General features: G+C 71.6%; 50 protein-coding genes, 1 tRNA gene and 1 pseudogene (2 of these 52 running past the window's edge). 36 read left to right on the top strand and 16 right to left on the bottom strand.

Going from position 1 to position 56340, the window contains the following annotated elements:
- Positions 1–837, bottom strand: partial view of a selenide, water dikinase SelD gene (gene selD / locus GCG21_RS10685; protein WP_152909673.1) — the 5' portion only. Its footprint begins 189 nt before the window's first position; the window shows 837 of its 1026 coding nt (coding positions 1–837); it begins with the start codon at positions 835–837; its stop codon lies beyond the left edge, outside the window.
- A gap of 66 nt (positions 838–903) precedes the next feature.
- On the opposite strand from selD, the gene GCG21_RS10690 reads away from it, so the two are divergent.
- From GCG21_RS10690 to GCG21_RS10710, 5 genes are all read left to right on the top strand, one after another.
- A complete protein-coding gene (locus GCG21_RS10690; RefSeq protein WP_152909674.1) occupies positions 904–1128 on the top strand; it encodes a hypothetical protein in 225 nt (74 codons plus the stop codon).
- Entirely contained in the window at positions 1101–1481 is a 381-nt protein-coding gene (locus GCG21_RS10695; RefSeq protein ID WP_152909675.1) for a hypothetical protein, read from the top strand. Before GCG21_RS10690 ends, GCG21_RS10695 begins: the two co-directional genes overlap by 28 nt.
- 41 nt (positions 1482–1522) lie before the next feature.
- Positions 1523–1618: transfer RNA gene (locus tag GCG21_RS10700), tRNA-Sec, on the top strand.
- Positions 1619–1626: 8 nt separating this feature from the next.
- The gene (gene selA / locus GCG21_RS10705) at positions 1627–3090 is read left to right on the top strand and encodes an L-seryl-tRNA(Sec) selenium transferase (protein WP_152909676.1); all 1464 of its coding nucleotides are present in this window, start codon (positions 1627–1629) and stop codon (positions 3088–3090) included.
- Positions 3087–5069, top strand: coding sequence for a selenocysteine-specific translation elongation factor (locus GCG21_RS10710; protein ID WP_152909677.1), 1983 nt, complete (start codon positions 3087–3089; stop codon positions 5067–5069). Before selA ends, GCG21_RS10710 begins: the two co-directional genes overlap by 4 nt.
- Before the next feature lie 21 nt (positions 5070–5090).
- On the opposite strand, the gene fdhD is transcribed toward GCG21_RS10710, so the two are convergent.
- The gene (fdhD, locus tag GCG21_RS10715) at positions 5091–5918 is read right to left on the bottom strand and encodes a formate dehydrogenase accessory sulfurtransferase FdhD (protein ID WP_152909678.1); all 828 of its coding nucleotides are present in this window, start codon (positions 5916–5918) and stop codon (positions 5091–5093) included.
- A gap of 321 nt (positions 5919–6239) precedes the next feature.
- Here fdhD and fdhA point away from each other — a divergent pair, with 321 nt between their 5' ends.
- The 3 genes from fdhA to proC all read left to right on the top strand — a co-directional run bounded on the left by fdhA (position 6240) and on the right by proC (position 9076).
- The gene (gene fdhA / locus GCG21_RS10720) at positions 6240–7451 is read left to right on the top strand and encodes a formaldehyde dehydrogenase, glutathione-independent (protein WP_152909679.1); all 1212 of its coding nucleotides are present in this window, start codon (positions 6240–6242) and stop codon (positions 7449–7451) included.
- A gap of 155 nt (positions 7452–7606) precedes the next feature.
- On the top strand, positions 7607–8206 hold the full coding sequence (locus GCG21_RS10725; RefSeq protein WP_152909680.1) for a hypothetical protein: 600 nt from the start codon (positions 7607–7609) through the stop codon (positions 8204–8206).
- 57 nt (positions 8207–8263) lie between these two features.
- Positions 8264–9076: a pyrroline-5-carboxylate reductase gene (proC, locus tag GCG21_RS10730; RefSeq protein ID WP_152909681.1), complete on the top strand. Its 813-nt coding sequence runs from the start codon at positions 8264–8266 to the stop codon at positions 9074–9076.
- A 139-nt stretch (positions 9077–9215) separates the two neighbouring features.
- Here proC and GCG21_RS10735 read toward each other — a convergent pair whose 3' ends face one another.
- The 3 genes from GCG21_RS10735 to GCG21_RS10745 all read right to left on the bottom strand — a co-directional run bounded on the left by GCG21_RS10735 (position 9216) and on the right by GCG21_RS10745 (position 12041).
- Complete coding sequence (locus tag GCG21_RS10735) at positions 9216–9932, bottom strand: DUF4760 domain-containing protein (RefSeq protein WP_152909682.1); 717 nt, start codon at positions 9930–9932, stop codon at positions 9216–9218.
- A gap of 65 nt (positions 9933–9997) precedes the next feature.
- Complete coding sequence (locus GCG21_RS10740) at positions 9998–10675, bottom strand: TrkA family potassium uptake protein (RefSeq protein WP_152909683.1); 678 nt, start codon at positions 10673–10675, stop codon at positions 9998–10000.
- Positions 10668–12041 (bottom strand): TrkH family potassium uptake protein, encoded by a 1374-nt coding sequence (locus GCG21_RS10745; protein WP_228759968.1) that lies wholly within the window; start codon positions 12039–12041, stop codon positions 10668–10670. The genes GCG21_RS10740 and GCG21_RS10745 overlap by 8 nt, the downstream gene beginning before the upstream one ends.
- A 111-nt stretch (positions 12042–12152) precedes the next feature.
- Here GCG21_RS10745 and GCG21_RS10750 point away from each other — a divergent pair, with 111 nt between their 5' ends.
- The 4 genes from GCG21_RS10750 to GCG21_RS10765 all read left to right on the top strand — a co-directional run bounded on the left by GCG21_RS10750 (position 12153) and on the right by GCG21_RS10765 (position 14278).
- Positions 12153–13310 (top strand): acetoin utilization protein AcuC, encoded by a 1158-nt coding sequence (locus GCG21_RS10750; protein ID WP_152909685.1) that lies wholly within the window; start codon positions 12153–12155, stop codon positions 13308–13310.
- Positions 13311–13478: 168 nt separating this feature from the next.
- Positions 13479–13682 carry a helix-turn-helix domain-containing protein gene (locus GCG21_RS10755; RefSeq protein WP_152909686.1) on the top strand — a complete coding sequence of 68 codons (204 nt, stop codon included), beginning with the start codon at positions 13479–13481 and terminating at the stop codon, positions 13680–13682.
- A gap of 109 nt (positions 13683–13791) precedes the next feature.
- Positions 13792–13890, top strand: coding sequence for a 30S ribosomal protein bS22 (locus tag GCG21_RS10760; protein WP_082775156.1), 99 nt, complete (start codon positions 13792–13794; stop codon positions 13888–13890).
- Positions 13891–13984: 94 nt separating this feature from the next.
- Positions 13985–14278, top strand: coding sequence for a glutaredoxin family protein (locus tag GCG21_RS10765; RefSeq protein ID WP_152909687.1), 294 nt, complete (start codon positions 13985–13987; stop codon positions 14276–14278).
- A 37-nt stretch (positions 14279–14315) separates the two neighbouring features.
- On the opposite strand, the gene GCG21_RS10770 is transcribed toward GCG21_RS10765, so the two are convergent.
- Positions 14316–14852, bottom strand: a complete 537-nt coding sequence (locus GCG21_RS10770) for a YceI family protein (RefSeq protein WP_152909688.1) — start codon at positions 14850–14852, stop codon at positions 14316–14318.
- A 97-nt stretch (positions 14853–14949) separates the two neighbouring features.
- Here GCG21_RS10770 and GCG21_RS10775 point away from each other — a divergent pair, with 97 nt between their 5' ends.
- Genes GCG21_RS10775 through ccsB form a run of 6 tightly spaced genes read left to right on the top strand, consistent with a single transcriptional unit; the run spans position 14950 to position 20412 of the window.
- Entirely contained in the window at positions 14950–15438 is a 489-nt protein-coding gene (locus GCG21_RS10775; RefSeq protein WP_152909689.1) for a MarR family winged helix-turn-helix transcriptional regulator, read from the top strand.
- A 40-nt stretch (positions 15439–15478) separates the two neighbouring features.
- Complete coding sequence (locus GCG21_RS10780; RefSeq protein WP_152909690.1) at positions 15479–16117, top strand: histidine phosphatase family protein; 639 nt, start codon at positions 15479–15481, stop codon at positions 16115–16117.
- Entirely contained in the window at positions 16114–16782 is a 669-nt protein-coding gene (locus GCG21_RS10785) for a TlpA disulfide reductase family protein (RefSeq protein WP_152909691.1), read from the top strand. Before GCG21_RS10780 ends, GCG21_RS10785 begins: the two co-directional genes overlap by 4 nt.
- Positions 16782–17540 (top strand): cytochrome c biogenesis CcdA family protein, encoded by a 759-nt coding sequence (locus GCG21_RS10790; RefSeq protein ID WP_228760206.1) that lies wholly within the window; start codon positions 16782–16784, stop codon positions 17538–17540. Before GCG21_RS10785 ends, GCG21_RS10790 begins: the two co-directional genes overlap by 1 nt.
- Positions 17540–19198, top strand: a complete 1659-nt coding sequence (locus GCG21_RS10795; protein ID WP_152909692.1) for a cytochrome c biogenesis protein ResB — start codon at positions 17540–17542, stop codon at positions 19196–19198. The genes GCG21_RS10790 and GCG21_RS10795 overlap by 1 nt, the downstream gene beginning before the upstream one ends.
- Complete coding sequence (gene ccsB / locus GCG21_RS10800) at positions 19198–20412, top strand: c-type cytochrome biogenesis protein CcsB (RefSeq protein WP_194165049.1); 1215 nt, start codon at positions 19198–19200, stop codon at positions 20410–20412. The genes GCG21_RS10795 and ccsB overlap by 1 nt, the downstream gene beginning before the upstream one ends.
- A gap of 53 nt (positions 20413–20465) precedes the next feature.
- Here the strand turns inward: ccsB and GCG21_RS10805 are convergent, their stop codons facing one another.
- Positions 20466–20870 (bottom strand): PLD nuclease N-terminal domain-containing protein, encoded by a 405-nt coding sequence (locus GCG21_RS10805; protein ID WP_152909694.1) that lies wholly within the window; start codon positions 20868–20870, stop codon positions 20466–20468.
- A gap of 22 nt (positions 20871–20892) precedes the next feature.
- On the opposite strand from GCG21_RS10805, the pseudogene GCG21_RS17290 reads away from it, so the two are divergent.
- Positions 20893–21066, top strand: a pseudogene (locus GCG21_RS17290) (DUF4229 domain-containing protein); the annotation flags it as partial.
- A 78-nt stretch (positions 21067–21144) separates the two neighbouring features.
- Here GCG21_RS17290 and GCG21_RS10815 read toward each other — a convergent pair.
- The 3 genes from GCG21_RS10815 to GCG21_RS10825 form a co-directional block, all read right to left on the bottom strand.
- The gene (locus GCG21_RS10815) at positions 21145–22041 is read right to left on the bottom strand and encodes a 1,4-dihydroxy-2-naphthoate polyprenyltransferase (protein ID WP_228759967.1); all 897 of its coding nucleotides are present in this window, start codon (positions 22039–22041) and stop codon (positions 21145–21147) included.
- Positions 22042–22178: 137 nt separating this feature from the next.
- Positions 22179–23384 (bottom strand): AMP-binding protein, encoded by a 1206-nt coding sequence (locus GCG21_RS10820; RefSeq protein ID WP_370517455.1) that lies wholly within the window; start codon positions 23382–23384, stop codon positions 22179–22181.
- 69 nt (positions 23385–23453) lie between these two features.
- Entirely contained in the window at positions 23454–27668 is a 4215-nt protein-coding gene (locus tag GCG21_RS10825; RefSeq protein ID WP_152909698.1) for a discoidin domain-containing protein, read from the bottom strand.
- Between the two features lie 251 nt (positions 27669–27919).
- On the opposite strand from GCG21_RS10825, the gene GCG21_RS10830 reads away from it, so the two are divergent.
- Positions 27920–28984 (top strand): DUF3048 domain-containing protein, encoded by a 1065-nt coding sequence (locus GCG21_RS10830; protein WP_152909699.1) that lies wholly within the window; start codon positions 27920–27922, stop codon positions 28982–28984.
- 82 nt (positions 28985–29066) lie between these two features.
- On the opposite strand, the gene GCG21_RS10835 is transcribed toward GCG21_RS10830, so the two are convergent.
- Complete coding sequence (locus GCG21_RS10835) at positions 29067–30017, bottom strand: 1,4-dihydroxy-2-naphthoyl-CoA synthase (RefSeq protein WP_153878812.1); 951 nt, start codon at positions 30015–30017, stop codon at positions 29067–29069.
- A 74-nt stretch (positions 30018–30091) separates the two neighbouring features.
- On the opposite strand from GCG21_RS10835, the gene GCG21_RS10840 reads away from it, so the two are divergent.
- The 3 genes from GCG21_RS10840 to GCG21_RS16750 all read left to right on the top strand — a co-directional run bounded on the left by GCG21_RS10840 (position 30092) and on the right by GCG21_RS16750 (position 34423).
- Entirely contained in the window at positions 30092–31066 is a 975-nt protein-coding gene (locus GCG21_RS10840) for an o-succinylbenzoate synthase (protein ID WP_370517456.1), read from the top strand.
- Positions 31063–32646, top strand: coding sequence for a 2-succinyl-5-enolpyruvyl-6-hydroxy-3-cyclohexene-1-carboxylic-acid synthase (gene menD, locus GCG21_RS10845; RefSeq protein ID WP_152909700.1), 1584 nt, complete (start codon positions 31063–31065; stop codon positions 32644–32646). The genes GCG21_RS10840 and menD overlap by 4 nt, the downstream gene beginning before the upstream one ends.
- A gap of 91 nt (positions 32647–32737) precedes the next feature.
- Entirely contained in the window at positions 32738–34423 is a 1686-nt protein-coding gene (locus GCG21_RS16750) for a S1C family serine protease (protein WP_227993646.1), read from the top strand.
- A 57-nt stretch (positions 34424–34480) separates the two neighbouring features.
- On the opposite strand, the gene GCG21_RS10855 is transcribed toward GCG21_RS16750, so the two are convergent.
- The 3 genes from GCG21_RS10855 to pbp4b form a co-directional block, all read right to left on the bottom strand.
- Positions 34481–36250, bottom strand: coding sequence for a BCCT family transporter (locus tag GCG21_RS10855; RefSeq protein WP_152909736.1), 1770 nt, complete (start codon positions 36248–36250; stop codon positions 34481–34483).
- 291 nt (positions 36251–36541) lie between these two features.
- The gene (locus tag GCG21_RS10860) at positions 36542–37837 is read right to left on the bottom strand and encodes an isochorismate synthase MenF (RefSeq protein WP_152909701.1); all 1296 of its coding nucleotides are present in this window, start codon (positions 37835–37837) and stop codon (positions 36542–36544) included.
- Between the two features lie 17 nt (positions 37838–37854).
- Positions 37855–40590, bottom strand: coding sequence for a penicillin binding protein PBP4B (gene pbp4b, locus GCG21_RS10865; protein ID WP_152909702.1), 2736 nt, complete (start codon positions 40588–40590; stop codon positions 37855–37857).
- Between the two features lie 108 nt (positions 40591–40698).
- Here pbp4b and GCG21_RS10870 point away from each other — a divergent pair, with 108 nt between their 5' ends.
- Complete coding sequence (locus GCG21_RS10870) at positions 40699–41397, top strand: demethylmenaquinone methyltransferase (RefSeq protein ID WP_152909703.1); 699 nt, start codon at positions 40699–40701, stop codon at positions 41395–41397.
- A gap of 41 nt (positions 41398–41438) precedes the next feature.
- On the opposite strand, the gene GCG21_RS10875 is transcribed toward GCG21_RS10870, so the two are convergent.
- Both GCG21_RS10875 and GCG21_RS10880 read right to left on the bottom strand, forming a co-directional pair.
- The gene (locus GCG21_RS10875; protein WP_152909704.1) at positions 41439–42275 is read right to left on the bottom strand and encodes a phosphosulfolactate synthase; all 837 of its coding nucleotides are present in this window, start codon (positions 42273–42275) and stop codon (positions 41439–41441) included.
- A gap of 40 nt (positions 42276–42315) precedes the next feature.
- Positions 42316–43695, bottom strand: a complete 1380-nt coding sequence (locus tag GCG21_RS10880; protein ID WP_152909705.1) for an MmgE/PrpD family protein — start codon at positions 43693–43695, stop codon at positions 42316–42318.
- A 424-nt stretch (positions 43696–44119) separates the two neighbouring features.
- On the opposite strand from GCG21_RS10880, the gene GCG21_RS10885 reads away from it, so the two are divergent.
- The 12 genes in view from GCG21_RS10885 to nuoK are tightly spaced (at most 16 nt apart) and all read left to right on the top strand, a layout consistent with a single transcriptional unit that may run on beyond the window.
- Positions 44120–45439 (top strand): geranylgeranyl reductase family protein, encoded by a 1320-nt coding sequence (locus GCG21_RS10885; protein ID WP_152909706.1) that lies wholly within the window; start codon positions 44120–44122, stop codon positions 45437–45439.
- A gap of 10 nt (positions 45440–45449) precedes the next feature.
- Positions 45450–45809: an NADH-quinone oxidoreductase subunit A gene (locus tag GCG21_RS10890; protein ID WP_152909707.1), complete on the top strand. Its 360-nt coding sequence runs from the start codon at positions 45450–45452 to the stop codon at positions 45807–45809.
- A 16-nt stretch (positions 45810–45825) separates the two neighbouring features.
- The gene (locus GCG21_RS10895) at positions 45826–46383 is read left to right on the top strand and encodes an NADH-quinone oxidoreductase subunit B family protein (protein ID WP_152909708.1); all 558 of its coding nucleotides are present in this window, start codon (positions 45826–45828) and stop codon (positions 46381–46383) included.
- Complete coding sequence (locus GCG21_RS10900; protein ID WP_370517457.1) at positions 46380–47105, top strand: NADH-quinone oxidoreductase subunit C; 726 nt, start codon at positions 46380–46382, stop codon at positions 47103–47105. Before GCG21_RS10895 ends, GCG21_RS10900 begins: the two co-directional genes overlap by 4 nt.
- Positions 47105–48463 (top strand): NADH-quinone oxidoreductase subunit D, encoded by a 1359-nt coding sequence (locus GCG21_RS10905; RefSeq protein WP_152909709.1) that lies wholly within the window; start codon positions 47105–47107, stop codon positions 48461–48463. Before GCG21_RS10900 ends, GCG21_RS10905 begins: the two co-directional genes overlap by 1 nt.
- Positions 48463–49170, top strand: a complete 708-nt coding sequence (gene nuoE / locus GCG21_RS10910; RefSeq protein WP_152909710.1) for an NADH-quinone oxidoreductase subunit NuoE — start codon at positions 48463–48465, stop codon at positions 49168–49170. The genes GCG21_RS10905 and nuoE overlap by 1 nt, the downstream gene beginning before the upstream one ends.
- Complete coding sequence (nuoF, locus tag GCG21_RS10915) at positions 49167–50471, top strand: NADH-quinone oxidoreductase subunit NuoF (RefSeq protein ID WP_152909711.1); 1305 nt, start codon at positions 49167–49169, stop codon at positions 50469–50471. Before nuoE ends, nuoF begins: the two co-directional genes overlap by 4 nt.
- Positions 50468–53146 (top strand): NADH-quinone oxidoreductase subunit G, encoded by a 2679-nt coding sequence (locus tag GCG21_RS10920; RefSeq protein WP_152909712.1) that lies wholly within the window; start codon positions 50468–50470, stop codon positions 53144–53146. Before nuoF ends, GCG21_RS10920 begins: the two co-directional genes overlap by 4 nt.
- The gene (gene nuoH / locus GCG21_RS10925; RefSeq protein ID WP_370460133.1) at positions 53143–54501 is read left to right on the top strand and encodes an NADH-quinone oxidoreductase subunit NuoH; all 1359 of its coding nucleotides are present in this window, start codon (positions 53143–53145) and stop codon (positions 54499–54501) included. Before GCG21_RS10920 ends, nuoH begins: the two co-directional genes overlap by 4 nt.
- On the top strand, positions 54494–55240 hold the full coding sequence (gene nuoI / locus GCG21_RS10930; protein WP_152909713.1) for an NADH-quinone oxidoreductase subunit NuoI: 747 nt from the start codon (positions 54494–54496) through the stop codon (positions 55238–55240). The genes nuoH and nuoI overlap by 8 nt, the downstream gene beginning before the upstream one ends.
- Positions 55237–56079 carry an NADH-quinone oxidoreductase subunit J gene (locus GCG21_RS10935; RefSeq protein ID WP_153878804.1) on the top strand — a complete coding sequence of 281 codons (843 nt, stop codon included), beginning with the start codon at positions 55237–55239 and terminating at the stop codon, positions 56077–56079. The genes nuoI and GCG21_RS10935 overlap by 4 nt, the downstream gene beginning before the upstream one ends.
- Positions 56076–56340: the 5' portion of an NADH-quinone oxidoreductase subunit NuoK gene (gene nuoK, locus GCG21_RS10940; RefSeq protein ID WP_152909714.1), read on the top strand. 35 nt of this gene lie beyond the right edge of the window; the window shows 265 of its 300 coding nt (coding positions 1–265); it begins with the start codon at positions 56076–56078; its stop codon lies off the right edge, out of view. Before GCG21_RS10935 ends, nuoK begins: the two co-directional genes overlap by 4 nt.

Below are 56340 nucleotides of genomic sequence, written 5' to 3' on the forward strand. Positions count from 1 at the left end.
GACGTAGCCCGCCGCGAGGGAGGACCGCACGTCCGGCAGCACCGGCACCGCGCCCGCCTCGATCACGGCGCCGACCCCGGAGGCCCGGCACAGCTTGTGCAGGTGCCCGAGCAGCCCGAAGCCGGTCACGTCGGTCGCGGCCCGCACGCCCGCGCCGATCGCGGCCTCGGAGGCCTCCCGGTTGAGCGCCGTCATCGAGGCGATCGCCTCCGGGAACGACTCGCCCGTGGCCTTGTGCCGGTTGTTCAGGATCCCCACCCCGATCGGCTTCGTCAGCGTGATCGGCAGGCCCGGGGTGGCCGCGTCGATCCGCAGCAGCCGCTCCGGGCGGGCGGTCCCGGTGACGGCCAGGCCGTACTTCGGCTCCGGGTCGTCGATCGAGTGCCCGCCGATGAGCGGGCAGCCCGCCCGCCGCGCGATCTCGAGGCCGCCGGCGAGCACCTCGCTCAGCAGTTCCATCGGCAGGCGCTCGCGCGGCCAGCCCACGAGGTTGATCGCCACGACCGGCCGCCCGCCCATCGCGTAGATGTCGGAGAGCGCGTTCGCCGCCGCGATCATCCCCCACGCGCGCGCGTCGTCCACGACCGGGGTGAAGAAGTCGGCCGTCGAGAGCACCGCGAGGTCCGGCGCGACGAGCACGGCGGCCGCGTCGTCGCCGTCATCGAGCCCGACGAGCACGCCGCGCTCGTCCTGACCGGCGAGCGCGCGCACGGCCTCCTCGAGCTCCCCGGGCGGGATCTTGCACGCGCAGCCGCCGCCGTGGGCGAAGTCCGTGAGCCGCAGGGCCGCGGTCGTGTCGCTATGGCCCGCTCCGAGGATTTCTGGCGAGATCTCCATGTGATCGAGCATAGGACCCGAGCGCATCGGCGGCCGAGGATCGCCCAGCGCGAGTAGGCTCTTCGTATGCGCACGAGGATCACGGTCACGGTCGATGAGGAGACCGCCGCGGCCGCCCGGGCCGCTGTCTCGGCCGGTCGGGCTCCGTCGGTGAGCGCCTGGGTTGCGCAGGCCATCAGGGATCTGAGCGAGCGTGAGCGGCTCGCGGACGTGCTCGCCGATCTGCGCGCCGAGTCGGGACCGGCCACGGACGAGGAGACGGCATGGGCGCGCAGCGTCCTCGGACGGTAGTCCTCGATGCGGGCGCACTCATCGCGATCGATCGTGGGGAGCGGCGGCTCCTTCGCCTGCTCGAACTCGCCGGCGCCGTCCACTTCCCCGCCGGAGCGCTCGCTCAGGCGTGGCGCAATCCCGCGCGGCAGGTACGACTGGCGCGGCTGGTCGGCGCGGCCGAGGTGACGATCCACCCGTTCGACGAGACCGTCGCGAAGGCCGCCGGAGCGCTGTGTGCCGCGACCGCGACCGCCGACGTGATCGACGCCTCCGTCGTCCTGCTCTCCCGTGCGGTCGAGGGGGTCCTCGTGACGAGCGACCCCGTCGACATGCGCCGGCTCGACCCCGCGATCGATCTCGCGCTCTGCTGAGTCCCGCGCGCGCCGGCGCGGGCAGTAGGGTGAGGCGGCAGGGAGGCGTCCGGGCACCTGGTGGTCCCCGCGGTCTTCAAAACCGACGAGGCCGAGCAACTCGGCCTGGCGGGTTCGATTCCCGTCCGCCTCCGCCATACGATCGATGCTGCCGGGATGCGAGGGAGGGGCCGTGCCGGATCCGCGCCGGGGCATCCCCCGCACCGATGCGCTCCTCGCCCTGCCCGCCGCGCGCGCCGCCGCCGATCGGCTCGGCCCGAACAGCGTACGGACGGCGGTGCGCGCCTCCCAGGAGGCCGCTCGCCGAGGCGAGCTCGCGCCCGAGGCGGTCGAGGCCGACGCCCTCGCCCGGATCGCCGACCTCGCGAGCCGGGCCGGGGGCGAGGAGTCGACCCTGCGCCCCGTGCTCAACGCGACCGGGGTCGTCGTGCACACGAACCTCGGCCGCGCGCCCCTGTCGGACTCGGCGCGCGCGGCCGTGGCCGCCGCGAGCGGGTACACCGACCTCGAACTCGACCTCCGCACGGGGCGGCGGTCACGCCGCGGCGAGGGAGCCCGGGCCGCGCTGCTCGCCGCGTGCCCGGCGGCGGGCGACGCGCTCGTGGTGAACAACGGGGCCGCGGCCCTGCTGCTGGCCGTCACCGCGCTGGCCGCCGGCCGCGATGTGATCATCAGCCGCGGCGAGCTCGTCGAGATCGGCGGCGGCTTCCGGCTCCCGGAACTGCTCACCGCCACCGGCGCCCGGCTGCGGGAGGTCGGCACGACCAATCGCACCCACGCCCGCGACTACTCCGGCGCGCTCGGCGCCGAGACGGGTTGCCTCCTCAAGGTGCACCCGAGCAACTTCACGCAGGCCGGCTTCGTCACCGACGTGCCGCTCACCGAGCTTCGCGGCATCGCGAGCGAGGGCGGCGTGCCGCTCGTGGCCGACCTCGGCAGCGGGCTGCTGCATCCCGAACCGGCGCTCCCCGGTGAGCCCGATGTGACCTCCGCGCTCACAGCCGGTGCCGACCTCGTGATCGTCAGCGGCGACAAGCTCCTCGGCGGGCCGCAGGCCGGCATCCTGCTCGGCCGGGTCGACCTGATCGACCGGCTCGCGCGCCACCCGCTCGCCCGCGCCCTGCGCGCCGACAAGCTCACACTCGCCGCGCTCGAGGCCACCGTGATTGCGCTCACCGCGGCGCCGGGCCCGGCCGCCGCCACGCCGGTGATGAGCGCCGTCCGCGCCGACCCGCAGCGGCTGCGGGCCCGCGCCGAGGCGCTTGCGGCCGCGCTGCCGGCCTCCCTCGCGGCGACGGTCGTGCCCCACGACGGGCGGGTCGGCGGCGGCGGGGCGCCCGGGGTCGCCTTGCAGGGGTGGGCCGTGCGCCTGCCCGAGCGCCTCGCCCGGACGCTGCGCGCGAACGATCCTGCGGTGCTCGCCCGCACCCACGACGGCGCGTACCTCCTCGACCTGCGCTGCATCCCCGAGGCGGACGACGACGTGCTCCAGCGGGTGGTGCGCGCCGCGCTCGCGGCGCCGGAGGTGTTGCCCGCCCCGGCGCCCGACCTGCCGACCGGGCCGTCGACCGAACTGCCCCACGTGCCCGCCGGCGGCGAGGCCCGATGACGAGCCACGTCGTGGCCACCGCCGGGCACGTCGACCACGGCAAGTCCGCGCTCGTGCGGGCCCTGACCGGCATGGAGCCGGACCGGTGGGAGGCCGAGCGGCGCCGCGGCCTGACGATCGACCTCGGCTTCGCGTGGACCACCCTCGTGCCCGGCTGCGACGTCTCGTTCGTCGACGTGCCCGGCCACGAGCGCTTCCTCGGCAACGCGCTCGCGGGGCTCGGGCCCGCCTCGGCGGTGTGCTTCGTGGTCGCCGCCGACGCCGGCTGGCAGCCGCAGTCGAGCGACCACCGGGACGTGATCGCCGCCCTGGGGATCGAGCGCGGGATCGTCGTGCTCAGCCGGGCCGACCGGGCCGATGCCGACCGGATCGCCGAGACCGAGCGCGCGGCGCGCCGCGAGCTCGCCGGCACCGGCCTGGCCGGTGCCCCGCTCGTGGTCACCTCCGCGGTGACCGGGCAGGGGCTCGACCGGCTCCGGACGGAGCTGCTCGGATTACTCGGGCTGCTCAGACCGCTCGAGGCGGCGAGGGACGGTGCCGGGGATGCCGCCGGAGGTCGACCCGGCCATGGGCACGGGGCCACACCCGGCGCCGCCGCCGGGCTGCGGCTCTGGCTCGACCGGGCCTTCACGATCACCGGGGCCGGGACCGTGGTGACCGGCACGCTCCAGGCCGGCGCGATCGGCGTCGGTGACCGGCTCCGCTGGCACGGCCACGCCGGTGGCCACGGGAATGGCCACGCGGAGCCGGTCGCGGTCACGGTGCGCGGCCTGCAGAGCCGCGGCGAGGAGCGGGAGCGAGTGACCGGCGTCGACCGGGTCGCGGTCAACCTCCGCGGGAACACCGCCGCCGGTGCCGCCCGCGGCGACGTGCTGCTCGGGCCCGGCGCGTGGGCACCGACCGACCGGCTCGACGTCCGCCGCACCTGGGGCCCGGGCCTGGCCGGCGCCGGGCCCGGCGTGCGCGTGCACGTCGGAACCGCGGTCGTGGCGGCCCGGCTGCGCCCCCTCGACGACGACTACGCCCGGCTCACCCTCGAGCGTGCCCTGCCGCTCCTGCCCGGGGACCGGCTGCTGCTGCGGTCCGCGCACAGTCGCGCCGTGCTCGCCGGGGTCACGGCGCTCGACCTCCACCCGCCCCTCCTGACCCGCCGCGGGGACGCCCGCCGGCGCGCGGCCTCCCTCGCCGCCGCCGATCCGCTCGCCGAGCGGCTCGCCGCCGCCGGTGCGATCGCGGTGGCCGAGCTCGTGGCCGAGGGGCTCGTCTGTGGTGAGCTGGGCGGTGGCCCCGACGGTGGCCCCGAGAGTGGCCCCGGAGGCAGCGGCTCCGAGAACAGCGGCCCTAGGAGTGGCTCCGGCGCGGCGCGGCCCCCGGAGGGGGTGCTCGAGATCGCCGGCCACTGGGTGAGCCGCGCCGCCTGGGACGGCCGGCTCGAGCGGCTCGGCGCGCTCATTGCCGCGGCCCGGGAGCGCGATCCGCTCGGCCCCGGGCCCTCCCGCGGCGAGGTGTTCTCCGCGCTCGACCTCCCCGCCTCCGCCGAACGCGGGCTGCTCGACGAACTCATCGCCCGCGCCGGGTTCGTCCAGCAGGCGGGGCGGATCCTCGATCCCGAGCATGCCGGCGACCTCGGCGCGGCCGAGGCTGCGGTCGCCGAGATCGAGGCCCGGCTGCGCTTCGAGCCGTTCAACCCACCGGAGGCCGGCGACCTGGCCGCGGCCGGACTCGGGCCACGGGAACTCGCGGCGGCCGAGCGGGCGGGGCGGCTGCTACGGCTGGCGAGCGGCGTCGTCCTCACGCCGGACGGGCCGGCCCGGGCGATGGCGGTGCTCGCGCGGCTGCCGGGCCCGTTCACGGTGAGCGAGGCCCGGCAGGAGCTCGGCACGACCCGGCGGGTGGCGGTGCCGCTGCTCGAATACCTCGACACGCGCGGCTGGACCCGGCGGATCGACGCGGCCACGCGGATCGTCAACCGGTCGTAGCGGGCCGCCCGCCGGGTGGCGCTACCGGATCCGGTCGGGGTGGGTATAGACGTTCATGCTCTCCCCGCGCATGAAGCCCACGAGCGTCAGGCCCGCCTCCTCGGCCAGGTCGACCGCGAGCGAGGAGGCCGCCGAGACGGCCGTGAGCATCGGGACGCCGGCCATCGTCGCCTTCTGCACGAGTTCGAAGCTCGCCCGGCCCGAGACCTGCAACACCGTGCCCGCGAGCGGCAGCCGTCCCGCCAGCAGTGCCCAGCCGATCACCTTGTCCACGGCGTTGTGCCGGCCGACGTCCTCGCGCACCACGAGCAGCTCGCCGGTCGCGGCGTCGAAGAGGCCGGCCGCGTGCAGCCCGCCGGTCTTGGCGAACACCTCCTGCTGCGCGCGCAGCCGCTCCGGCAGCGCCCGCACCTCCGCGGCGCTCATGGCCGCCGGGTCGCCGGCGACCGAGAACTTCGAGATCGTGGCGATCGCCTCGATGCTCGCCTTGCCGCAGACCCCGCACGAGCTCGTGGTGTAGAAGGAGCGCTCCGAGCTCGCCGGGGGCGGTGGCACGTGCGGGGCGAGCGCGATGTCGAGCACGTTGTAGGTGTTCTCCCCGCCGCCGGAGCCGGGGCCGCCGCAGTGGATCGCGGTGAGCAGGTCGTGGGCGCGCCAGATGATCCCCTCGGAGGTGAGGAAACCGGCGGCGAGCTCGACGTCGTGGCCCGGCGTGCGCATCGTCACCGCCAGCGGCCGGCCGGCGAGCCGGATCTCGAGCGGCTCCTCGACCACGAGGGAGTCCTGCCGGCTGCGCGTATCGGAACCGGTGATCCGGCGGATACGTCGACGCGTCGTGATCCGACCCATGCCCGCCAGGCTACCCCGCCGGCCCGCGCGACGAAGGTCTACCGGAACAGGTTACGAACGGGTAACGTGACGAGCGTCACGCACGATGGTTCCCAGGGCGTCGAATCGTTCCGATGCCGCCGAGAGAGGAGCTGAGCGGCTATGCGCAGGCTTCCACGGGTTCCTCGCCGGTCGGGCCGATGCCCACGCGCCGCCGAGGGGCAGACGGCCGGGGACCACGCGCCGTCGGACGTGAGGGGGTGAGCGCAGGGGCATGGCACCGGCCGCGGCCCGTCGCCGCATCGCATGACATCACCACACCCGACAGCCGAAAGGACAGACATGTCGGACAATCGAGTCGTCAAGTTCAAGGGACCCCGCGAGACCGCGGTCGAGGGGATCGACTACCCCAAGCTGGAGATACCGCACGAGGTCGCGGACTGGCTCGGCATCCCCGTGGCCGCGCCGCACGCCGTGATCCTCAAGGTCGTCACGACCAACATCTGTGGCAGCGACCAGCACATGGTCCGGGCCCGCACCACCGCCCCGGTCGGGCAGAGCCTCGGCCACGAGATCACCGGTGAGGTGGTCGAGACCGGTGCCGACGTGCTGTTCGTCAAGAAGGGCGACATCTGCTCGGTCCCGTTCAACATCGCCTGCGGGCGCTGCGAGATGTGCAACGCCGGCAAGACCGGCGTGTGTCTCAACGTCAACCCGGCCCGCCCGGGTGCCGCGTACGGCTACGTGGACATGGGCGGCTGGATCGGGGGCCAGGCGGAATACGTCATGGTTCCGTTCGCCGACTTCAACCTGCTCAAGTTCCCCGACCGGGATCAGGCCCTCGAGAAGATCATGGACCTGACGATGCTCTCGGACATCTTCCCCACCGGGTACCACGGCGCGTACACCGCCGGGGTGACGACCGGTTCGACGGTCTACGTCGCCGGCGCCGGGCCGGTCGGCCTCGCCGCCGCGCACGCCTCGCAGCTGCTCGGCGCCTCGGCCGTCATCGTCGGCGACATGAACGCCGAGCGCCTCCGCCAGGCGGAGAGCTTCGGCTGCGAGACCGTCGACCTGAGCACCGGCAACGAGCTGGCCGACATGATCGCCGAGATCGTCGGTGAACCGGAGGTGGACGCGGCCGTCGACGCGGTCGGCTTCGAGGCGCGCGGCCACGGGGAGGGCGCGGGTGAGGCGCCGGCCACCGTGCTCAACGACATCATGTCGATCACGCGCGTCGGCGCCGGTCTGGGCATTCCCGGGCTGTACGTCACCGGCGACCCCGGAGCCGTCGACGAGAATGCCAAGGTCGGCCAGATTGGAGTCCGGCTCGGCCTCGGCTGGGCGAAGTCCCACCACTTCACCACCGGCCAGTGCCCGGTGAAGAAGTACAACCGGGGACTGATGAAGCTCATCCTCGCCGACAAGGCACACATCGCCGATGCGGTGAACGCCACGACGATCACCCTGGACGAGGCACCGGAGTCGTACGCGAAGTTCGACAAGGGCGCCGCGCACAAGTACGTGATCGACCCACACGGCATGGTCGCCTGACCACGCGCTGACCGGAAGCGAGGCCGCGCCCGTCCCCCGCCCGCCCCGTTCCACTCCCTGTCCGCTCCTTGTCGGTTCGGGGAGAGGGGCGGGCTCGGGGCCCGCCTCCACTACGCTGGTGCCACGAACTGGGTACCGCGAGACGGTGAGGCGACATGGAGACAGCGGCCCGCGGGCCCGGCGGCCCGCGCAGTCACCGCACGCGCACCTACGTGATCGCCGGGGTGCTCGGCGCGTTCGTCCTCGCGGTCGCGGTCCTGGTCGCCTGGAACCTCACACGCGGCGGGGAGCCGGCGGCGGCCGTCACGAGCACGACCACCGGACCGGTTCCCACCGCCACGGGAACGCCGGCGGCCCACGACCAGACGGCCTTCACCGCCGCCCAGCCCGCCACCGTGCTCGACTACCTGCTCACCGGCGTCGAGCCGATCGACGTGCCGGGCGACCCGGTCGAGTCCTGGCACCTGACCTACACCTCACCCGAGCGCACGGTCGACCTCGTGGCGGGCCAGTGGCCCGAGCGGGACGCTGCGACCGCCGCCCTCGACGCGGTGCTCGAGCAGGAGCGCGACGGTGCCCAGGAGGCGCGCGACCTCGGCACAGTCGGCGCGGCCGGGGAGACCGTCGGCCACGCCTGGCTGATCACTCAGTCCGACGGCCAGGGCCTGCTGCTCTGGCAGAACACGACCGCCGTGTTCACCCTGACCGGCCCCATCGACGCGCTCGAGGACTTCCAGCTCGCCTACCCGCTCTGATCCCACTCTCATCCCCATCTGATCCACACAGATCGTCCAGGCCCAAGGAGTTCACGCATGGTTCATCACGTTCCCACCGTCACGCTCATCGGCACGGGGGTCATGGGCGAGGCGATCCTCGGGTCTCTCACCGACGCCGTCGGGGCGGATCGGGTGCGCATCCGCGACGACCGGCCCGAGCACGGCGTCCGCGTCGCCGAGCGTTATGGCGTCACCTGGTGCGAATCGAACGGCGAGGCCGTCGAGGGTGCCGATGTCGTGGTCATCGCCGTCAAGCCGAAGGACGTCGACGCCCTCCTCGCGCAGATCGGCCCGGCGCTCGCGGCGGGGACCGTGCTCGTCTCGGTGGCCGCGGGGATCACCACCGCCCGGCTCGCCCGCGGGGTGGGCGCGCCGGTGCCGGTCGTGCGGGTCATGCCGAACACCCCGGCGACGATCGGCCGCGGGATGTCGGTCATGAGCCCCGGGGAGCACACCAGTGACGAGCACCTCGACCTCGTGGCCGAACTCCTCGCGGGCACCGGGCGGGTGGCCCGGGTCGACGAGGGGCGTCAGGACGCCGTCACGGCCATCTCCGGCAGCGGGCCCGCCTACGTGTTCTACCTGATCGAGTCGATGGCCCGGGCCGGGGTGGCCGGCGGCCTCGACCCGGAGTTCGCGCTCCTGCTCGCCCGGGAGACCGTGGCCGGGGCGGCGATGATGGCCGCAGCGAGCGAGGACGATCCCGCGACCCTGCGCCGCAACGTCACCTCCCCGGGCGGCACGACCCAGGCCGCGATCGCCGAACTCGACGCACGCGACGTGCGCGGAGCCATCGGAGCCGCCGCCGAGAAGGCGTGGCTGCGGGCCGCCGAACTCGGCCGGGAGTAGACTCGTGAGTCGCGGGTCGATGGTACTATCCGGGAACCCGCGTGACGTTCGACTGGAGGACGATCCGGATGATGTGTCGATACGAAGAGGAAGACGTCGACTAAGACGCTCTCAACGAGGGATGCCGGTAGGTACGAGCCTACCGGCATCCCTCGTTCAACTTCTTGAGTCGAGCGTGATCCACGACTGCCTCCGGGATCTCCGAGACGAGGATCTCGAGTTCTACGAACGCTCGTGATTGGCCGGAGTGTGCCTGAGCGGACTCGCGCCGGCGTTCCACGTAGGGACTGAAGCGAGTGAAGCTGCGCTTGATGATGGTTCCTCCGACTGCGGTGAGGAGCCTTCGGTCATAAGCGCCCGTGTTCACGCCGATCGCGATCCGTTCGAGACCGTTGAGGACGCTGATCATGGCGTACAGGACGTCCCGCGCCTGCTGCTCGTCCAACTCCCGTCCGTGGCGATCGTGGAGTCGCAATGGGCGATGCACAAGGGCGTCGGCCTGTGTGTGCGTGATCGTATCGGTGCCGAGCCGCTCCGATAGCAGTACCCGGGAGTCGCGGGTCGTGTCGGACCAGCGTGACCAGGCATCAAGTGTTGCCCGCAACAGTTCGCTTCGAGCCCCGGTGTCGTCGCGCCGCGAGACGTTCCGCACGAGAACGAGCGAGGAGATCGCCGTGGTGAGGGAGGCCGCACCGATGAGGATCATCGCCAGGGCGTACGCCCGCTCACTCGCGCTGAAAATAGAACTGATGCCGCCAGGGCCCAGCAAGAGGTACGCACTCAGCAACGCCAGTATCACTGTGAGCGCCCACGGGACGACGAGTAGCATGCGTCTGCCGGATTGCGCGGTATTCATGGAGGACACTCCTACCACGTGGGAGTGGTGTCGTCTCGGGATTCGTTGACCGGTGGTCTATTTCGTCACGGCCGGCGGGCGAAGTTCTCCAGCAGGGTCGTGTCCCCGGAGATGATGAGGGTGTCGGCGGCGTCGATCCGGGTGTCCTGATCGGCGTACTCGAACGGGCGCCCCGGTGGCTTGACCCCGATGACCGTCACCCCGTACTTCTTGCCGATCTGCGACTGACCGACGGTGAACCCGTGGGTCTCCTTCGGCGGGCGCATCTTGACGATGGTGAAGCCGTCCTCCATCTCGATGAAGTCGAGCATCCGCCCCGAGACCAGGTGGGCCACGCGGGTGCCCGCGTCGTGTTCGGGGTAGACCACGTGGTGGGCACCGATGCGCTTGAGGATGCGCCCGTGCTCCGAGGAGATCGCCTTCGCCCAGATGAGCGAGGTGCCGAGGTCCACGAGGTTGCCCGTGATGAGCACGCTCGCCTCGAGGGAGGTGCCCACCCCGACGACAGCGATCGGGAAGTCCCGCGCGCCGAGCTGTTCGAGGGCCTCCGGATTGGTGGCGTCGGCCTCGACGAGCGGGATCCGCCCGGCCCAGTGGTGGATCAGCTCCTCGTCGCGCTCGACCGCGAGCACGTCCTTGCCGAGCTCGTCCAACGTCACGGCCAGCGCTGCGCCGAACCGGCCCAGGCCGATGACCAGCACCCCGGCGTCGGGACCCTGGTCCGGATTCTGCTGCTCAGCCAATGATCGGCCTTTCCTCGGGGAAGCGGATCACCCTGCGCCGGTTGCGCAGGGCCAGGGCCGCCGCCAACGTCATGGTGCCAGTCCGGCCCGCGAACATGAGCACGACGAGCACGTATTTCGCGGAGTCCGGGAGGAGAGCCGTGGCCCCGGTGCTCAATCCGCAGGTCGCGAAGGCGGAGATCACCTCGAAGAGGATCACGTCGAGGTGGAGGTCCGTGATGACCAGGAGCGCGAGCGCCGCCAGGCCCACGAACGTCGCCCCGATGAACGAGACCGCGATGGCGAGCCGGACCACGGAGGAGGACAGGCGCCGTCCGAACGCCTCGATGTCCCGGTCGCCGCGGGCCTCGGCGACGATCGCGAGGGTCATGACGGCGAACGTGCCCACCTTGATCCCGCCTGCGGTCGAGGCCGAGCCGCCGCCGATGAACATGAGTGCGTCCTGCAGGAACCACGTGGCCTCGCGCATCTCGGGCACCCCGACGGTGTCGATGCCGGAGGAGCGCGGGGTCATGCCGGCGGTCATCGAACCGATGATCCGGTCCCCGATCGGCAGGGAGCCGAGGGTGGCCGGATTGGTCCATTCGAACCAGCCGATGAGCACCGTGCCGAGCAGCCAGAGGGCGACGCTCGTGGTGATCGTCAGCTTCGCGTGCAGGCTCCAGCGGCGGGGCTCGCGCCAGTGCGTGGCCACGGACAGGATGACCGGGAACCCGATCCCGCCCACGAAGGTGCCGACGATGATCGGCAGCGACATCCACCAGTCGCCCACGTGACCGCCGATGCCGCCGGGCAGGATCACGAAGCCGGCGTTGTTGAACGTGGACACGGCCATGAACCAGCCCTGCCACAGCGCCTGCGGGATGGTCAGCCCGAGCGCGACGAACCGGGGGATGAACACGACCGCGAGCGCGCCGGTGAGCGTGAGGCTGGCCACGATCACCGCCCGCACGAGGTTCCCGACCTCGCCGAGGGCCGCGGTGCGGGTCTCGGAGGCGGCGAGCAGCCGCTGGGTCAGACCGATCCGGCGCGAGACCGCCAGGCCGAGGATCGAGGCGAGGGTCATCACCCCGAGCCCGCCGACCATGATCCCGCCCATGATCACCACGTGCCCGAAGGAGGACCAGTAGGCGGCCGTGTCCACGGTGACGAGCCCGGTCACGCAGACGGCCGAGGTGGCGGTGAACAGGGCGTCGACGAACGGGGGCACCGTGCCGTCGGCGGTGGAGATCGGCAGCAGCAGCAGGCCGGTCACGGCGACGATCACGCCCGAGAACACGATGAGGGTGAGCCGGGCGGGGGAGCGGCGGGCGATCGAGTCGATGGCGTCCCGGGGGCGGGACAGGAACGCCGGCAGTTCCCTCACGGGTCTCCTCCCAGGTGCGCGCGCATCGTCACGGTTGCCTACTGTGCCACGATCTGCCCGCACGGTGGCGATAACAAGCCGCATGCCGCCGGGGGAGGTTAGGTTGTAGCCATGTCCGAGCAGACAGTCCTGGTGTGGTCCGAGGAGTTGCTGACCTATCACTTCGGCGCGTCCCACCCGATGGCCCCGACCCGATTGGGCCTCACCCGTGAACTGGTGCGCGCGTTCGGGCTGTGCGAGGGGGTACGGGTCGTTGATCCCCCCGTGGCCACCGACGCCGAGCTCGAACTCGTGCACCGGCCCGAGTACATCGCGGCCGTCCGGGCCGGGGCGGCCTCGGCCCGGTACGGCCTGGGCACCGCGGACGATCCGGTCTTCGCCGGGATGCACGAGGCGGCCGCGCGGATCGCGGGGGGAACGCTCCAGGCCGCCCGGGAGGTCTGGTCCGGGCGCGCACGGCACGCCGTGAACTTCGCCGGCGGAATGCACCACGCGATGCCCGGCCGCGCATCGGGGTTCTGCATCTACAACGACGCGGCGGTCGCGATCCGGTGGCTGCTCGACCAGGGCGCCCGTCGGGTCGCCTACGTCGACATCGACGCCCATCACGGCGACGGCGTGGAGCGGGCCTTCTGGGACGATCCACGGGTGCTGACCATCTCGGTCCACCAGAGCGGGATGTCGCTCTTCCCGGGCACGGGGTTCGCCCAGGACTGCGGCGGGCCGCACGCCCGGGGCATGGCCGTGAACGTCGCCCTCCCCCCGGACACGGGTGATGAGCCGTGGCTGCGGGCCGTCGAGGCGGTCGCGGCCCCGCTGCTGGCGGAGTTCCGCCCGGAGGTCCTCGTCTCCCAGCACGGCTGCGACTCCCATCCCCGCGACCCGCTGACGGAGCTGCGGGTCTCGGTCGACGCCCAGCGGATCGCCGCCGAGCAGCTCGGCCGGTGGGCCGCGGACCACGCCGACGACCGCTGGGTCGCCCTCGGGGGCGGGGGCTACGACATCGCCTCGACCGTGCCGCGGGTGTGGGCGAACCTCGTGGCGATCGCCTCCGGGCAGCCCGTCGACCCGGAGCGGCTGCTGCCCGCGCGCTGGCGGGCGCACGTGCACTCGCTCGGGGCGGAGGTCCCCCAGACCATGACCGATGGCAGGCGCCCGCGATTGCGGCCGTTCGACGACGGCTACGACCCGGCGGACCCGGTCGATCAGGCGATCCTGGCCACGCGCCGCGTCGTCTTCCCCGAGCACGGGCTCGGCGCGCTTCTCTGAGCGGATGAACAAACCTTTGCCCGTGCACTACATTTGGCCCTAGAGTTCACCCGTGGTGGCACCGGTGCGGCGATCCGAGCCCGAGCGGCGATCGGCTCGCCCGGGATCCGCGCAGGCGGCCGCCGAGATCATGCGAGAGCACAACAGCGATGGGAAGGAGATGAGCGAATGGCACAGCCGGACCCCCCTCGTTTCCTGACCGTTGCCGAGGTCGCCGACATGGCCAGGGTCTCGAAGATGACCGTCTACCGAATGGTGCATGCGGGCGATCTGCCCGCGATCCGGGTGGGACGCTCGTTCCGGGTGCCGCAGGCGGCCGTGGAGGAGATGCTCAGTGGACATTCCGACTTCACCACCGGCACCGGGTACTGAGCGCACCGAGACCCGTGTCCGTGGCTGTGGTCGCGGGTAGTAAACTCCAACACCAGCGTGTGGGCGCACATGTCCGCGCCTGACCAGTTCCAGATCCTAGTGAGGTCCTGTGGGTTCAGTAGTCAAGAAGCGTCGGAAGCGGATGGCGAAGAAGAAGCACCGCAAGCTGCTTCGCAAGACGCGCCACCAGCGTCGTAACAAGAAGTGATCGGGAGCCGGACTTCGGTCCGGCTTTCGTGTTCCGTGACGGGGCGCGCCGAGCGCGAGGCGATCGGCAGCCGCGCCGGAGAGGAGGGGTCGCGATGACCGAGGTCCGGTTCTACACGCGCGCCCACTGCCACCTGTGCGAGGAGGCCCGCCGGCTGCTGTCCGCCGAGTGCGCCCGGGCCGGACTCGAGTTCGCCGAGATCGACGTCGATTCGGATCCCGAGCTGCGGGCCCGGTACGGCGAGTACGTCCCGGTCGTCGTGGTCGACGACACCCAGGTCGGCTATTGGCGCATCGAGCCCGCGCGGCTGCGCGCTGCGCTCGGATCCGCCCCCGGACATGACACGGCCCCCAGGTGGTGGCGCCGGCGCCGCACGCCCGGGGGCTGAGGTCGCGCGCCCCGGTGTGGAGCGCGCGACCGCCGGGTCAGGCCGCCGGGACCGCCGCGATGTCGAGGTCGATGCGGATCTTGTCCCCCACGAGCACGCCGCCACCCTCGAGCGCGACGTTCCAGGTGAGGCCGTACTCCTTGCGGGAGACGGCGGTGGAGGCCGAGAAGCCGAGCCGCTGCACGCCGTCCGGACCGACCGCCTGGCCGTTGTACTCCACGTCCATGTCCACCGGCTTGGTCACGCCGTTGATGGTCAGATCGCCCGTGAGCACGAACTCCTCGCCGGCGCCCTCGAGCCCGGTCGTGGTGAAGGTCCAGGTCGGGTTCTGCTCGGAGTGCCAGAAGTCGGGGGACGTGAGGTGTGCGTCACGGTCGGCGTTGCCGGTCTTCACGCTGCCCGAGGCGATCTCGACGCTGGCGGTCGAGGCCGGGAAGTGGTCGGCGATCGTGATCTGGCCGGTGAAGTCGTCGAAGGAGCCCCGGACGCGGGCCACGGCGGCGTGGCGGGCGGCGAAGCCGATGCGGGAGTGGGCGGTGTCGATCGTGAAGGTGCCGGCGGGGATCGTGGTCATGTCTGCTCCTGTGCCTCGATGAAAAAGTGGTTGAAAGTTGTACTAGTGACTATGATCGGTCTTGCCGAACCTGTCAAGAGCAAGGGACCCTACTGTGATGACCACGACACCGACCCGCTGGCTGAGCCCCGCCGAGCAGCGATCCTGGCGCGCCTATCTCACCGGTTCGGCCGGGCTCGCCGAGGCCCTCAACCGCGACCTGGAGCTTGCGAGCGGGCTCTCCCTGAACGAGTACGAGGTCCTCGTGCGGCTGTCCGAGCTGCCCGAGCGTCGCAGCCGGATGGCCGCCCTCGCCGCGTCCCTCGTGCATTCCCGCTCGCGCCTGACCCACACCGTGGCGCGCTTGGAGCGGCGCGGCTACGTGAGCCGCCGCCAGTGTGCGGGGGACGGCCGCGGGGTCGAGGCCGTGCTCATGGACGACGGTCACGCGGCTCTCGTCGCCGCCGCACCCGGGCATGTGGAGTCGGTCCGTCGCCACCTCGTGGACGTGCTCACCCCGGAGCAGCTGGCGGCCGTGGGGGAGGCGTTCGCCGCGATCGCCCATGCGCTCGGTCGCGAGAGCGCCGGTCCCGGCGTGGCCGAGTAGGGGGGGCGGTCCTCCCAGGATTGTTTGCGAGACTGACGTCATGACACGCACGCTGGTGCACCTCATGCGACACGGCGAGGTGCACAACCCCGACTCGATCCTCTACGGCCGGTTGCCGGACTACCACCTGAGCGACCTCGGGCGCCGGATGGCCGAGACGGTCGCGCGTGATCTCGCGGACACCGGGGCCGACCTCGTGCACCTGCGGGCCTCGCCGCTCGAACGCGCCCAGGAGTCCGCCGCGCCCGTCGCCGCGGCGTTCGATCTCGAGGTCGTGACCGACCCCCGCGTGATCGAGGCGGGCAGCGACCTGCAGGGGCAGGCGATCAGCCGGCACCCCGCGCTGCTGCTGCGCCCGGCGAACCTCGTCAAGCTCTACAACCCGATCCGGCCCTCGTGGGGGGAACCCTTCCAGGACCAGACCGATCGGATGATCACCGCGATCAAGACCGCCCGGGCCGCGGCCGAGGGGCACGAGGCGCTCATCGTCTCCCACCAGAGTCCCATCTGGAGCACCCGGCTCTTCCTCGAGGGGCGCTCGTATCTGCACGATCCGCGCCGGCGGCAGTGCACGCTCGCCTCCCTCACCACCCTGATCTTCGACGGCGCCACGCTCGTGGGCATCGGCTACCGCGAACCCGCGGCCCCGCTGCTCACCCAGGCCACGACCATCACATGATCCGCACTCCCCGACGCCCCCTGTCCACGCGACAGGCACCGGTCACGACACCGCCCGCGCCCGCCCGGAACCACGCCGCGGCCGCACCGGTGCCCGTGCTCGTTCTGCTCCTGGCGGTCGCGCTGCTCGTGCTGGCCGGATGCTCGAGCGGCCCGTCCGCGGCGGAAGCCGCCGACGCCGGCTACGTCAACGGCGACGGCACCGTGCGGACCTGGCCGCCCGAGAAGCGCGGCGAGATCGTCGAGCTCGCCGGCGAGACCATGGCCGGCGACCCGGTGGACATCGCCGACTGGCGCGGGCGACCCGTCGTGCTCAACTTCTGGTACGCGGAGTGCCCGCCGTGCCGCAAGGAGGCGCCCGACCTGGCCGCGCTGGCCACCGAGTACGAGGACAGCGTCGAATTCCTCGGCGTCAACCACACGAACGAGCCCGCGACCGCGCAGGCCTTCGAACGCCGATTCGAGCTGCCCTACCCGAGCCTGTACGACAAGCAGGCCGCGGGCGTGGCCGCCGTTCAGGGAGTGGTGCCGCTGGCGGCCATGCCCTCGACCGTCGTCCTCGATCCACAGGGGCGCGTCGCGGCCCGGATCATCGGCCTGGCCGACAAGAGCACGCTCGCCTCCCTCATCGACGACGCCCTCGCCGAGGTGGACGGGGCGCAGTGATCGGCTCCACCTTCGCCACCACGGTCCTGTCGGGCCCGATGCTGCTCGCGATCCCGGTGGCGCTCCTGGCCGGGCTCGTCTCCTTCGCCTCCCCGTGCGTGCTCCCGCTCGTGCCCGGCTACGTCGGCTACGTCGGCGGGATGGCCGGCGCCGAGGGGGGAGCCGGGGCGGGCGGCCGGCGGCGCGGCCGGATGCTCCTCGGCGTGGCGCTGTTCATCGCCGGGTTCACGGCCGTCTTCGTGGCGATGACCGCGCTCGTCACGAGCCTGGGACTCGTGCTCGTGCAGCATCAGGACCTCATCACCCGGCTGCTCGGGGTGATCGTGCTGCTGCTCGGGCTCGCGTTCCTCGGGGCGTTCCCGTTCCTCCAGCGCGAGCGGCGGCTGCACGTGTCCCCGCGGGCCGGCCTCGTCGGTGCCCCGATCCTCGGCATCGTGTTCGCGCTCGGCTGGGTGCCGTGCATCGGGCCGACGCTCGCCGCCGTGCTCACCCTCGCCTACGACCAGGAGAGCCCCGCCCGGGCGATCGCGCTCACGATCACCTACTGCATCGGGCTCGGCGTGCCCTTCTTCCTCGTGGCGCTCGGGCTGCGCAGCTCCCGGCGGATGCTCGGCTGGCTCACCCGGCACCGGCTCGGGGTCATGCGATTCGGCGGCGTGCTGCTCACGCTCATCGGCATCCTGCTGGTCACCGGGCTGTGGAACCGCCTCACCCTCCTCCTGCAAGGCCTCATCGACAGCTACGACCTGGTGATCTGATGCCGTACTCGCCCGAGGGGCTCAAAGACGCCCCGGCCCCCGACCCGACCGGCTCAGCCGCCCCGACCGGCCCGACCGACCCGACCGGCTCGGCCGGGCCGACCGCCCCGACCCGGCGCGGCGGCCTCGGCCTCACCGGCTGGCTGCGCTGGATGTGGCGCCAGCTCACCAGCATGCGCGTGGCCCTCATGCTCCTGCTGCTGCTCGCGGTCGTGGCGCTGCCGGGCTCGTTCTTCCCACAGACCCCGCAGAACCCGACCGCGGTCTCCCAGTACCTGCGCGACCACCCGACCTCGGGCCCGTGGCTGGAGCAGCTCGGCTTCTTCGACGTCTACTCCTCCCCGTGGTTCTCCGCGGTGTACCTGCTGCTGTTCACCTCCCTCATCGGCTGCATCGTGCCGCGCGTGGGCGTGCACCTGCGCTCCCTGCGCACCCCGGCCCCGGCCGTGCCCCGCCGACTCACCCGGTTCCCGGTGCGGGAGCAGTACCCGCTCGCGGCCGACCCCGCCACGGCGCAGGCCCGCGCGGCCCACGTGCTGCGCCGTTCCAAGATCGCCACCCGCGAGGAGCCCGGCGGGGTCCTCACCGTCTCGAGCGAGACCGGATACGGCCGTGAGACCGGCAACATCGTGTTCCACCTCGCCCTCGTCGGCGTGCTCGTGACGATGGCGTGGGGCCAGCTCGTGCACTATCGCGGCCAGGCCGTGGTGGTCGAGGGGCACTCCTTCGTCAACGCGCCGCTCGACTACAACTCCTTCGACTCCGGGGCACTCTTCGCGGAGGGCGATCTCGAGCCCTTCCGGTTCACGCTCGAGGACTTCAGCTCCCAGTTCACCATCGACGCCCGCGCCCGCGACTTCCAGGCCGACGTCACGGTCACCACCCCGGACGGGCACACGTCGTCGGAGCAGGTCAAGGTGAACGATCCGATGGCGATCGACAACGCCCGGGTCTACCTCATGGGCAACGGGTACGCCCCGGACCTGGAGGTCACCGACGCCTCCGGCCAGGTCGCCTACTCCGGTCCGGTGCCGTTCCTGCCGCAGAACAGCACCTACATGTCCACCGGGGTCGTCTCGGTCCCGGACGCCAACGCCGGGAAGAACCAGCTCGGCTTCCGGGGCACGTTCCTGCCGAGCGCGATCCCCTCGAGCGACGGCGCGTTCGCAGGCTCGGCCCACCCCGATCCGCTCGACCCGGTGCTCGTGCTCGAACTGTGGGAGGGGGATCTCGGGCTGGACGAGGGGGTGCCGAAGAGCCTCATGCAGCTCGACACCACGAACATGGAGCAGGTGATGACACCCAGCTCCACCGGCTCCGGTGAGCTCGTGCCCTATCGCGCCGTGCTTCGCCCGGGGGAGAGCGTCGACCTGCCCGGGGGGCGGGGCACGGTCACCTTCACGGACCTGCCGCGATACGTCGCCCTCGACCTGCGCTACGACCCGTCGATCGTCTGGATGGGCGTCTTCGCCGGGCTCGCGTTCGCCGGTCTCATCGGGTCGCTCTTCCTGCGCCGGCGCCGGATCTGGATCAGGCTGGTGCCGGCCGCGGACGGAACTACGATGGTCGAGGCGGCCGCGCTCGCCCGCGGGGACGATCCCGGCCTCGCGCGGGCGCTGGACCGGGTGCTGACCGCCATGGAACCGAAGGACGAATGATGAATGTTGCCGACCTGAGCACCGCACTCGTCTACGCTGCGATCGCGGCGTACACGGTGGCGATGATCGCCTTCTCCGTCGACCTCTCGGGACTCGCGCTGGCCCGGTCCGAGGCCAAGCCCCGCCGCGCCGCCGCGATCGGGATGAGCACCACGTGGCTCGCCGCCGGGCTGCACCTGCTCGCGCTCGTCACCCGCGGGATCGCCGCCGGCCGGGCGCCGTGGGCGAACATGTTCGAGTTCACGCTCATGTTCACGTTCTTCATGGTGGCGATCTTCCTCGGCCTCAACCTGCGCCGCGACATCCGCTTCATCGGCTCGGCCGTCACCCTCCTGGTGGTCCTCGGCCTCGGCGTCGCGGTCTCCGTGCTCTTCGTCACCGCCGTGGGGGTCGAGCCGATCCTCGACTCCTACTGGCTCCTCATCCACGTCTCCGTCGCCACCCTCTCGACCGGACTGTTCTCCGTGGCGGCCGTGTTCGCCGGCCTGCAGCTGATCCAGCACCGGGTCGAACGCACGCGCGACGGCCACACGCCCGCAGCCGTCGTCACCCTGCGTTCCAAGCGTGCGGACGACGCAGCTCGCCGTCGGCAGGAGCGCGCCGCCCGGGTGGTGGGTCACCCGGAGGGCGCGGCCGTCATGACGGGCATGACGGATACTGTCCCGGCCGCGGCGGACAGCCGGGTCCGGGCCACCGCCACGCTCGTGGAGGACGCACCCACAGCAGTCATAGCCGCCGCAGCAGGCACAGCCGACACGGCCGACACGGCCGACACAGTGGGCGCGGTCGACACAACGGGAGCGGGCGCCGGCCGGCCCGGTGAGGCCGTGGGACCCGCGGCCCTGGGAGCCGACGCCGCTGGGCCCTCGGGCCCGCTCGCACGGCTCATGGGGAGCCTGCCGAGCGCCTCGACGCTCGAGTCGTGGTGCTACCGGCTCAGCGCCATCGGGTTCGTCACCTGGACCTTCACCCTCGTGGCCGGCGCGATCTGGGCCGAGCACGCGTGGGGCCGCCCGTGGGGTTGGGACCCGAAGGAGACCTGGACGTTCGTCATCTGGGTCATCTACGCGGCCTACCTGCACGCCCGCGCCACGGTCGGCTGGACCGCGGAGAAGTTCGCCTACTTCGCGCTCGCCGGGTTCCTCGCGCTGCTGGCGAACTACTACATCGTCAACATCTTCATCCCGGGCAACCACTCCTACTCGGGCCTCTGAGGGACCGGGTGCCCTGAGGAGGAGCCGGGTGGCCGGAGGGGCCGGGCGCCCGCCTACCGGCCGTCGGAGGGGTGATCGTCCGAGGGGTGCCCGTCGCCGCTGCGGCCCCGGCGGTCGTCGTCCGGATCGGGCTCGTGGCCGGGCTCATCGGTCTCGCTCGATCCCGCGGGCGGTGGGCCCTCGTTCGTGCGCCGGTTGCGCTGCTGGAGGTAGCGCAGGAAGTCGGGGTCGTCGTCCGGAGCCTGCGGCATCGGGCGGCGCGATGCCTGCGGGGCGGCGTCCGCGGCGCGCGAGACGAGGAGCCACACGAGGGCGCCGACGACCGGCACCACGATGATGAACGCGACCCACAGCCACGTCGGCCCGACCGAGCGTCGGGAGTCCTCGGACCGGACGCAATCGAGGATCGCATAGATCGTCAGGCCGATGATCGCGAGGGCGAGGAGAACACGGGGCATGGATCCAGCCTACGCTGGGACCATGCTCGTGTATGCGGCCCTCCGGATCCTGCTGCTCCTCGCCGCCATCGGCGGTCTCTACCTGCTCGGACTGCGAGGCTGGCTGCTGGCCGCGGTGGCCATCATCGTGGCCGCGATGCTCTCCTACGTGCTGCTACCGCGCCCGCGTGATCGGGCCGCAGGCCGGCTCGCCCAGGTGGCGGAGCAGCACGGCCGGGTACGCACCGAGCCGTCGGACGAGGAGATCGAGGACGCCGCCGTCGACGGCCCCGGATCAGGCGAGCACGGCCCCGAGGCCGAGGACGATGCCGAAGCCGAGCTGGAGCAGCCCGGTGTCGCGCAGCACGGGCACGAGGGCCCGGCCGGTGTCGCCGCGAAGCACGCGGGAGCTGACGACGAGGGCGAAGATCCCCAGCGGCACCACGAGCAGGTAGGTCCAGTGCCACGTGGCCACGAGCGCTCCCACACAGACGGCGCTGCCGCCGAGGACGAGCGCGACGTACGTCGTCCGGGCCTGCCGGACACCCAGGCGGACCGCTAGCGTGTGCTTGCCCGCCACCTCATCGGTGGCGATATCGCGCAGGTTGTTGACCATGAGCAGCGCGCAGGCGATGAGCCCCATGCCGGTGCCGGCGAGGAACGCCGACCAGGTGATCTCGAGCGTCTGGGTGAAGGTCGTCCCGAGGGTGGCCACCCATCCGAAGAACACGAAGACCGCCACCTCGCCCAGTCCGCGATAGCCGTAGGGGGAGCGCCCGCCGGTGTAGTACCACGCGGCGATCACGCAGACGACGCCGACGAGGATGAGATACCAGGTGCCCGCGAGCAGGCTCAGCGCGACGCCCGCGGCACCCGCCAGCGCGAAGAACGCGAAGGCGAGGAGCTTGACGCTCCGGGGAGTCACGAGCCCGGACGCCGTGAGCCGCGTGGGTCCGACCCGGTCCGAGTCGGTGCCGCGGATCCCGTCGGAGTAGTCGTTGGCGAAGTTGACGCCGATCTGCAACGCCAACGCCACGATCACCGCGAGGGCGGCGAGGAGCGCATCCGCATCGGCGCCGGCCATCCCGGTTCCCGCGAGCACGGGCGCGATCGCCGCGGGCAGGGTCCGCAGGCGGGCCCCCTCGAGCCAGTCGGCGAGGGTCGGTCGGGGAGCGGGCGCGGGGGCGGTCACGGATCCAGCGTAGCCGCCACGCGCGGGCCCGTTCGGCGGCCGGACGGGCTCTTGGGGAGCCACCGGGTGGCTCGGACTACCTGTGGTGTGGTCGGGGCCACCCACATCCGCGGGCGGGAGTGACTGGGTGGTTCGGACTACCTGTGGCGGGGTCCGGGCCACCCACATCCTCGGTGGGGAGTCACTGGGTGGTTCGGACTACATGTGGCGGGGCCCGGGCCACCCACATCCGCGGGCGGGCGCGATCCGCGACTCGCGTCGGGCCGGGCATCGGCAGCCCAGGCGGCGACGGCCAGCCGATCCACCTTGCCGGGACCGCGCAGCGGCAGCGACTCCCGCAGGAACAGCACCCGGGGCGCAGCCGCGGCGCCGACCGCCGACTTCACCCGCGCGCGGATCGTGTCGAGGAGTCCTGCCGGCGTCCGTGCATCAGCCGCGGGCACCACGACCGCGACGATCTCGGTGCCCCATTCGCGCGAGGCCCGGCCCACCACGCAGACCCCGGCGACGCCGTCGACTTCGCCGATCACCCGCTCGACCGCGGCCGGATGCACGTTGACCCCGCCCGAGATGAGCACGTCGTCGATCCGGCCGAGCACCTCGAGCCGCCCGTCCGAGCACCGTCCCAGGTCGCTCGTGCGGAACCACCGACGCCCGGCCGTGAGGGTGAACGGCTGCGGCCCGTCGTCGAGGTACCCGCTCGTGACCATCGGGCCGCTCAGCTGCACCGCGCCGCCCTCGAGGCGCACCTCGACGCCATCGAGCGGGACGCCGTCGTACACGCAGCCGCCCGCCGTCTCGGTCATGCCATACGTGGTGACGACGTGCACGCCCCTCTCCCGCGCCATCGCCACCGCGGCCGGGTCGACGGCCGAACCGCCCACGAGCACGGCGTCGAGTGCGGCGAGCGCCTCGAGGTCGGAGCGTCCGGCCGGCGAGAGGGCGCGGATGAGCTGGGTCGGCACGATCGAGGCGTAGCGCGGCACGTCGGTGCGCAGGCGGGCGACGGCATCGGCGATCGTCTCCTCGGAACCCAGCTGCACCGGAGTCGTGCCCGCGAGTATGGAGCGGCCCAGCACCTGCAACCCCGCGATGTGCCCGGCCGGCAGCGCGAGCAGCCACTGCCCCGGTCCGGCGAGGCGCGCCTCGGTCGCCCGCACGCTCGCGGTCACCTCGGCCGTGGTCAGCGGTACAGGGCGCCCGCGCCCCGAGACCGAACCGGACGTACGAATGACGAGCGCGGCGTCCATAGGCACCTCGCGTTCCGGCGGCTCCCCCACGATCATCGGGGGCCCGCCGCGCAGGGCGGCGTCGAGGTCGGCGAGGAGGCGGTCCACGGTCACCCTCGCAGGATACGGCCGGGGGCCGGCACCCACGAGGAGGCCGGCCACCGGCCACCGGCCGACCATCGGTCAGCCGCGAGTACCTCGCCGCCGGACGAATACCGCGCCGGCCGCGAGCAGGAGCAGCGCGGTGACGGCGACGGCGAGCACGTTCGCACCCGTGTCGGGCAGCGGCACGGCACCCTCGCCGTCGCCGGCATCGGTTCCTACATCGCTCCCGGTACCCGCGGCCGAGGCCTCCGGGTCCTGCGAGCCACCCTCCGCCGAGGCCGCCCCATCGTCACCGCCGGCGCCGGTGGTCCCGTCGACATCACCGCCCGTATCGGCCGTGCCGCCGACATCACCGCCAGTGTCGGTGGTCCCGTTGTCGGCTCCACCGGTGTCGGCGGTCCCGTCGTCGGTATCCGCGCCGGTGTCGCTTGTCCCGTCGGTGTCCGCACCGGTGTCGGTGGTCCCGTCGGTGTCTGCACCGGTGTCGGTGGTCCCGTCGGTGTCCGCGCCGGTGTCGGTGGTCCCGTTGTCGTCTCCGCCGGTGTCCTCCGGCGAGACGGTGACGGTGGCGCCCACCTGGAGCTCCATCGGGTGGTCACCCTGGATCACGCCGTCGGGGAGGGGGAAGGTGGCGGTGGCGGTGTAGTCGCCGGCCTGGGTGCCGTCGTAGTCGGTGAGGGTCCAGTCGAGGGTGACGGTGTGGGTGGTGCCGTCGCTGTCGGTGATGGTGGTGGTGGTCGGGAGGGTGGCGGTTGCGTTGCTCTCGGTCGTGCCGAACGCCACGGTCACGTCCTCGACGGCGGTGATCGCCGCGATCGTGGGGAGGGCCTCGGCCTCGACGGTGACGGTGGCGCCCACCTGGAGCACCATCGGGTGGTCGCCCTGGATCACGCCGTCGGGGAGGGGGAAGGTGGCGGTGGCGGTGTAGTCGCCGGGCCGGGTGCCGTCGTAGTCGGTGAGGGCCCAGTCGAGGGTGACCTCGCGGTTCGAGGTGGCCCCCTCGAGGCTGGTCGTGATCGTCGTCGCGGCCGGCAACGCCGCGAGGGCGGCCGCCTCGCTCGTGCCGAACGTCACCGTCACGCCCTCGACGCCGGCGATCTCGGTGAGCACCTCCTGCGCGGGTGCCTCGACGGGATCCCCATAGAGGTTCACCTCGGCGGCCCCGGCGAACCGGGTGCCGTTCGCCGCGGAGGTCGCCACGAGCTTCGCGTAGCGGGCCTCGACTGGGTCGAACGCGATGTAGGCGAGTTCGCCCGTGGGGTCGAACGTGCCTTCGGCGACCTTCGTCCACGTCTCGCCGTCGGAACCGACGTAGAACTCATAGCCGGCGATCGTGCCGTTGGCGCCCTTCACGTCTTGGCGCGGGAGGTAGTCGAACCCGGTCAGAGTGTTCTCGGAGTGGGTGTCGATCACGAGTTCGTGGGGCATCGCCTGGTCCTCGGTGGTGCCGGTGTTGTACTCGGTGTGCCAGAAGGTCGCGGGGTTGCCGTCGATCGACCGCGTCGCCCGGCCGTCCTCACCGTCGGTCTCCTCGCTGTCGGTGCTCACGGTCCACTCGGCCCGGTCGAGGGTCGTGGCCGGATAGAGATTGAGCTCGGCCACCGACGCGAAGCCGGAGTCGGCGGAGTAGCTGCCGTTCTTCGACGTCGTCAGCGCCTCGAGGCGGACGTAGCGGGCGAGCGTCGGCGTGAGCTCGACCCGGGCCCGGGCCCCGGGCGGGTCGAACGTTCCGCGGGCGACCTCCGTCCAGGTCTCGCCGTCGAGGCTCGTGTAGACCGCGTAGTCCTTGATCGTGCCGTTGCCGTCCGGCGCGTCCTGCCGAGGCAGGTGATCGAGCCCGCCGACCACGTGCAGGTTGCCCTCGCCCATGTCGATCGTCAGCTGGTGCGGCAGTTGAGCGATCGCGGGGTTGTAGGCGGTGTGCCACAGGGTCGAGACGTCGCCGTCGATCGCGCGCTGCGCCGCCCCGTTCTCGCCCGCGGACTCGGCGCTGTCGGTCGTGGCCACCCAGCCGGTGCGGTCGAGGGCGACGTCGACCGGCAACGGCTCCGAGGGGGTCGGGGGCTCGTCGGTCGGTGTGCCCTCGAGGAGCACGACCTGGAAGGGCGCGAGGGTCGCGTGGTAGTCGGTGCCCGCGGTGGCCACGAAGTCGTCGTATCCGCCGTCCCGGGCGGTGAACTTGTAGGTGCCGGCGGCGCCGTCGGGCAGTTCGAGCACGTCGCCGACGTCGATCGCGAAGGATTGGGCACGTGCGCTCGGGTTGCGCAGCATGATCATGGTTCGCTCACCGTCGGTGCTGTTCTGCCAGGCCGCGGTGCCGTAGACCTCGCCGAGGGCCGCGTCCCCGCCCACCCAGTGCACGTCGGTGAGCAGGTCGGTGTTCTCTCGTGACCACCGCGCGTTCGCGGCGACCTCGTCCCAGAACCAGTCCGCTCCCGGCTGGTCCGGGCGCACCTGCGTGTTGCGGACGTACAGTTCCTGCAGGCTCAGGCCCATCGCGAAGTACCCGCGCAGGTCCGCGGCCACCCCCGTGCGCACCGACTCCTTGGTCAGGTCGTGATCGGGGGAGAACTGCGGGGCGCGCTCGGAGAAGATGAACCCGTGGTTCATGAGCGCGGTCACGGGGAACAGCGGGTTCGTGGTCACCGTGTGCTCATACGTGATCGAGTCGCGGTAGCTCACGTACTTCTCGCGGGGGTCCCCCTCGCCGGCCTGCTGGGCGTCGTGGCCGTCGCGCCAGATCGAGTCGACGTACCAGAGCCAGTACGGTGAGCGCCACGTGCCCACGGTCGCGTTGATGAAGACGTCCGGCGTGTGTTCGCGCATGTCGCCGGTCATCGACAGCAGCGCCTCGTAGTCGCGGACGTAGGCCGCGTTCGGGCGCTGCTGCCACAGCCCGCCGCCGATGCCGTCGAACTTGAAGCCCTGCACGCCCTGGTTTTCCATCATGTCGAAGACGACGTCGCGGAACCGCTCGTAGTAGCGCTCGCCGCCCAGGTCGAAGCCGCCGTTCGGCCCGTGGGTGTCGAGCCGCTCGCCGGCCGGCTTGGAGTTGTTGAGCTGCTTGCGGCGGCTCGAGCTCTCGCCGTAGCCGCCGAACGGGGACATCCACACCGACAGCGAGGCGTCGTAGGTCGCGGCCTCGGCCTTCTGGGGCGCGAAGCCGTCGGGGAACTGCACGGGGTCGAAGTCCCACACCTCGAGGCCGGTCTCGTCCGGCTGCTGCGGCGCACGCAGGTAGTCCCAGCCGTCGTCGATCCAGAACGAGTCGATCGTGGCGCCCCGGTCGGTCAGTTCGGTGCCGAAGAGGTCGATCGCCTCGTTCAGCTCGCTCGAATCGATGATCAGCCCCGGGGGCTTGAGGTCGAACCAGCTCTGGTAATGCAGGAAGGTCCGGCGGGCGTGTGCCCGGTCGCGCTCGACGTAATAGGTGAAGGCTCGGCGCAGCTGGCCCGGCGGGGTCACACCGATCGAACTCGAGTACTGCCACGTCGAGGCCGCGGCGAGATCGCCCTCACGGTCCACCCACGAGGTGATCGAGTTCCCGTCGACCGTCGTCTCGGCCATGGGATTCTCGACACCGGCGAACGCCACCTCGGCGCCCTCCGGACCGATCGCGACCGGACTGCCGGCGCTGTCGCCGACGATCCGTGCGCCCGCGGCGGTGAGCTCCTGCAACTGCAGCCGCGAGATGCTCACGGCGGCAGCGCCGTTGTTCGTGACGGTGACGTTCTGCTGGAGGTTGTTCGCGTCGTCGCGCAGCTCCGCCTGCCAGACCACCTCGAGGTCGTAGCCGTCCGATGTGTAGGCGTAGGTGACGGAGGCGCGCTCCCCGTCCTCCTGATCCGACATGCGTGCCGCATCCGCGTCGCCGGCCACCGAGGTGATCGCCGGCGGGGAGGTCACGGTCATGGTCTCGGGGGTGAGCTCCGGCCCGCCGTCGACCGAGAGTCGGAACAGGGCGCCGCCGGTGACGCCGAGGTCGCCGGACGCCCCGGCCAGGCCGCCGAGCGTCAGCGCGCCGCCGTTCGCGCCCATGAACGTGGCCGTGAGGACGGCGTTGGCGAACGTGAGCGTGTCGCCGTCGAGCTGCGCCGTCGCCGGGCCGGGCGTCGTGCCCGGATAGGCGAGGTCGCCGGCGTCGAGCAGGCCGGGGTCGTCCGCCGCGGCCGCAGGGGCCTGCGGGATGGTCGGGGGAACCGGCTGGGCGGTCGCGGCGACCGGAACGAGGAGCGCGAGCGCGGTGGCCGCGGCGCCCACACCGAGGAGAGAGCAACGTTGACGGGTAAACATCAGACACCTTCGTCGAGTGACAAGTTGCTCGAAAATAGCACGACCGTGAGCGCAAGTCACCTAGACCGCTCAGAAGTGCTCGAAAAGTGGCGAGTTTGCGCCGTGCCGGTCCGTGTCGGCCCGTGCCTGCTCCATGCCTGCTCCGTGCCTGATCCATGCGTGATCCGTACCCGTCGAGTGGAGGCGTCCGGCCGACGATCCCCGCGCGCGAGGCGGGGTCGAATTCCCGGCGTGCGCCCTACGATGAGGCCATGCGCCGATTCCGCCACCTCGCCCCCGCTCGCCTCGGCAGCGTGGGGGTGTTGGGCCTCGCGGCCGTCCTGCTCGTCGGCTGCGCGCCGAAGCCCGCCCCGACCGAGTGGGTGACCGTCGCTCCCACTGTGAGCGCCGACAAGACCGTCCCGCCGGACCCCGCCCAGCAGGTCCGCTGGCCGCTCACGGGGGAGCCGGCGCCGGATGCCGGCGACGACCTGGAGCGCGCCGCCGTCTCCGTGAAGATCGAGAACTCTGCGGCCTCGCGGCCGCAGGTGGGGCTGCAGCGCGCGGACATCGTGTGGGAGGAACTCGTCGAGGGCGGCATGACCCGCTTCGTGGCCACCTACCACTCGGATCTCCCCGAGGACGTCGGCCCCATCCGCTCGATCCGGCCGATGGATGCCGCCATCGCCGGACCGGTCGGCGGCGTGCTCGCCTACTCCGGCGGCCAGCTCGCCTACCAGCAGAAGGCCCGCGCGGCCGGGCTCGTGCTCGTGTCCGACGACGGGGGCGGGTCCGGCTTCTACCGCAATCCGCAGCGCCGCGGCGACCACACCCTTTTCGGCGATCCCCGGACCTTCCTTGCACGGGCCGGCGACGCGGCCCCGCCCCCGGCGCAATTCGCCTACGCCGACTCCGCGGCCGAATCCTCCGCCGCGACCGATGGACGGGAAGCGAGCGCGGTCGCCACGACCTTCCCCGCCTCGAGCCCGTCCTGGCGGTGGGGCGACGGTGGCTGGCGCCGGTACGAGTCCGGCTCGCCCGCCACGGACGGCGGCGACCAGATCACGGCGGCGAACGTCGTCGTGCTCACGGTCACGATCCGCGACACGGGCAACCGGGACGCGGCCGGCGCACCCGTGCCCGAGACGATCCTCACCGGCACCGGGGAGGCGATCGTGCTGAGCGACGGTCACGCGATCGACGGCACCTGGTCCAAGGGCGACGCCACCGACGTGATCGAGCTGACCGATGCGGGCGGAGAGGTGATCGAGCTGACGCCCGGAAACACGTGGGTCGAACTCGTGCCGGTCATGCGCGGCACCATCGCCGTCTCATAGCGGACCGCCCTCGACCTCCGGCGACCTGCGCGAGCGCGCCGGCTCAGGAGTCCTCAGAAGTCCTCAGGAGTCTTCAGAAGTCTCAGAAGTACCGCGGGAAGCCCGACCAGTCGGGATCGCGGCGCTGCAGGAACGCGTCCCTGCCCTCGACGGCCTCGTCGGTCATATAGGCCAGCCGGGTCGCCTCCCCGGCGAAGACCTGCTGGCCCGCGAGCCCGTCGTCCACGAGGTTGAACGCGAACTTGAGCATCCGGATCGCCTGGGGGGACTTCGTGGCGATGATCCGCGCGTACTCGAGCGCGACGTTCTCCAGCTCCGCGTGCGGCACCGCCTCGTTGATCGCCCCCCAGCGCTCGGCCTGCTCCGCCGAGTATTCGCGGGCGAGGAAGAAGATCTCCCGGGCGCGCTTGTCGCCGACCTGGCGGGCGAGCAGGCCCGAGCCGTAGCCGGCGTCGAAGGAGCCGACGTTCGCGTCCGTCTGCATGAACCTCGCGTGTTCGATCGAGGCGATCGTCAGGTCCGCCACGACGTGCAGGCTGTGCCCGCCGCCCGCGGCCCAGCCCGGCACGACCGCGATGACCGGCTTGGGCATCGTGCGCATGAGCCGCTGCACCTCGAGGATGTGCAGCCGCCCCGCCCGCGCCGGATCGACCGTCTGCGCGGTCGAGCCCTCCGCGTACTGGTACCCGGAGCGCCCCCGGATCCGCTGGTCGCCGCCGGAACAGAACGCCCACCCGCCGTCCTTGGGGCTCGGGCCGTTGCCGGTGAGGAGCACGGCCGCGACGTCCGGGCTCATCCGTGCGTGGTCGAGCGCCCGGTACAGCTCGTCGACCGTGTGCGGGCGGAACGCGTTGCGCACCTCGGGCCGGTCGAGCGCGATCCGCACGACCGGCAGGTCGCGCTCGGCACCCGTGGCGCCGCCCGAGCGCTCGACGCCGCGGTGGTAGGTGAGGTCGGTGAAGTCGAATCCGGGGATGTCGCGCCACCGCGCGGGGTCGAAGAGGTCCGAGACCTGTGCTGGCAACTGGCTCACCCCCCAACTCTAGGCCGAACCGCCGGCCGGCCTTCCGCCCCGGGCCCGTCGTCCGATCCGCATAGAGTGAGGCCGTGCAGCCCACCGCCCCCACGGCCTACTCCGTCCGCCTGCGCACGCGATTCCGCGGCCTCGACACCCGCGACGGACTGCTCCTGCGCGGCGACGCCGGCTGGGGCGAGTTCTCCCCGTTCTGGGACTACGACGACGCCACGAGCGCGCCCTGGCTGCGCGCCGCCCGCGAGGCGGCCCGGCTCGGTTGGCCCGCGCCCGTGCGCGCGCGCGTTCCCGTGAACGTCACCATCCCCGCCGTGCGTGCGGACGACGTCGCTCGCCTCGTCGGGGCGAGCGGCGGATGCACGACCGCGAAGGTCAAGGTGGCCGAGCCCGGGCAGGACGTGGCCGACGAGCAGGCCCGGCTCGAGGCCGTCCGCGACGCGCTCGGGCCGCGGGGCCGGATCCGCATCGATGCCAACGGCGCCTGGGACGTGGACACGGCGAGCACCCGGCTGCGGCTCCTCGACCGGGCCGCGGGCGGGCTCGAGTACGCCGAGCAGCCGTGCGCCGACGTGGCCGAGCTGGCGCGGCTGCGGCGCCGCGTCGACGTGCCGATCGCCGCGGACGAGTCGATCCGCCGGGCCGAGGATCCATACGAGGTCGCCCGCCTCGAGGCCGCGGACGTCGTGGTGCTCAAGGTCGCGCCGCTCGGCGGGGTGCGGGCCTGTCTCGAGATCGCCGAGCGGATCGGGCTGCCGGTCGTCGTCTCCTCCGCGCTCGAATCCTCCGTCGGGATCGCCGCCGGGGTGGCGCTCGCGGCGGCCCTGCCGGAACTGCCGTATGCCTGCGGGCTCGCGACCGTCAACCTGTTCACCGCCGACGTGACCGCCGACCCGCTCGTGCCGGTCTCCGGCCATCTGCCCGTGCGCCCGGTCGAACCCGACCTGCTGGCGGGGCTCGGCGGGGATTCGGAACGGCGCTTCCCGGCGGCCGGAGCGGACCTCGCGGAGCGCTGGCGACGGCGCGCCGAGCGGACGGGGCGGCACGCATGACCGGGGCGACGGACTCCGCCCGGCAGATCGTGGCCACGCTTGTGGGCAGCGGGGTGCGCGACGTCGTGCTCGCGCCCGGTTCGCGCAGCGCCCCGTTCGCCTACGCCCTCGCCGCCGCGGCCGAGGCGGGCTGGCTCACCGTGCACGTGCGCGTGGACGAACGGGTCGCGGGCTTCACCGCGCTCGGCCTGGCACGGGTGCGGCCGGCGGCCGTGGTCACGACCTCGGGGACCGCGGTGGCGAATCTGCACCCCGCGATCGCCGAGGCCGCCCACTCCCATCTCCCGCTGCTCGCGGTCACCGCGGACCGGCCGGCGGAACTGCGCGGGGTCGGCGCGAACCAGACGACCGTGCAGCCGGGCATGTTCGCCCCGCTCACCCGACTCGACGTCGATCTGCCCGCGGGCCTCGGCGGCCGTGCGCTCGCCCAGCAGGTGGTGCGGGCCGTGGCATGCGCCCGGGGCGTCGGCGCACCGGGTGGGCCGGTGCACCTGAACGTCGCCCTCCGCGACCCCCTCGTGCCCGGGGATTCCTGGATTCCCGGCCCGGCCCCGGCACCCGCCATCGAGGTCACGGGCCGCGGCGGCGAGCCGTCGGGCGGCCACCACCTCCGGCGCGGTCCGCGGACCGTCGTGCTCGCCGGCGACGGCGCCGGAATCGCCGCCGCCCACTTCGCCGAGGGGGCCGGCCTCCCGCTGCTGGCCGAACCCTCCTCGGGTGCGCGCGCCGGGGCCACGGCGCTGCAGTACCGGCCCGTGCTCACCGGCGAGCTGGGCGATCGGATCGACCGGGTCGTCGTGTTCGGGCGGCCGACGCTCAGCCGGCCGGTCTCGGCGCTGCTTGCCCGCACCGGGGTCGAGGTCGTGGTCGTCGCGTCGCGGCCCGGATGGCCGGACACCTCGGGCAGCGCGAGCGTCGTCACGCCCGCCGTGACGGCCGACCCGCCGGATGAGGCCACGCGGGCCTGGCTCGGCGCGTGGCGCGCGGCCGCCGACCGCGCCCGGCGGGCGGGCCGGCCCGGTGATCGGCCCGGAGATCTGCTCGGCGATCGGCCCACCGGGGCGGCGGTGCTCGACCGCTGCCTGCGCCCGGGCGCGCCCACCACGATGCTCGGCGCCTCGATGACGATCCGCCATGCCGACGTGCACGCCCCGGCGGGGGAGGAGTACACCGACTCCGGCGTTCACGCGAACCGCGGCCTCGCGGGCATCGACGGCACGATCTCGACGGCGACGGGGCTCGCGCTCGGCCTGGATCGCCCCGTGCGGGTCGTGCTCGGCGACCTGAGCTTCGCGCACGATGCCGGCGGGCTGGCGCTGGGGCCGGACGAGATCGAGGCGGACCTGCAGGTGCTCGTGCTCAACGACGGCGGCGGCACGATCTTCTCCACGCTCGAACACGCGGCCGCGCCCGATCCCGTGCTGCGACGGTTCTTCACGACCCCGCTGCGGCTCGACCTGGAGGCGCTCGCCCACGGCTATGGGGCCGACTATCGGCGCGTCGATTCGATGGCGGAGCTGGACCGGGAGCTCGCGCACGAGATCCGCGGACGTAGGGTGGTGGAGATCCCCCTGACGTGACGTCGAGGCAATTCCCAGACGCTGCCCAGGAAAGGCTCCGAACAGCTCCAGGAAGCGGGTGTGGAATGGAGCCATCGAGCAAGGAGTAGCGATGAGCGAACGCCCCACACCACACGGCGACCACGATTCCGACCAGCCACAGTCCGCCTGGGCCACCCCGAACGGCTGGGGCGTCCCGAGCCGACCGGGCCGGCCGGATCCGAGCGGGCCGGCCGTCGACCAGTCGGCCCTCAACCCCGATCCGAGCCGGCCGGACGCGGACCAGTCACATTCGAGCCGGGAGACCGGGGGGCGGCCCGACGCCCCGGCCCACGAGAACCCGCCGGCCCACGAGGCCCCGCCGGCCTATCGGCCGCACCAGCCCTATCTGCCACCGCAGCAGCCGGGTGCCCAGCAGCCCGTGCAGCCGGGCGCTGCTGCGCAGGGCGCCTACGCCGGCTACCAGTATCAGCAGCGGGGCCCGTACGACCAGCAGAACCAGCTGAGCCAACAGAGCCAATACGGCCAACAGGGTCAGCAGGGCCAACAGGGCCAACAGGGCCACCAGGGCCACCAGGGTCACCAGGGTCAACAGGGCCACTCTGACCACGAGGGCCAATACCGCCGGCAGGGAGGGTTCCAGGAATACGGGCGGCCGGATCAGCAGCCGGCGGCCGGCGGCTACCCGGGCTTCCCGGTCGCGCCGGCCCGCCCCGTGCGGGAGCAGAAGCGACCACGGGTGTGGCTCGCCGTGAGCACGGCGGCCGTCCTGGCCGCGGCGCTCGCCACGGGGGGCACGGCCGCCGTCATGAACTCCGATCAGGCCACCGCCGTCGGGATCACCCAGACCACGCAGACCAGTCAGCCCGCGACCGGCGATCCGGCCTGGGCCGAGGTCGCCGCCAAGGTGGCCCCCGCCGTCGTCGCCATCCAGGTGCTCACGAACTCGGGGGAGGCGCTCGGCTCGGGCGTGGTGATCGACGGCTCCGGCCACATCGTGACCAATAACCACGTGGTCGCCGGCGCCCGGAAGCTGCAGGTCACGATGGCGGACGGACAGATCATTCCGGCCACGGTCGTCGGCACCGACCCCACGACCGACCTCGCCGTGATCAAGCTCGACTCGATTCCCGACAACCTTGTCGCCGCCACCCTGGGCACGTCCGCGGATCTCACGGTCGGTCAACCGGTCATGGCCGTGGGGAACCCGCTCGGCCTTGACTCCACCGTCACCACCGGGATCATCTCCGCCCTCGACCGGCCCGTGAGCGCCAGCGACCGGCAGGGCGGTCAGCCGACGATCACGAACGCGATCCAGGTGGACGCCGCGATCAACCCCGGCAACTCGGGCGGGCCGCTGTTCAACTCGGCCGGCCTGGTCGTGGGCATCAACTCCTCGATCGCCACGACGAGCCAGAGTTCGGGCAACATCGGCCTCGGCTTCGCGATCCCGGTCGACCTGGTCAAGAACATCGCCGAGCAGCTCATCGAGAACGGTGTCGCCCAGCACGCCTTCCTCGGTGTCTCGATGAAGGATGCGACCGCCACCGCCGGGGGCGTCACCCGCACCGGCGCCCAGGTGCTCCAGGTCCAGCCCGGAACGCCGGCCGAGCAGGCCGGCATCCAGGAGGGCGACGTGATCGTCGGGATCGACGGCCACTCGGTCGCCAGCGCCGAGTCCCTCACCGGCTACGTGCGCCAGTACAAGTCCGGCGACAAGGTCAAGCTGACGATCATCCGCTCCGGCCAGGAGCTGACCGTCGAGGCCACCCTGACCACCCGGGTGGAATCGAACTGAGGCCCCACCCGGGTGGCACCCGACCGAGGTGCCACCCGGGTGGATTCGCACCGAGTATCAGTCCTTCGCCGGGGGCGTGGGGCGGGATCCGAACGCCGTCCGGGTGCGGGAGAGCCGGTAGTCGATCCGGTCGTCGACGTAGGACTCCAGCTGCGGGTACTTCGAGAAGTCCTCGGTGACGACGTCGGCGATGTGATCGGTCACCCGGTTGAGCCGCTCCTCGAGCCGATCACGTTCGATCACCTGGGAATCGAGTCGGAGCGCCTTGACGTTCGCCCAGCACATCGCGAGCAGCACGATGCTGAACGGCAGTGCGGTGGCCAGGGCCGCGGCCTGCAGGGCGCCGAGCCCGCCGGCCAGGAGCAGGGCGGCCGCCACGAGGCCCTCGAGCGTGGCCCACAGGACCCGCGACCAGATGGGCGGATTCGGGTGCCCCCCGGAGGCGAGCATGTCCACCACGAGGGAGCCCGAGTCGGAGGACGTGATGAAGAAGATCGCCACGAGCAGGATGGCCAGGAACGAGAACGCCGAGCCCAGCGGCAGCCGGCCCAGGGCATCGAAGATCGCGCTCTCCACGATGAGCGAGCCGTCCTCGCTCAGGTTGTTCGCGACGATGTCGGCGCCCCCGAAGAGCTCCTCGAACAGGCCGGTACCGCCGAGCACGGAGAACCACAGGAACCCGACGATGGTCGGCACGAGCAGCACACCGGCCACGAACTGGCGGATCGTCCGGCCCCGGGAGATGCGGGCGATGAACACGCCCACGAACGGCGACCAGGAGATCCACCAGCCCCAGTAGAAGACCGTCCAGTTCGAGAACCAGTCGGCCGCGCCCTCACCGCGCTGATAGGCCCCGACGTCGAACGTCATCTGGAACAGGTCGCCCAGGTAGATGCCCAGGGCCTCGACCAGATTCTGGAAGAGGAAGACGGTCGGGCCGAGCAGCAACACCGCGATGAGCAGGAGGCCGGCGAGCGAGAGGTTGATGTTGGAGAGCCATTTGATCCCGGCGCCGACACCGCTGACCACGGACAGGGTGGCGAGGAAGGTGATGACGATGATGAGCACGATGAGGAGCAGGTTGTCACCGGTCTCGACGATGCCCATCGATGCCAGCCCGACCGAGATCTGCTTGACCCCGAGCCCGAGCGAGGTGGCGATGCCGAACAGCGTGCCCACGATCGCGAGCACGTCGACGAGGTCTCCCACCCAGCTGCGCACCCACCTGCCGAGGATCGGTTCGAGCGCCCAGCGGATGGAGACGGGGCGTCCTCGCCGGTGGATCGCGTAGGCGAGTGCGAGGCCGACCACGGCGTAGATGGCCCAGGGGTGGAGCCCCCAGTGCAGGAACGTCTGCGCCATGGCCGGTCCGGCGAGGTCCGCACCGCTGCCGTCCCAGCCCGGCTTCGGGTCGGTCGTGGCGTACGTGAGCGGCTCTCCCACGGAGTAGAACACGAGCCCGATGCCCATGCCGGCCGCGAACAGCATCGCGAACCACGACAGGAGACCGAACTCCGGCTTCTCGTCGTCCTTGCCCAGCCGGATCCGCCCGAACCGGGAGACCCCGAGGCCGATCGCGACCGCCACGAAGATCCCGACCACGAGCATGTAGTACCAGCCGAGGTTCGTGACGATCCAGCCGTTCATGCCCTTGAACACGCTGTCCGTCGCGTCCGGGGCGATGACTGCGAACGCGACCACGGCGAGGATGATGACCAGGGCGGGCCAGAAGACCCGTGGAGCGATCATCCCGCGGCCGATCCGCATCCCGTGTCGGCGCAGCTTGGTGCTGATCTCGTCGTCCGAGTCCCCGTCGCCGATCCACATCCGGCGCGGGAGGTGCACCGTGCTCGGCAGGCCGTTCGCCGCTGCGGCTCCGGTGCCGGTCGGTGGCGGGTTCTCGAGTTCGGTCGCTTCGTTCGTCGTTGTTGCGCGCACTGGTGGGTTCCGTATCCGTCGATGTTCGATCGCTCCCCAGGCTGACGGGTTCGGGGTGTTCTGGCAACCGGCCCTGTGTCGTGCAGGGTCGTGCCGGGGCGTGCCGGGGCGTGCCGGGGCGTGCCGGGGCGTGCAGGGCCGTGACGTGCGCTGCCACCCGAAGGCGGCCCGGGCGGCGCGTCAGGACGCCGTGATCGCCTCGCGCATCGGGGCGAGCTTCGCCTCGGACTCGGCCCACTCGGCGGCGGGATCCGAGGCCGCCATGATCCCGCAGCCGGCGAAGAGCTGCCACGTCCGATCCGTGACGGCCCGGGCGGTCCGCAGCGCGATGGCCCATTCGCCGTCGCCGTCGCCGCCCATCCAGCCGACCGGCCCGGCGTAGCGGTCCCGGTCCATTCCCTCGTGGGCGGCCAGCACCCGCGCGGCCTCGGCGGTGGGGGTGCCGCACACCGCCGCCGTCGGATGGAGCAGCGCAGCGAACGCGAGCGAGGACACCTCGGTCGAGTCGGCGTCCGGTACGGCCGTGACGTCGGTCGCCAGGTGCATGACGTTCGGCAGCTGCAGGATGAACGGCACCTCGGGGCAGCTCGTCGTGGCCACGTGGTCCCGGAGCGATTCGAGCAGGGAGTCGACCGCGTACTCGTGCTCCTCGAGGTCCTTCGACGAGTGCGCGAGGGCGGCCGCGTGCGTGGCGTCGACGTCCGCGTCGCCCGTGCGCCGGATCGTGCCCGCCAGGACCCGGGAGGCGAGCAGTCCCCGCTCCCGCCGCAGCAGCAGTTCGGGGGTCGCCCCGATGAGCCCGTCGACCGCGAAGGTCCAGCTCGTCGCGTACGCGCTCGCCAGGTGGCCGAGCGTGCGGCGCACGTCGATCGGGGCGGTCGTCGTGGCGATGAGATCACGCGCGACGACCACCTTGGCCACCTCGCCCGAGCGGATCGCGGAGATGACCTGCCCGACCTCGGCGAGCCAGGCGGCCTCGTCCCGGGCGCCGGCGGCGAAGGCGGCCGTGGTCGCCTCCGTGAGCGGTGCCACGCTCTCGAGGTGAGCCGGAAGATCGGGAAGCGGCCCGAGCGATCCGGGAGTGACGACGGTGAGCCACGCTGCGCCGTCCCGACGCCCGAGGATCACCTCGGGCACGATGAGCACCCCGCCCGCGGGGGAGTCCGCGGAGAACGCGAAGGAGCCGAAGGCGAGCGGCCCGGTGCCGGGCAGGCCCACCTCGTCGCGGACGACGCAGCGCGACATGAACTCGCTCCAGTGGTCGTCGGCATCGTCGAACCGGGCCGGCCCGGTCGTGCGGAACCGGGCGATCTCGCCCCAGGCGACGAGCCCCTCACCGCCCCGGATCCAGCTGAGCGCGGCCCCGGGGGTGGGGGCCGGCAGGTACCTCAGCAGGTCGCCCGGGTCGTCGATCGGGACCGTGCGGGCGAGGTAGGCGGGGCTGGGGGCGAGGGGTGCCGCGGAGGGAGCAGACATCGCCCCCAGCCTAATGCTCACCGGCGGGTGATCACCCGGTGGCGACGTCCGAGGAGGACGGCGACCCCGGCGGCCGCGACGAGCGTCGCCAGGAGCGCGGCGGCCCCGGCACTCGCGCCCGTCGAGGGCAGGGGCTCGCTCGCTCCGCCGGTCGGCGGGATCGTTCCGTCGGCGGATCCGGTGCTGTCGGCGGATCCGGTTCCGCCCGTGGCGTCGGTGCCGTCCGTGCCGGCAGCGGCATCCGTGCCACCGGCATCGCTCGTCCCGTCCGCGTCCTGCGCGCCGTCGGTGGGCTCGTCGGTCGGGTCGGTGGGCTTGTCCGTCGGGGCGGTCGGCTCGTCGGCCACGGTGACCGTCGCGCGCACCTCGGTCGAGATCGCGGGCTCGCCGGGGGTGATGCCGTCCGGCAGGTCGAACGTGCCGATCGCCTCGTAGTCGCCGGCGCTGCGGCCGTCGTAGCCCGGAAGCTCCCAGCTCAGGGCCACGTCCCACTCGCCGCCGTCGGCGTCGGTGAGCGTCGTCGAGGAGGCGAGCGCTCCGATCGCGTCCTCGAGGGAGGTGCCGTGCGCGACCGTCACGTCGTCCACCGCGGCGACCGATGCCGCCGGGGTGAACTGCACGCTCTCGCCCGTGAGCGCCCGGTACACGCGCGCCGAGATCGGCACGAGATCCGCCACGGCGTAATTCGCCCCGGCGAAGCCGTTCGGGGGGCTCGTCACCGGCGAGTGGCGCATGTTCGTCAGGATCGTGATCGTCAGCTGGTGCAGCGGGTCGATGATCGTGAGCGTGCCCGTCCAGCCCTGGTGGCCGTAGGTCTCGCGCGAGGGGCCCCAGTTGAAGTAGTAGTACGCGGCGGCGTTCTTCGAGTGCACCCGCCACCCGAGCGCGATCGTCGAGGAGTCCGCGTTGCCGCCGCCGACCGCGTGCGGCGTGGTGAACTCGTCGGCCACGTCGGCGTCGAAGTACTGCTCACCGCCGTAGCTGCCGCGGTTGAGCATGAGCTGGGTGAGCACCGCCATATCGCCGGTGGTGGAGAACAGGCCGGCATGCCCGGCGACACCGGCCATGGAGTAGAAGGCCTTCTCGTCGTGCACCTCGCCCTGGAGCGTGTAGTGGCGCATCGGCACGGGGTCGCCGTTCGGGAGCGTGCCGAAGGAGACGTTCCCGTCGCGGGTGTTCCCGTTGAGCTCGGTCGCCGCGACCTCCTCGGGGGCGAAGCCGGAGGCGAGCGGCCGGAACGTCGTGGCCTCGAGCCCGAGCGGCCCGTAGAACTCGTTCTCCAGATAGACGTCCAGGCGTTCGCCGGTGATCTGCTCCACGAGCAGCCCGAGGATCATGAAGTCCACGTCGCTATAGGCGAACCGCGTCCGAGGCGCGTACATGAGCGGGGTGCGGCTGATCGCGTCGATGATCCCGGCCCGGTCGTCCGGATCGTCGGTCTGGTACCACAGGTCCCCGGCGGAGGCCCGGTTCGGATACTCGGGATCGGGGATGAGGCCGCCCTCGTGATGGAGGAGGTCACGGACCGTCACGGTCTCCTTGCCGGTGTGCACCGCCGTGATCCCGCCCGCGCCGCCGACGGTCCACTTGCCCGTGTAGTCGGAGTTGGCGTCGGTGAAGTCCTCCCAGCCCGGGAAGGACGCAACGGTGGCGTCCAGGTCGAGCCGGCCCTCACTCACGAGTCGCTGGATCGCGTAGTTCGTGGCGTACATCTTCGAGTTCGACGCGAGGTCGAACAGGGTGTCGGTCGTGGCCGGCTCCCATTCGGATTCGGGCAGGAGCTCCGCCGGCGTGAGGTCTCCCGCCTCGTCCACGCCGGTCGAGTAGCGCAGCGCGTAGCCGTAGGCGTCGTTCTTGACCACCTTGCCGTCCTTCGTGACGACGACGCCCACCGCCGGGCCGCCCGCGTCGACCTGGTCCTGGATCCAGTCGTCCAGGGAGGCGAGCTCGACCGGATCGAAGCCCACCGCGGCGGGGTCGGCCGTGGTGAGCTCGTCGTGGGCGACGAACTGCGGCGTGAGCACGAGGGCGTCGCCGGAGTGGATGAGCGTGCGCACCTGGAACAGCCATTCGATGGCGCCGAAGGAGAGGTAGTACTCGCCGCCCTCGGAGTAGCCGTCGATGTCGGAGAACACGTAGTCCTCGGAGAGCCAGTAGCTGATCATGTTGCCGGTGACGTTCTGGCCGATCCGGTTCGTGTCGACCGCGATCTCGTAGTAGTCGCGGTTGCGGAAGATCGTGAGGATGTCGAGCGTGTCCGCGGGGGCGCCGTCGAAGACGTAGCCGTTCCTGCCGTAGGAGTAGGTGAGGTCGAGGACGTCGGTCAGATCCTCGACCGCGATGAACGCCTTCCGGTCGCTCGTGGTCACGTCGTCGGCGTCCAGCGTCTGCGGGGCCCCGTAGGCGCGGGCGTCGCCGTCGATCAGCCAGACCTCGGCGGCGCCGTCGGTCGCCTCGACGTAACGCAGGTCCTCGGGGAATCGGCTATCGCCACTCGCGCGCACGCCGAGGCGGTCGTGCTCGCCGGCGAAGGCGAACTCCGCCACGGTGCCGAAGGAGTCCTCGTCGGTGGACATGGCGGTCGGGGCGGCGCCACCGAGGGTGAGCGCCTCGAGGTCGCCGTCGCTGCCGGTCGCGGAGTAGTAGTGCACGGTCAGGGTGGTGGTCTCCGCGGCGCCGGCGGGGGCCGCGATGAGCAGGGACACCCCCAGGCCGGCGACGGCGGCGATCGCCGTGCCTCTCGATCTGAACATCGGTGTTCGCTCCTTGAGGGGGATGGGAGTCGGTCGAAACGAATTATCGTCGTCGACCACAGACTTGGCAAGGATGTGCAATCGGGGGGAGGTGGTCTAATGGACGCCATGTCACGCGCCAGCCTGTACAAGGACCCGACCGCGGTCGCCGGGATGTTCGACGAGGTCGCCCGCAATTACGACCGCACCAACGACATCCTCACCGGCGGTATCGACCGGATCTGGCGGAGGGCGACGTTCGACGCGGTCGCGGCCCGGCCCGGCGAGCGGGTGCTCGACCTGGCGGCGGGCACGGGCACCTCGAGCGCGGACTACGCCGATGCCGGCATCGACGTCACCCCGTGCGACATGTCCGAGGGGATGGTGGCCGAGGGCCGTCGCCGGCGCCCCGACCTGCCGTTCGTCCTCGGGGATGCGACCGACCTGCCGTTCGCGGACGCGAGCTTCGACGCGGTGACGATCTCGTTCGGCCTGCGCAACATCTCGGACACGGGCCTGGCCCTGCGGGAGATGCTGCGGGTGACCGTGCCGGGCGGGCGACTCGTCGTCTGCGAATTCTCCCAGCCCCCGAACCGGGCCTGGGCGGGCCTGTACGGGTTCTATCGCGACCGGATCCTCTCCCCGGTCGCCAAGGCCGTCTCCTCGAACGCCCCGGCCTACGACTATCTGGCCGAGTCGATCGCGGCCTGGCCCGACCAGGACGCGCTCGCCGGCGTGCTGCACGCGTCCGGGTGGCGGGGCGTCGGCTATCGCAACCTCACCGGCGGGATCGTCGCGCTTCACCGGGCATTCAAGCCGGCCGAGTAGCCCTGAACGGCCCTGAACGGCCCTGAATCGGCGCGGGCCGGTCACGGAGCGGGGTTGATCACGCGCCCCCAGGTGGACACGTTGCCCCAGATGTTCTGACGCAGCCCCTCGAGCTGGAGGATCTGGCTGTGGTCGACGAACAGGTTGACCTCGTTGCCGTAGTTCTTGACGTACCACTCGAAGACCGGCCCGTCCGCGGCCTCGAACATGACGTTCTCGAGGCCGAGGCCGTTGATGATCGACGCCGCGGCGGAGGTGTTCCACTCGGCGACGTTCTCGGTGATCCCCTCGGACTCGATCATGATGATCGATGCGCCGGCCGCGAGCGCGCGCCGGCCGCGGTCGACGAGGTCGCCGATGTCCTTCGTCGTCTCCGCCGCCAGCTCCGCCTCCCCGGAGTCCCCGCCGGAGCCGATCTGGATGCCGAGCTCGGGCTTGGGCCGCAGGCCTGCCGCCACCACCTTCTCGACGAGTCGTTCGAGCCCGGAGGTGGGCAGCATGATGAAGCCCGTCGAGATCTCGATCACATCGAAGCCCACGTCCTTGGCCTCATGGAGGTAGTGGTCGACCGCGTCCGGGCCGTAGCGCAGCACGGTCTCGATCCAGCCGCCCGAGGAGACGTAGGAGTCGTTCTCGTGCGCGAGGTCGCTGAACGCGCGGACCTGCGCGGGCGGCACGAGCGCGAACGAGCCGCCCGCCCACTTGATGCCGTCGACCCACTGGCCGGCGACCTCGAAGACGTCCTGCAGGTGCCGGGTGCCGAACGTCGCATAGTACGGGGCGCGGATCTCGGTCATCCCGGTGGCTCGGGGCTTGGCCGGGCGGTAGGCGCGCGGCACGAAGTCGAAGCTCACATCGAATCCGGTGGCGTTGGACATGGTCGGTCTCCTTGTGTGAATGCCCCGGACGGGGCTCGGTTCAGGCCCGCTCCCGGCGCACCCGGGCGAGTGCGGAGGTGAGGGCGGTGACGGGCTCGTGCTCGAGCCCGCGCACGAGCGCGACGATCTCCTCGCGCAATTCGGCGGGTGCGAACGGGGTCGTGAGCGAGTGGAACTTCCGCTCGGCGCCCGCCCAGCTCTGCGGACGGGTGTGGAACCCCTCGTAGGCGGACTCCTCGGCCTCGAAGGACGTGCCGTCGGTCAGGGTGAGGACCAGGCGCGCCGGCATCTCCTCGGGGAAGCGCGCCGACAGGTCGTCGTCCGGCCGGATGCGCACGCGTGTCATGAGCTGTTGGACGTCGTCGGCGACGATCCGGGCGGGCTCGTACTGGGCGGGCGTGAGCTCGCCGTCGAGGAGGGTCACGGCGAGCATCCACGGCAGGGAGTGATCGGCCTCCTCCTTCGTGGCGACCGTCCGCTTGTCGCCCTCCTCGCCGCCGCCGATGATCGAGTACGCGACGTCGAAGGTCGTCAGCTCGATCGAGGCGACGTCCTCGGCCCGGACGCCGGCCCGAAAGCGGGCCCGGACGGCGATGACCGCCTCGAGCGCCGACTGCGAGTGGATCTCGGCGTTGTGCTTCTTGATGATCACCCGGCGGACCCGTTCCAGGTCCTCCCCGGCCCAGTCGAGCGTGAACGGGCCGGAGACGGTCTCCTTGAAGCCCTTGTTCCCCTCGAACACCTCCGCCGGGCCCGTGATCCCGCGTGCCGCGAGCAGCGCCGCGAACGTCCCCTCCTTCGACACCTGCGGATAGGCGAGGCCCTTCCAGTGGCTCAACGAGCCCGTGCGGGTCACGCGCAGGGCGTTGTTGGCGGTGCCGCAGATCGCGATCGCGTTCGCGATCTGGCCGGTCGTCAGCCGCATCGCCTTGGCCGCTCCGGCGGCCGCGGCATAGGCACCCTGGGTCGTGTGGTCGAAGCCGCGTGCCCGCACGGGCGCCTCGTCCGCGAGGCGGGTGTGCACCTGGTACGCCACCGCCAGGGCCGCGAGAAACTCGGCTCCGGAGGCGCCGACGCTCTCGGCGGCGGCGAGGACCGCGCCGAGGTTGTCCGACGGGTGATTCGTCTCCCCCGGGGCGAGGTAGGCGTCCATGAAGTCGAGGTAGCGGCTCAGGCCGCTGTTGTAGAAGGCGGCCCGGTCCGGGGAGGTCCGGCCGCCGCCGATGAGGGTCGCGACCTCGGTGCCGCCGAGGTCCTCGAGCAGGCCGCGGACGGCGACCATCGGCTCGGCGTCGAGGGCGCCGATCGCGACCCCGAGGGTGTCGAGGACGTGGATCTTCAAACGATCGATCGCCTCCGCGCCGGCATCCGCCAGCGTGACGCGGTGGACGAACGCGGCCAGGTCCTGGACTTCGGTCATGAGTGCCTCCGGGTGCTCCGCAGTCACGTCGGTGGCTGCGTCGGTGGTGTGCTGGGCCGGTGTGATGCCGGCGCGATGTCCTGCCTCCACCATGCTCCCCGGGTATCTTGACGTCAAGAGGCTTGCTGACATTGATCGATCACTTGTCGGAAACTCCTCGGCGGGCGTCGCGCTCGCGCTCCGCGGCCGTGACGCGCCTCACGGGGGCCCGGGCGCGTGGCCCCGGTCGCCGAATCCGTCGCGTCGTTCCGCCCGGTTGCGGCCTGACGTGACGGAATGGTCGCCTGAGTCACCTGGATCGGGGGTGTGGCGTCAGCGGGGGCGCGTCATTGACGCTAGGCTGCAGACGGGCATGTTTTCCGCGCAAAATCAGCGCGGATCGCCCCCAGAGGAACATCAATTTGGCAAGCTCGCAGTAGCGGAAATGGTGGTTGGCGTGTTGGTCGTGCCCGAGGATGACGCCGACGTCATCGTCGTAGGCGCAGGCCCGGCCGGGGCCTCGGCCGCGCACCACCTCGCGACGGTCGGACTCGAGGTGCTGCTGCTCGAGAAGGCCACGTTCCCCCGCGACAAGGTGTGCGGCGACGGGCTCACCCCCCGCGCCGTCTCCGAGCTCATCCGCATGGGCGTGCCGATGCACCCGCAGGACGGCTGGATCCGCAACAAGGGCCTGCGGGTCGTCGGCGGCGGACACACGCTCCACCTCCCGTGGCCGGAGATCGAGCGCTACCCGAACTACGGCATGGCCAAGGCCCGCACCGGCCTCGACCAGACCCTCGCGCATCACGCCCGCGCCAGCGGCGCGAAGCTGATCGAGGGGGCCAACGTCACCGGCCCGCTCGTGGACGAGCGCACCGACCGGGTCGTCGGGGTCACCTACCGCTCCGTGGACGAACGGGGACGGCGCATCCCGGGCGAGGAGGGCGCGGAACGTCCGCTGCGCGCGCCGATCGTCATCGACGCGGGCGGGGTGTCCGCCCGGCTCGCGACCGCCGTCGGAATCGCCAAGCGCGAGGACCGGCCCATGGGGGTCGCCGTGCGCACCTACTTCCGCACCCCGCGCCACGACGACGAGTGGATGGAGTCCCAGCTCGAGCTGTGGGAGGGCGAGGCCGGGAACTCTCCGCTCCTGCCCGGCTACGGGTGGATCTTCGCGCTCGGGGACGGCACGGCGAACGTCGGCCTCGGCTCGGTCTCCTCGACCGCGCGGGCGACCAAGCTCGACTACAAGGCCCTGCTCGCGGCCTGGATGCGCAACGCGCCCGCGGACTGGGAGTTCACGCCCGAGAACCAGGTCGGCCCCGTGCGCAGTGCCGCCCTGCCGATGGCGTTCAACCGCACCCCCCTCTACCGGCGCGGCCTCATGCTCATCGGCGACGCCGGCGGCATGGTCTCCCCGTTCAACGGGGAGGGCATCGCCTACGGGCTCCAGGCGGGCCGGATCGCGGCGGACGTCGCCGCCCAGGCGCTCATGCGCACGACCGCCCCCGCGCGCGAGCGGATGCTGCTCAGCTACCCGCGCCGAATGAACGAGGACATCGGCGGATATTTCGCTCTCGGTCGACAGTTCGTCAAGTTGATCGAGCGGCCGGAGATCATGCGCGTGTGCACGCGGTACGGGCTGCCCCGGCCGCTGCTCATGAAGTTCGTGCTGAAGCTGCTCTCGGACTCCTACGACACCCGAGGTGGAGATCTGACCGACCGGATCATCACCTCACTGACACGAATCGTCCCTGCGGCGTGAGGATCTGCCCATGACCAATCCCTACCTTCCGATCCTGATCCTGCTGGGTCTGGCCCTGCTGCTCGCCGGCGGGGGACTCGCCGCGTCCGCCGTCATCGGGCCGAAGCGTTACAACAAGGTCAAGGTCGCCGCCTACGAATGCGGCGTCCAACCCACCCCCGGGGCGAGTACCGGTCGCTTCCCGATCAAGTACTACCTCGTGGCGATGACCTTCATCCTGTTCGACATCGAGGTCGTCTTCCTGTACCCGTGGGCGGTGGCCTTCTCGGAGCTCGCCGTCTTCGGCCTGATCGCAATGATGACGTTCCTGTTCTTCATCACCGTGCCGTTCGTCTACGAATGGCGTCGCGGTGGCCTGGACTGGGACTGAGAAAGGAACCACGAGTATGGGACTCGAAGAAAAGCTTCCCTCCGGCTTCCTCCTGGGCAAGATCGAGGACCTGGTGGGATGGACGCGCTCCTCGTCGATGTGGCCGGTCACGTTCGGGCTCGCCTGCTGCGCGATCGAGATGATGGCCGCGGGCACACCGCGCTTCGACATCTCCCGCTACGGCATGGAGGTCTTCCGGGCCTCGCCGCGGCAGGCCGACCTGATGATCATCGCCGGGCGGGTCAGTCACAAGATGGCCCCGGTCATGCGCACCGTCTACGACCAGATGGCCGACCCCAAGTGGGTCATCGCGATGGGCGTCTGCGCCTCCTCGGGCGGGATGTTCAACAACTACGCCATCGTCCAGGGGGCCGACCACGTGCTCCCCGTCGACATCTACCTTCCCGGGTGCCCGCCGCGGCCCGAGATGCTCATCAACTCCATCCTCGAGCTGCACAAGCACGTGATCAAGGGCGCGCCCCTCGGCGCGCACCGGGAGGAGATCAGCCGCCAGGTCGAGGCCGCCGCGCTGCGCGCCACGCCGACCCACGAGATGAAGGGCCTGCTCGCGTGAGTACCGACAAGTCGCTCGCCGCCTCCGGAGGCGGCCAACTCGACCGGGCGCAGGCCGGACCGCTCGGGCTCATCCGCGAGCAGAAGGGCATGTTCGGCGTCCACGGCAGCGGAGACACCTCCGGCTTCGGAGGGCTCGAGCAGGCGGTCGCCCAGACCCCCGCGAGCGAGCGCCCGTACGGCGGCTACTTCGACGAGGTGGTCGACCTCCTCGCCGAGGCACTGGCCGACGCGGGTGTCGACTTCGACGACGCCATCGAGCAGGTCGTGGTCTACCGCGGCGACCTGACCCTGACCGTCGCCCGGGAGCATCTGCAGCTCGTGGCCCGGCTTCTGCGCGACGAGCAGGACCTGCGCTTCGAGTTCTGCGTCGGCGTCAGCGGGGTGCACTACCCGGACGACCGGGGCCGGGAGCTCCACGCCTACTACCCGCTCAACTCGATCACCCACAACCGGCTCATCAACCTCGAGGTGACCGCCCCGGACGAGGACCCGCACGTCCCGTCCCTGTGCGAGATCTACCCGGCGAACAACTGGCACGAACGCGAGGTCTGGGACTTCTTCGGCCTCGTCTTCGACGGCCACCCCTCGCTCACCCGGATCCAGATGCCGGACGACTGGGTCGGACACCCGCAGCGCAAGGACTACCCCCTCGGTGGGATCCCCGTGGAGTACAAGGGGGCGACCATTCCCTCGCCCGACAACCGGAGGTCTTACAGCTGATGAGTACCACACCCCCGATGGCCACGGCCGGTGCCGGAGCTCCCGGCACCGAGGGCGTCCACGAGTTCACGGCCGAGGGCGGCGACTGGGACCAGATCGCGCTCGACGCCGAACGGTTGGCCGACGAGCGCATCGTCGTCAACATGGGGCCGCAGCACCCCTCGACCCACGGCGTGCTGCGCATCGTTCTGGAGATCGACGGTGAGACGGTCCGCGAGGCCCGGGCGGGAATCGGGTTCCTGCACACCGGTATCGAGAAGAACATGGAGTTCCGCACCTGGACCCAGGGCGTCACGTTCTGCACGCGCATGGACTATGTGGCGCCGTTCTTCCAGGAGGCCGCCTACTGCCTCGCGGTGGAGAAGGCCCTCGGGATCACGGACGACATCCCCGAACGGGCGACCCTCATCCGTGTGCTGGTCATGGAGCTCAACCGGATCTCCTCGCACTTCGTGGCGGCCGGAACCGGCGGGAACGAGCTCGGCGCCACCACGATGATGACGATCGGCTTCCGCGACCGTGAGGAGATCCTGCGGATCTTCGAGGCGATCACCGGACTGCGGATGAACCACGAGTACATCCGTCCCGGCGGCGTGGTCCAGGACCTGCCCCCCGGCCTGACCGCGATGGTGCGCGAGAAGCTGCCGCAGATCCTGCGGGGAATCAGCGAGCTCGAGAAGCTCACGCTGGAGCTTCCCATCTTCGTGGGACGGATGAAGGACGTCGGCGTGCTCGACCTGTCCGCGGCCACGGCCCTGGGCGCGACGGGACCGCTCATGCGCTCGGCGGGCCTCCCGTACGACCTGCGCAAGGCCCAGCCGTACTGCGGCTACGAGACCTACGACTTCGAGATCCCGACCGCCACCGGCGGAGACTCCTACGATCGGTACCTGGTCCGCTTCGCGGAGATGCGCGAATCGGTCAAGATCGTCGAGCAGGTGCTCGACCGGCTCGACGCGCAGGACCGCTCCGGCAAGCACCCGGTCATGGTCGCCGACAAGAAGATCGCCTGGCCGGCCCAGCTCGCGGTCGGCTCCGACGGTCAGGGCAACTCCCTCGAGTACATCCGCCACATCATGGGCGAGTCGATGGAGGCCCTCATCCACCACTTCAAGCTCGTGACCGAGGGCTTCCGGGTGCCGGCGGGCCAGGTCTACCAGCAGGTGGAACACCCGAAGGGCACGATGGGGGTCCACCTCGTCTCCGACGGCGGCACCCGCCCGTACCGGGTCCACTTCCGGGACCCGTCCTTCAACAACCTGCAGGCCCTGTCGATCATGTGCGAAGGCGGTTCGATCGCCGACGTGGTCGTCTCGGTCGCCTCGATCGACCCAGTGCTAGGGGGGGTGGACCGCTGATGTCCATCGAATATCACGGCTATCCCGAGGACGTCGACGCCCGGCTGCGGGCCGATTCCGCACAGATCATCGCCCGGTATCCCACGCCGCGCTCGGCCCTGCTGCCGATGCTCCACCTGGTCCAGGCCGAGGACGGCTACGTCTCCCCGGCCGGCATCGCCCTGTGCGCCGAGGTGCTCGGACTCTCCCGCGCCGACGTGAGCGCGGTGGCGACCTTCTACAGCCAGTACAAGCGCAAGCCGAACGGGGACTACACGGTCGGGGTGTGCACGAACACCCTGTGTGCGGTCATGGGCGGTGACGCGATCTTCGAGCGGATCTCGAGCCGGCTGGGCATCAGCCACGACGAGACGACCGAGGACGGGAAGATCACGCTCGAGCGGATCGAGTGCAACGCCGCCTGTGACTTCGCCCCGGTCGTCATGATCAACTGGGAGTTCTTCGACAACCAGACCCCCGAGGCGATCCTCGAGGTGGTCGACGCGATCCTCGACGGCAAGCCCGTGCAGCCCACCCGCGGAGCGGAGACCGTCGCGACCTTCAAGGAGGTCTCCCGGGTCCTCGCCGGCTTCGACGACGGCCGCGCGAACGAGGGCGTCGGCGCCGGTGCGGCCACGCTCGAGGGGCTCAAGCTCTCCCGGGAGCACGACTGGCACGCGCCGAAGCCCGAGCCGGGCCCGAACTCGAACGATGGAGGCCGGTCATGACCACCCTGACGCCCGTTCTCAGTGACATCTGGGATGCCGAGCGTTCCTGGACCCTGGAGACCTATTCGGCCCATCAGGGCTACGAGGCCTGGCGCACGGCGATCCACACCGAGCCGGCCCGGCTCATCGAGCTCGTCAAGGGCTCGGGGCTGCGCGGGCGCGGCGGTGCGGGCTTCCCGACCGGGCTCAAGTGGTCGTTCCTGCCGGCCCCGGACGGCGGCCCCCGCTACCTCGTGGTCAACGCCGACGAGGCCGAGCCGGGCACGTGCAAGGACATCCCGCTGCTGCTGGCCAACCCGCACTCCCTCATCGAGGGGATGGCGATCACGAGCTTCGCGATCGGCTCCAACCACGCGTTCATCTACCTGCGCGGCGAGGTCGTGCACGTGCACCGGCGCGTCATGAACGCGATCCGGGAGGCGCGCGAGGCCGGCCTGCTCGGCACGAACATCCTCGGCACCGGCTTCGACCTGGAGATCACGCTCCACGCGGGCGCGGGCGCCTACATCTGTGGGGAGGAGACCGCGCTGCTCGACTCCCTCGAGGGCCGACGCGGTCAGCCCCGTCTCAAGCCCCCGTTCCCGGCCGTCGCCGGTCTCGACGCACGGCCCACCGTGGTCAACAACGTCGAATCCATCGCCTCGGTCCCCGGGATCGTGCGGGAGGGGGACGGCTGGTTCGAGTCGATGGGCACGGGCAAGTCGACCGGCCACGGCCTCTTCTCGCTCTCGGGCCACGTGACCCGGCCCGGTCAGTTCGAGGCACCGCTCGGCATCACCCTGCGGGAGTTGCTCGAGCTCGCCGGCGGGATCCGCGACGGTCATCGGCTCAAGTTCTGGACGCCGGGCGGCTCCTCCACCCCGATCTTCACCGACGAGCACCTCGACGTCCCGCTCGACTTCGAATCGGTCGCCGCGGCCGGATCGATGCTCGGCACCCGGGCGCTCCAGATCTTCGACGAGACGACCTCGGTGGTCCGTGCGGTCTCCCGCTGGATCGACTTCTACGCCCACGAGTCGTGCGGCAAGTGCACCCCGTGCCGCGAGGGCACCTACTGGATGAAGCAGGTGCTCACCCGGCTCGAGGCGGGCCAGGGCCTCGAGGGGGACGTCGACCTGCTCCTCGACGTCGCCGGGAACATCGACGGCCGCTCCTTCTGCGCCCTCGGCGATGCCTCCGCCCAGCCGGTCAAGAGCGGTATCAAATACTTCCGTGAGGAGTTCGAGCAGGGCCTGCACACGCCGGCCCGTGAACTCTTCCCCTACGAGGCCAACGCCCTGTTCACCGAGGTCGCCCGATGACTGCCAGCCAGAACACGAACGCACCCGCCCCCGTCGAGGAGGTCGGCCTGACCATCGACGGCGTCGAGGTGAGCGTGCCCAAGGGCACCCTCATCATCCGCGCCGCCGAACAGGCGGGCATCCACATCCCCCGGTTCTGCGACCACCCGCTGCTGGCGCCCGCCGGCGCCTGTCGCCAGTGCCTCGTGGACGTGGCGATGCCCGACCGGGAGGGGAACCTCCGGGCGATGCCGAAGCCGCAGACCTCGTGCACGATGACCGCCTCGCCCGGCATGGTCGTCAACACCCAGCACACCTCCGCCGTGGCCGACAAGGCCCAGCACGGCATGATCGAGTTCCTGCTCGTCAACCACCCGCTCGACTGCCCCGTCTGCGACAAGGGCGGCGAGTGCCCGCTGCAGAACCAGGCGATGAGCAACGGCAACGCCACGAGCCGGTACGCGGACGTCAAGCGCACGTTCCCGAAGCCGATCAAGATCTCCACCCAGATCCTGCTCGACCGCGACCGCTGCATCCTGTGTCAGCGCTGTACCCGCTTCCAGGACGAGATCGCCGGCGATCCCTTCATCGCGCTGCAGGGACGCGGCGGCGGGGCCCCGGGCCAGGAGGTGCACACCCTCCACGCCCAGCAGATCGGCACGTTCGACGAGGCGATCCTCGACATCGCCCCCCTCGAGGGCGCCCACACCGACCCCGCGCACACGAGCGAGGTCGTCGGCCCCGAGGGCATGGGCGGGATCACCGCCGGCATGATCCAGACCGTCGGCTCCGCCGAGGTGGACTCGACCGGACGCCCGTTCGCCTCCTACTTCTCCGGGAACACGATCCAGATCTGCCCGGTCGGTGCCCTGACGTCGGCGACCTACCGGTTCCGTTCGCGCCCCTTCGACCTCGTCTCCGTCGACTCGATCGCCGAGCACGACGGCTGCGGCTCCGCGATCCGGATCGACCACCGCCGCGGCACCGTCATGCGCCGCCTCTCCGGCGACGATCCGGGCGTGAACGAGGAGTGGATCACCGACAAGGACCGCTTCGCCTTCACGTGGCAGGCCGGCCCGGACGTGCTCACCACCCCGCTCGTGCGCAACGAGGAGACCGGCGAGCTCGAGGCCACCAGCTGGTCCGAGGCGATCCACCTCGCGGCCCGCGGGCTGCGCGGCGCCACCGATCGGGGCGTCGGACTGCTTCCCGGCGGGCGGCTCACCCTCGAGGAGTCCTACGCCTGGTCGAAGTTCGCACGGGTCGCCTTCGACACGAACGACATCGACTTCCGCTCCCGCGCCCACTCCGCCGAGGAGGCCGCGTTCCTCGGACACCACGTCGCCGGCTCCTCGATGGAGGTCACCTTCTCCGATATCGAGCGCGCCGGGCACGTGCTGCTCGTCGGACTCGAACCGGAGGAGGAGGCGGGCACGATCTTCCTCCGCCTCCGCAAGGGGATGCTCGCGGGCACGGTCTCGGTCTCCACGATCGCCCCGTTCGCGACCCGCGGCAGCACGAAGCTGCGCGCGCGCGTCCTCACCACCGGCCCCGGCGGCGAGGCCGCCGCACTGGCCTCACTGACCTCGCCGGCCGACGCGGGTGCCGCCGGTGCCGCCGGTGACACGGCCCAGGTCGCCGAGGCCCTCCGGGCCGACGGCGCCGTCATCCTCGTCGGCGAGCGGCTCGCGCTCAGCCCCGGCGGCTACACCGCGGCCCTCGCCCTCGCCCGTGCCACGGGCGCCCGGCTCGCCTGGGTCCCGCGCCGGGCCGGCGACCGCGGAGCGGTCGAGGCCGGACTGCTGCCGACCCTGCTCCCCGGGGGGCGGCCCGTCGCCGACGCGGAGGCGCGCATCGACGTCGCCGCCGCCTGGTCGGTGCCCGAGCTCCCCGAGCGCCCGGGCCGCGACACCGAGCAGATCCTCGCGGCCGCCGGCTCCGGCGACCTGGGAGGACTCGTGGTCGGCGGACTCGACCTGGCCGACCTGCCCGATCCCGCCGCCGCCGAGCGGGCGTTCGCGAACGCCGGCTTCGTGGTCCAGCTCGAGGTGCGACGCACCCAGATCAGCGCCTACGCGGACGTCGTGCTTCCCGTCGCCGCCCCGACCCAGAAGTCCGGCACCTTCCTCAACTGGGAGGGACGCCCCCGGCCGTTCGGCCAGGTCTTCCCCACGAGCATGCGCAGCGACGCCGGCGTGATCGACATGATCGGCGCCGCGATGGAGCTGGACCTGGGCACCGACGAGCTGGACTCGATCCACCGCGAACTCACCGGCTTCGCCGGCTGGGACGGTGCCCGAATCGACGCGCCCCAGGTCGCCGTCCCCGCCGCCGAACCGGTCGGCCCACCGGCCGGCGGGGGAGGCCACGTGCTGGCCACGTGGAGGATGATGCTCGACGCCGGGTCGGGACAGGACGGCGAGCCGTACCTCGCGGGCACGGCCCACCGGCCCGTCGTGCGCATCTCGCCGGCCACGGCCGATGCGCTCGGCGTCGGCCTCGACAGCCGCGTGACCGTCACCGGCCCGTCCGGGCAGATCACGCTGCCGGTGCTGCCCACCGCGATGCCCGACCACGTCGTGTGGGTGCCGATGCACTCGCCGGGATCGTCGGTCTACCGGATGCTCGGAGTCGCCGCCGGCGCCGAGGTCGCCCTCGCTGCCGCAGCGGACACCCTCGAGGAGGAATCCCGATGATGAACCTGGCCCCGATCCTGGCGCAGGCCCCCCGCGGTGCCGACTTCAGCAATGACACGGTGCTCGTGTCGCTGATCAAGGCCGTGTGCATCCTGCTGTTCCTGTTGTTGTCGGTGCTGCTGGCCCTGTGGTTCGAGCGACGCCTCATCGGCCGGTTCCAGCAGCGCCTCGGGCCCAACGTGCGCGGGCCCTTCGGCCTCGTGCAGTCGATCCCCGACGCGCTCAAGCTCGTGCTCAAGGAGGACATCACCGTCAAGGCGGCGGACAAGGTGATCTACATCATCGCGCCGCTCATCTCGGTGGTCTCCGCCTTCCTCATCTTCGCCGTCATCCCGTTCGGCCCGGAGCGGGAGATCTTCGGCGTGACCACGCCGCTCCAGCTGACCGACATGCCGGTCGCGGTGCTCTACATCCTCGCGATCGCGGCCCTCGGGGTCTACGGGATCGTCCTCGGAGGCTGGTCCTCCGGGTCGACCTACCCGCTCCTCGGGGCGGTGCGCTCGACCGCGCAGGTCATCTCCTACGAGCTCGGCATGGGCCTCTCGCTCGTGAGCGTGTTCATCGTCTCCGGCTCGATGTCGACGTCGGAGATCGTCGCCTCCCAGACGGGGGAGAACGGCGGCGCATGGTGGGCGATCGCGCTCTTCCCGGCCTTCGTCGTCTACATCATCTCGATGGTCGGCGAGACGAACCGGCTGCCCTTCGACCTCCCCGAGGCCGAGGGCGAACTCGTCGGCGGCTTCCAGACCGAGTACTCCTCGATGAAGTTCGCCTGGTTCTACCTGGCCGAGTACATCAACATGATGAACGTCTCCGCGATCGCCACCACGCTGTTCCTCGGCGGCTGGCACGCGCCGTTCCCGTTCAACTACTTCAGCTGGGCCGAGGTCGGGATCATGCCGGTCGTCTGGTTCCTCGTCAAGCTCTGGCTGCTCATGGGCTTCTTCGTGTGGCTGCGCGGAACGCTACTGCGCTTCCGCTACGACCAGTTCATGAACCTCGGCTGGAAGATCCTCATCCCGATCGCCCTCGCATGGGTGGTCATCGTGTCCGTCTACCAGGGCGTCATCCAGTTCGGCAGCCTCGACCTGGACGGCCGGCTCGGACCGCTTCCGCTGCGCACGTGGATCATCATCGCGGCCGGTGTGCTGCTCATCCTCGCCTTCGCGCTCCTCGCGAAGGAGCCCCGCCGGGTGCTCGAGTCCGTCAACGCCGAGCCCGCCGAACCCGAGGAGTTCGACGCGTTCGCCGGCGGCTACCCGGTGCCACCGCTGCCCGGGCAGCAGCTGCCGCCGTCCCCACGCCGCGCCAAGGTGACGGCCCCCGCTGGAGAGAAGGAGACCGACGATGTCTGAGCAGACTCCCGATCCGTCCGCCGAGCACTCGCAGGTGACCCCCAGGCCCTGGGCGGGTGTTCCCGGGCGGGACGCCGCGGAACTCGTCGGCGACCCGAACACGGGTCCGGTGGGTCAGACCCTCGCACCGGTCGCCGGCTTCGGCGTGACGTTCTCCACCCTGTTCCGGCACACCGCCACCGAGCAGTACCCGTTCGAGAAGGTCCCGACCGAGCCGCGCTACCACGGCCGGCACATGCTCAACCGTCACCCCGACGGGCTCGAGAAGTGCATCGGCTGTGAGCTGTGCGCCTGGGCCTGCCCGGCGGATGCGATCTACGTGGAGGCCGGCAACAACACGCCCGACGCGCAGTACGCGCCGGGCGAGCGGTACGGGCGCACGTACCAGATCAACTACCTGCGGTGCATCTTCTGCGGCCTGTGCATCGAGGCCTGCCCCACCCGGGCCCTGACGATGAGCAACGAGTTCGAGCTCGCCGGCCAGACCCGGGCGGAGATGATCTACACCAAGGACGAGCTGCTCGCCCCGCTGCGGGACGGCATGCTCGCCGCCCCCCACCCGATGGTCGAGGGCACCACCGATGTCGACTACTACAAGGGCGAGGTGACCGGCCCGACCCGATCCCAGGTGGACTGGGTCCGCGAGCACCGCCCCCACGACGAGACCCTCGACTCGGCCGCGGCCGCCGCCGCGCGGGCCGAGTCCAGCACTCACTCACCCGCGGGAGGTACCCGGTGACCGAGCCACTGACGTTGTCCACGGGAGAGGGGGTGGTCTTCTGGATCCTCGCCCCCCTCATGGTGATCGGCGCGCTCGGGCTGATCTTCAGCAAGCGGATCGTGCACATCGCGGTCGCGGTCGCCGGCGTGATGATCGGCCTCGCCGTGCTCTACACCGCGAACGAGGCGCCGTTCCTCGGCGTGGCCCAGGTGGTCGTGTACACCGGCGCCGTGATGATGCTGTTCCTGTTCGTCATCATGCTCATCGGCGTCGACTCGAGCGAGTCCCTCACCGAGACCCTCACCGGCCAGCGCTGGTGGGCGGTGCTCGCCGGGGTGGGCACGCTCATCCTGCTCATCGCTGTCACCACCCGGGCGAGCCTGCCCGAACCGGTCGGGCTGGCCGCGGCGAACGCCGACGGCAACCCGGTCGGGGTCGCGCGGCTCATCTTCTCCGAGTTCGTGTTCCCGTTCGAGTTGACCGGGGCCCTGCTCATCACGGCGGCCCTCGGGGCCATCACGCTCACGCACCGGCTCCGGCTCACCGAGAAGGTCGGCCAGCCCGAGTTGGCGAGCGCCCGGATGCGGGCCTACGGCGCCGGGGAGTCCTCCGGCACGATCACCGTGCGGCCCGGACCGGGGGTCTACGCCCGCCACAACTCGGCGGACATGCCGGCGATCGACGCCGCGGGCCGGCCCGTGGACGAGTCGGTCTCCTCCGTGCTGCGGGTCCGCGGCCAGTTCGCCACCCCGCCGCAGCGGCTCGAACTCGGCCGCGGCAGCGCGACCGAGGTCTCGGAGCTCGAGGACGTGAGTGAGTTCCCGGTGAACACCGAGACGGAGGAGACCCGCCCATGAGCATGCTCAACTACCTGGTGCTCTCGGGCATCCTGTTCACCATCGGCACCGTCACGGTGCTCGTGCGGCGCAACGCGATCGTGGCGTTCATGGGTGTCGAACTCATGCTCAACGCGGCCAACCTCATGCTCATCGCGTTCGCCCGCATCCACGGCGACCTTCGCGGTGAGGTGATCGCGTTCTTCGTCATGGTCGTCGCCGCGGCCGAGGTGGTCATCGGCCTCGCGATCATCGTGTCCATCTTCCGATCCCGGGTGTCGG

This window comes from Pseudactinotalea sp. HY160, from assembly GCF_009372055.1.
GTDB lineage: Bacteria > Actinomycetota > Actinomycetes > Actinomycetales > Beutenbergiaceae > HY158.

What these genes read in the sequence shown, in the direction of transcription:
- pbp4b (WP_152909702.1), bottom strand. Translation starts at nt 40,590, where the DNA reads ATGTTCAGATCGAGAGGCACGGCGATCGCCGCCGTCGCCGGCCTGGGG.
- GCG21_RS10875 (WP_152909704.1), bottom strand. Translation starts at nt 42,275, where the DNA reads ATGTCCAACGCCACCGGATTCGATGTGAGCTTCGACTTCGTGCCGCGC.
- GCG21_RS16750 (WP_227993646.1), top strand. Translation starts at nt 32,738, where the DNA reads ATGAGCGAACGCCCCACACCACACGGCGACCACGATTCCGACCAGCCA.
- GCG21_RS10880 (WP_152909705.1), bottom strand. Translation starts at nt 43,695, where the DNA reads ATGACCGAAGTCCAGGACCTGGCCGCGTTCGTCCACCGCGTCACGCTG.
- GCG21_RS10710 (WP_152909677.1), top strand. Translation starts at nt 3,087, where the DNA reads ATGACGAGCCACGTCGTGGCCACCGCCGGGCACGTCGACCACGGCAAG.
- GCG21_RS10785 (WP_152909691.1), top strand. Translation starts at nt 16,114, where the DNA reads ATGATCCGCACTCCCCGACGCCCCCTGTCCACGCGACAGGCACCGGTC.
- GCG21_RS10885 (WP_152909706.1), top strand. Translation starts at nt 44,120, where the DNA reads ATGGTGGTTGGCGTGTTGGTCGTGCCCGAGGATGACGCCGACGTCATC.
- menD (WP_152909700.1), top strand. Translation starts at nt 31,063, where the DNA reads ATGACCGGGGCGACGGACTCCGCCCGGCAGATCGTGGCCACGCTTGTG.
- GCG21_RS10695 (WP_152909675.1), top strand. Translation starts at nt 1,101, where the DNA reads ATGGGCGCGCAGCGTCCTCGGACGGTAGTCCTCGATGCGGGCGCACTC.
- GCG21_RS10750 (WP_152909685.1), top strand. Translation starts at nt 12,153, where the DNA reads ATGTCCGAGCAGACAGTCCTGGTGTGGTCCGAGGAGTTGCTGACCTAT.
- nuoE (WP_152909710.1), top strand. Translation starts at nt 48,463, where the DNA reads ATGTCCATCGAATATCACGGCTATCCCGAGGACGTCGACGCCCGGCTG.
- GCG21_RS10830 (WP_152909699.1), top strand. Translation starts at nt 27,920, where the DNA reads ATGCGCCGATTCCGCCACCTCGCCCCCGCTCGCCTCGGCAGCGTGGGG.
- GCG21_RS10895 (WP_152909708.1), top strand. Translation starts at nt 45,826, where the DNA reads ATGGGACTCGAAGAAAAGCTTCCCTCCGGCTTCCTCCTGGGCAAGATC.
- fdhD (WP_152909678.1), bottom strand. Translation starts at nt 5,918, where the DNA reads ATGGGTCGGATCACGACGCGTCGACGTATCCGCCGGATCACCGGTTCC.
- GCG21_RS10920 (WP_152909712.1), top strand. Translation starts at nt 50,468, where the DNA reads ATGACTGCCAGCCAGAACACGAACGCACCCGCCCCCGTCGAGGAGGTC.
- GCG21_RS10855 (WP_152909736.1), bottom strand. Translation starts at nt 36,250, where the DNA reads ATGTGGATCGGCGACGGGGACTCGGACGACGAGATCAGCACCAAGCTG.
- GCG21_RS10890 (WP_152909707.1), top strand. Translation starts at nt 45,450, where the DNA reads ATGACCAATCCCTACCTTCCGATCCTGATCCTGCTGGGTCTGGCCCTG.
- GCG21_RS10780 (WP_152909690.1), top strand. Translation starts at nt 15,479, where the DNA reads ATGACACGCACGCTGGTGCACCTCATGCGACACGGCGAGGTGCACAAC.
- GCG21_RS10690 (WP_152909674.1), top strand. Translation starts at nt 904, where the DNA reads ATGCGCACGAGGATCACGGTCACGGTCGATGAGGAGACCGCCGCGGCC.
- ccsB (WP_194165049.1), top strand. Translation starts at nt 19,198, where the DNA reads ATGAATGTTGCCGACCTGAGCACCGCACTCGTCTACGCTGCGATCGCG.
- GCG21_RS10825 (WP_152909698.1), bottom strand. Translation starts at nt 27,668, where the DNA reads ATGTTTACCCGTCAACGTTGCTCTCTCCTCGGTGTGGGCGCCGCGGCC.
- GCG21_RS10755 (WP_152909686.1), top strand. Translation starts at nt 13,479, where the DNA reads ATGGCACAGCCGGACCCCCCTCGTTTCCTGACCGTTGCCGAGGTCGCC.
- fdhA (WP_152909679.1), top strand. Translation starts at nt 6,240, where the DNA reads ATGTCGGACAATCGAGTCGTCAAGTTCAAGGGACCCCGCGAGACCGCG.
- selA (WP_152909676.1), top strand. Translation starts at nt 1,627, where the DNA reads ATGCTGCCGGGATGCGAGGGAGGGGCCGTGCCGGATCCGCGCCGGGGC.
- GCG21_RS10770 (WP_152909688.1), bottom strand. Translation starts at nt 14,852, where the DNA reads ATGACCACGATCCCCGCCGGCACCTTCACGATCGACACCGCCCACTCC.
- nuoI (WP_152909713.1), top strand. Translation starts at nt 54,494, where the DNA reads ATGTCTGAGCAGACTCCCGATCCGTCCGCCGAGCACTCGCAGGTGACC.
- GCG21_RS10735 (WP_152909682.1), bottom strand. Translation starts at nt 9,932, where the DNA reads ATGAATACCGCGCAATCCGGCAGACGCATGCTACTCGTCGTCCCGTGG.
- GCG21_RS10775 (WP_152909689.1), top strand. Translation starts at nt 14,950, where the DNA reads ATGACCACGACACCGACCCGCTGGCTGAGCCCCGCCGAGCAGCGATCC.
- nuoF (WP_152909711.1), top strand. Translation starts at nt 49,167, where the DNA reads ATGACCACCCTGACGCCCGTTCTCAGTGACATCTGGGATGCCGAGCGT.
- nuoH (WP_370460133.1), top strand. Translation starts at nt 53,143, where the DNA reads ATGATGAACCTGGCCCCGATCCTGGCGCAGGCCCCCCGCGGTGCCGAC.
- GCG21_RS10860 (WP_152909701.1), bottom strand. Translation starts at nt 37,837, where the DNA reads ATGTCTGCTCCCTCCGCGGCACCCCTCGCCCCCAGCCCCGCCTACCTC.
- GCG21_RS10795 (WP_152909692.1), top strand. Translation starts at nt 17,540, where the DNA reads ATGCCGTACTCGCCCGAGGGGCTCAAAGACGCCCCGGCCCCCGACCCG.
- GCG21_RS10805 (WP_152909694.1), bottom strand. Translation starts at nt 20,870, where the DNA reads ATGCCCCGTGTTCTCCTCGCCCTCGCGATCATCGGCCTGACGATCTAT.
- GCG21_RS10765 (WP_152909687.1), top strand. Translation starts at nt 13,985, where the DNA reads ATGACCGAGGTCCGGTTCTACACGCGCGCCCACTGCCACCTGTGCGAG.
- GCG21_RS10870 (WP_152909703.1), top strand. Translation starts at nt 40,699, where the DNA reads ATGTCACGCGCCAGCCTGTACAAGGACCCGACCGCGGTCGCCGGGATG.
- proC (WP_152909681.1), top strand. Translation starts at nt 8,264, where the DNA reads ATGGTTCATCACGTTCCCACCGTCACGCTCATCGGCACGGGGGTCATG.
- GCG21_RS10905 (WP_152909709.1), top strand. Translation starts at nt 47,105, where the DNA reads ATGAGTACCACACCCCCGATGGCCACGGCCGGTGCCGGAGCTCCCGGC.
- GCG21_RS10725 (WP_152909680.1), top strand. Translation starts at nt 7,607, where the DNA reads ATGGAGACAGCGGCCCGCGGGCCCGGCGGCCCGCGCAGTCACCGCACG.